The 46,379-nt window shown below is 66.5% G+C and carries 41 protein-coding genes and 1 pseudogene; 16 read left to right on the top strand and 26 right to left on the bottom strand.

Going from position 1 to position 46,379, the window contains the following annotated elements; all coding sequences use genetic code 11:
* Together ACK41U_RS12230 and nth are read right to left on the bottom strand one after the other, a co-directional pair.
* On the bottom strand, positions 1–727 hold a 727-nt coding region (locus tag ACK41U_RS12230), incomplete at its 3' end, for an adenosine kinase (RefSeq protein ID WP_409680452.1).
* On the bottom strand, positions 724–1,386 hold the full coding sequence (nth, locus tag ACK41U_RS12225; protein ID WP_409680450.1) for an endonuclease III: 663 nt from the start codon (positions 1,384–1,386) through the stop codon (positions 724–726). The genes ACK41U_RS12230 and nth, both read right to left, overlap by 4 nt.
* 220 nt (positions 1,387–1,606) lie before the next feature.
* Here nth and ACK41U_RS12220 point away from each other — a divergent pair, with 220 nt between their 5' ends.
* The 3 genes from ACK41U_RS12220 (at position 1,607) to ACK41U_RS12210 (ending at position 3,916) form a co-directional block, all read left to right on the top strand.
* On the top strand, positions 1,607–2,290 hold the full coding sequence (locus tag ACK41U_RS12220; protein ID WP_409680447.1) for an OmpA family protein: 684 nt from the start codon (positions 1,607–1,609) through the stop codon (positions 2,288–2,290).
* A 125-nt stretch (positions 2,291–2,415) separates the two neighbouring features.
* Positions 2,416–3,183, top strand: coding sequence for a FadR/GntR family transcriptional regulator (locus ACK41U_RS12215; RefSeq protein ID WP_409680444.1), 768 nt, complete (start codon positions 2,416–2,418; stop codon positions 3,181–3,183).
* Between the two features lie 154 nt (positions 3,184–3,337).
* The gene (locus ACK41U_RS12210) at positions 3,338–3,916 is read left to right on the top strand and encodes a hypothetical protein (protein ID WP_409680441.1); all 579 of its coding nucleotides are present in this window, start codon (positions 3,338–3,340) and stop codon (positions 3,914–3,916) included.
* Between the two features lie 132 nt (positions 3,917–4,048).
* Here the strand turns inward: ACK41U_RS12210 and ACK41U_RS12205 are convergent, their stop codons facing one another.
* Entirely contained in the window at positions 4,049–4,666 is a 618-nt protein-coding gene (locus tag ACK41U_RS12205) for a hypothetical protein (RefSeq protein ID WP_409680438.1), read from the bottom strand.
* Positions 4,667–4,794: 128 nt separating this feature from the next.
* Entirely contained in the window at positions 4,795–5,907 is a 1,113-nt protein-coding gene (locus ACK41U_RS12200) for an anhydro-N-acetylmuramic acid kinase (RefSeq protein ID WP_409680435.1), read from the bottom strand.
* A gap of 60 nt (positions 5,908–5,967) precedes the next feature.
* Between ACK41U_RS12200 and tyrS the strand changes: the two genes are divergently transcribed.
* The 3 genes from tyrS (at position 5,968) to ACK41U_RS12185 (ending at position 8,070) form a co-directional block, all read left to right on the top strand.
* A complete protein-coding gene (gene tyrS, locus ACK41U_RS12195; RefSeq protein ID WP_409680432.1) occupies positions 5,968–7,212 on the top strand; it encodes a tyrosine--tRNA ligase in 1,245 nt (414 codons plus the stop codon).
* Positions 7,213–7,402: 190 nt separating this feature from the next.
* Entirely contained in the window at positions 7,403–7,555 is a 153-nt protein-coding gene (locus ACK41U_RS12190) for a hypothetical protein (protein ID WP_409680429.1), read from the top strand.
* Positions 7,556–7,695: 140 nt separating this feature from the next.
* The gene (locus tag ACK41U_RS12185) at positions 7,696–8,070 is read left to right on the top strand and encodes a DUF2237 family protein (RefSeq protein ID WP_409680426.1); all 375 of its coding nucleotides are present in this window, start codon (positions 7,696–7,698) and stop codon (positions 8,068–8,070) included.
* Between the two features lie 54 nt (positions 8,071–8,124).
* Here ACK41U_RS12185 and trpB read toward each other — a convergent pair whose 3' ends face one another.
* The 7 genes from trpB to ACK41U_RS12150 form a co-directional block, all read right to left on the bottom strand.
* On the bottom strand, positions 8,125–9,351 hold the full coding sequence (gene trpB / locus ACK41U_RS12180) for a tryptophan synthase subunit beta (protein ID WP_409680423.1): 1,227 nt from the start codon (positions 9,349–9,351) through the stop codon (positions 8,125–8,127).
* A 114-nt stretch (positions 9,352–9,465) separates the two neighbouring features.
* On the bottom strand, positions 9,466–10,881 hold the full coding sequence (locus ACK41U_RS12175; protein WP_409680420.1) for a DUF6395 domain-containing protein: 1,416 nt from the start codon (positions 10,879–10,881) through the stop codon (positions 9,466–9,468).
* Between the two features lie 721 nt (positions 10,882–11,602).
* Entirely contained in the window at positions 11,603–13,711 is a 2,109-nt protein-coding gene (locus ACK41U_RS12170; RefSeq protein WP_409680417.1) for an ATP-binding protein, read from the bottom strand.
* Between the two features lie 80 nt (positions 13,712–13,791).
* Positions 13,792–14,952 (bottom strand): RsmB/NOP family class I SAM-dependent RNA methyltransferase, encoded by a 1,161-nt coding sequence (locus tag ACK41U_RS12165; protein ID WP_409680414.1) that lies wholly within the window; start codon positions 14,950–14,952, stop codon positions 13,792–13,794.
* Between the two features lie 80 nt (positions 14,953–15,032).
* Positions 15,033–15,341 (bottom strand): hypothetical protein, encoded by a 309-nt coding sequence (locus tag ACK41U_RS12160; protein ID WP_409680411.1) that lies wholly within the window; start codon positions 15,339–15,341, stop codon positions 15,033–15,035.
* On the bottom strand, positions 15,341–17,905 hold the full coding sequence (ctaD, locus tag ACK41U_RS12155; RefSeq protein WP_409680408.1) for a cytochrome c oxidase subunit I: 2,565 nt from the start codon (positions 17,903–17,905) through the stop codon (positions 15,341–15,343). Before ctaD ends, ACK41U_RS12160 begins: the two co-directional genes overlap by 1 nt.
* A complete protein-coding gene (locus tag ACK41U_RS12150; RefSeq protein ID WP_409680405.1) occupies positions 17,902–18,603 on the bottom strand; it encodes a cytochrome c oxidase subunit II in 702 nt (233 codons plus the stop codon). The genes ctaD and ACK41U_RS12150 overlap by 4 nt, the downstream gene beginning before the upstream one ends.
* A 24-nt stretch (positions 18,604–18,627) precedes the next feature.
* Here ACK41U_RS12150 and ACK41U_RS12145 point away from each other — a divergent pair, with 24 nt between their 5' ends.
* Positions 18,628–19,149: a DUF2231 domain-containing protein gene (locus ACK41U_RS12145; RefSeq protein ID WP_409680402.1), complete on the top strand. Its 522-nt coding sequence runs from the start codon at positions 18,628–18,630 to the stop codon at positions 19,147–19,149.
* Between the two features lie 8 nt (positions 19,150–19,157).
* Here ACK41U_RS12145 and ACK41U_RS12140 read toward each other — a convergent pair whose 3' ends face one another.
* Together ACK41U_RS12140 and ACK41U_RS12135 are read right to left on the bottom strand one after the other, a co-directional pair.
* On the bottom strand, positions 19,158–19,670 hold the full coding sequence (locus ACK41U_RS12140; RefSeq protein ID WP_409680399.1) for a CopD family protein: 513 nt from the start codon (positions 19,668–19,670) through the stop codon (positions 19,158–19,160).
* A complete protein-coding gene (locus ACK41U_RS12135; protein WP_409680396.1) occupies positions 19,667–20,395 on the bottom strand; it encodes a cytochrome c oxidase assembly protein in 729 nt (242 codons plus the stop codon). Before ACK41U_RS12135 ends, ACK41U_RS12140 begins: the two co-directional genes overlap by 4 nt.
* A 167-nt stretch (positions 20,396–20,562) precedes the next feature.
* Between ACK41U_RS12135 and ACK41U_RS12130 the strand changes: the two genes are divergently transcribed.
* From ACK41U_RS12130 to ACK41U_RS12120, 3 genes are all read left to right on the top strand, one after another.
* Positions 20,563–21,969 carry a ferric reductase-like transmembrane domain-containing protein gene (locus ACK41U_RS12130; RefSeq protein ID WP_409680393.1) on the top strand — a complete coding sequence of 469 codons (1,407 nt, stop codon included), beginning with the start codon at positions 20,563–20,565 and terminating at the stop codon, positions 21,967–21,969.
* A gap of 221 nt (positions 21,970–22,190) precedes the next feature.
* Positions 22,191–22,619 (top strand): MarR family winged helix-turn-helix transcriptional regulator, encoded by a 429-nt coding sequence (locus ACK41U_RS12125; protein WP_409680390.1) that lies wholly within the window; start codon positions 22,191–22,193, stop codon positions 22,617–22,619.
* A gap of 68 nt (positions 22,620–22,687) precedes the next feature.
* Entirely contained in the window at positions 22,688–23,506 is an 819-nt protein-coding gene (locus ACK41U_RS12120; protein ID WP_409680387.1) for a sugar phosphate isomerase/epimerase family protein, read from the top strand.
* A gap of 90 nt (positions 23,507–23,596) precedes the next feature.
* Here the strand turns inward: ACK41U_RS12120 and ACK41U_RS12115 are convergent, their stop codons facing one another.
* Positions 23,597–23,971, bottom strand: coding sequence for a Rieske (2Fe-2S) protein (locus tag ACK41U_RS12115; protein ID WP_409680384.1), 375 nt, complete (start codon positions 23,969–23,971; stop codon positions 23,597–23,599).
* A gap of 5 nt (positions 23,972–23,976) precedes the next feature.
* Positions 23,977–25,089 carry a 4-hydroxyphenylpyruvate dioxygenase gene (gene hppD, locus ACK41U_RS12110; protein ID WP_409680458.1) on the bottom strand — a complete coding sequence of 371 codons (1,113 nt, stop codon included), beginning with the start codon at positions 25,087–25,089 and terminating at the stop codon, positions 23,977–23,979.
* A gap of 131 nt (positions 25,090–25,220) precedes the next feature.
* Between hppD and ACK41U_RS12105 the strand changes: the two genes are divergently transcribed.
* The 3 genes from ACK41U_RS12105 (at position 25,221) to metH (ending at position 29,535) form a co-directional block, all read left to right on the top strand.
* Complete coding sequence (locus ACK41U_RS12105) at positions 25,221–25,676, top strand: Lrp/AsnC family transcriptional regulator (RefSeq protein ID WP_409680381.1); 456 nt, start codon at positions 25,221–25,223, stop codon at positions 25,674–25,676.
* Positions 25,677–25,778: 102 nt separating this feature from the next.
* Entirely contained in the window at positions 25,779–26,822 is a 1,044-nt protein-coding gene (locus tag ACK41U_RS12100) for a homocysteine S-methyltransferase family protein (protein WP_409680378.1), read from the top strand.
* The gene (gene metH / locus ACK41U_RS12095; protein WP_409680375.1) at positions 26,815–29,535 is read left to right on the top strand and encodes a methionine synthase; all 2,721 of its coding nucleotides are present in this window, start codon (positions 26,815–26,817) and stop codon (positions 29,533–29,535) included. Before ACK41U_RS12100 ends, metH begins: the two co-directional genes overlap by 8 nt.
* Before the next feature lie 126 nt (positions 29,536–29,661).
* Here the strand turns inward: metH and ACK41U_RS12090 are convergent, their stop codons facing one another.
* The 5 genes from ACK41U_RS12090 to xdhA all read right to left on the bottom strand — a co-directional run bounded on the left by ACK41U_RS12090 (position 29,662) and on the right by xdhA (position 37,021).
* Positions 29,662–31,089, bottom strand: coding sequence for a mannose-1-phosphate guanylyltransferase/mannose-6-phosphate isomerase (locus tag ACK41U_RS12090; RefSeq protein WP_409680372.1), 1,428 nt, complete (start codon positions 31,087–31,089; stop codon positions 29,662–29,664).
* A gap of 150 nt (positions 31,090–31,239) precedes the next feature.
* Positions 31,240–32,547, bottom strand: coding sequence for a guanine deaminase (guaD, locus tag ACK41U_RS12085; protein ID WP_409680369.1), 1,308 nt, complete (start codon positions 32,545–32,547; stop codon positions 31,240–31,242).
* Positions 32,535–33,266 carry a xanthine dehydrogenase accessory protein XdhC gene (xdhC, locus tag ACK41U_RS12080; RefSeq protein WP_409680366.1) on the bottom strand — a complete coding sequence of 244 codons (732 nt, stop codon included), beginning with the start codon at positions 33,264–33,266 and terminating at the stop codon, positions 32,535–32,537. Before xdhC ends, guaD begins: the two co-directional genes overlap by 13 nt.
* Positions 33,263–35,569: a xanthine dehydrogenase molybdopterin binding subunit gene (gene xdhB, locus ACK41U_RS12075; RefSeq protein WP_409680363.1), complete on the bottom strand. Its 2,307-nt coding sequence runs from the start codon at positions 35,567–35,569 to the stop codon at positions 33,263–33,265. The genes xdhC and xdhB overlap by 4 nt, the downstream gene beginning before the upstream one ends.
* A gap of 3 nt (positions 35,570–35,572) precedes the next feature.
* A complete protein-coding gene (gene xdhA, locus ACK41U_RS12070) occupies positions 35,573–37,021 on the bottom strand; it encodes a xanthine dehydrogenase small subunit (protein ID WP_409680360.1) in 1,449 nt (482 codons plus the stop codon).
* Positions 37,022–37,127: 106 nt separating this feature from the next.
* Between xdhA and ACK41U_RS12065 the strand changes: the two genes are divergently transcribed.
* A complete protein-coding gene (locus ACK41U_RS12065) occupies positions 37,128–38,021 on the top strand; it encodes a LysR family transcriptional regulator (protein WP_409680357.1) in 894 nt (297 codons plus the stop codon).
* A 140-nt stretch (positions 38,022–38,161) separates the two neighbouring features.
* Here the strand turns inward: ACK41U_RS12065 and ACK41U_RS12060 are convergent, their stop codons facing one another.
* The 5 genes from ACK41U_RS12060 to ACK41U_RS12040 form a co-directional block, all read right to left on the bottom strand.
* A complete protein-coding gene (locus ACK41U_RS12060; RefSeq protein ID WP_409680354.1) occupies positions 38,162–39,565 on the bottom strand; it encodes a PepSY-associated TM helix domain-containing protein in 1,404 nt (467 codons plus the stop codon).
* Between the two features lie 128 nt (positions 39,566–39,693).
* Positions 39,694–40,038 carry a DUF2946 family protein gene (locus tag ACK41U_RS12055; protein WP_409680351.1) on the bottom strand — a complete coding sequence of 115 codons (345 nt, stop codon included), beginning with the start codon at positions 40,036–40,038 and terminating at the stop codon, positions 39,694–39,696.
* Positions 40,039–40,090: 52 nt separating this feature from the next.
* Positions 40,091–41,341 carry a urate hydroxylase PuuD gene (locus tag ACK41U_RS12050; protein ID WP_409680455.1) on the bottom strand — a complete coding sequence of 417 codons (1,251 nt, stop codon included), beginning with the start codon at positions 41,339–41,341 and terminating at the stop codon, positions 40,091–40,093.
* Positions 41,342–41,345: 4 nt separating this feature from the next.
* A complete protein-coding gene (gene uraH / locus ACK41U_RS12045; protein ID WP_409680348.1) occupies positions 41,346–41,699 on the bottom strand; it encodes a hydroxyisourate hydrolase in 354 nt (117 codons plus the stop codon).
* Positions 41,700–41,822: 123 nt separating this feature from the next.
* On the bottom strand, positions 41,823–43,289 hold the full coding sequence (locus ACK41U_RS12040; protein WP_409680345.1) for a uracil-xanthine permease family protein: 1,467 nt from the start codon (positions 43,287–43,289) through the stop codon (positions 41,823–41,825).
* A gap of 415 nt (positions 43,290–43,704) precedes the next feature.
* On the opposite strand from ACK41U_RS12040, the gene bhcR reads away from it, so the two are divergent.
* Positions 43,705–44,523: an HTH-type transcriptional regulator BhcR gene (bhcR, locus tag ACK41U_RS12035; RefSeq protein ID WP_409680342.1), complete on the top strand. Its 819-nt coding sequence runs from the start codon at positions 43,705–43,707 to the stop codon at positions 44,521–44,523.
* 39 nt (positions 44,524–44,562) lie between these two features.
* Here bhcR and ACK41U_RS12030 read toward each other — a convergent pair whose 3' ends face one another.
* Complete coding sequence (locus ACK41U_RS12030) at positions 44,563–45,864, bottom strand: NCS2 family permease (RefSeq protein WP_409680339.1); 1,302 nt, start codon at positions 45,862–45,864, stop codon at positions 44,563–44,565.
* A 232-nt stretch (positions 45,865–46,096) separates the two neighbouring features.
* Here ACK41U_RS12030 and ACK41U_RS12025 point away from each other — a divergent pair.
* A pseudogene (locus ACK41U_RS12025) lies at positions 46,097–46,379 on the top strand (polysaccharide deacetylase); the annotation flags it as partial.

Below are 46,379 nucleotides of genomic sequence, written 5' to 3'. Positions count from 1 at the left end.
CTTCCAGATCCTCGACCTGATAGAGCGCGCACCATTCCTGCCGGTTGCCGATCACATAATCCATCGGCCCCGCGACCAGACGACGGAAATCCTCGCGGTGCCGGTCGACACAGAACGGGTCTGACAGCGCGATCCCCGCCTGACCGCCCGCCGCATGGCAGGCCTCGGCGGCTTTCAGGAACGCCTGCTTGCCCTTGGGCTTGTCGAACAGATAGCCCTCCAGAAACAGCCAGCCCGCGCCCTGAAACACCGCCGGGTCCACGTCATCGGCGCCCAGTTCGGCGGAAATCCCCAGATAGGTGTTCATCGACCGCTCGCCATCCGGCGTCACAAAGATGATCGTGCGCGAGCTGGGCAGCGACGCCCCCGTGACCGGCGCGTTGACGAAGCGCGTCCCCGCCGACTCGGTCTGGCTGGCGTAAAGCCGCCCGATCTCGTCATCGGCCACACAGCCGATAAAGGCGGTGCGCAGCCCCATCGCGCCCAGACCGGCCAGCGTGTTGGCGACGCTGCCCCCGGCCAGCATCCGCGCCTGCGCGTGCCGGGGGGAATGGTCATCGGCCTGCACGGCCAGCAGATATTCCGACCGCTCGCGGTCGATCAGCTGCATGATGCCCTTGGTGATGCCCAGGCTCTCCAGCCGCGCCTCTTCGGTCGGCGCAATGATGTCCATGACGGCATTGCCGATTCCGACGATATAGGGGCCAGTCTGGCTGGAAAGGGTCATGCGGTCTTCTCCTCAAAGGGGCACAGATCGTTGATGGGGCAGATCGCGCAGCGGGGCCTGCGCGCCTGACAGATATAACGCCCATGCAGGATCAGCCAGTGATGCGCATGGGTCTGGAAACGGGCGGGCACATTGTCCTCGACGGCGCGCTCGACCTCATCGACATCGCGGCCCGGCGCGATCCGGGTGCGGTTGCCGACGCGGAAGATATGCGTGTCCACGGCCTGCGCGGGATGGCCGAAGGCGGTCGACAGGACCACATTCGCGGTCTTGCGCCCCACGCCGGGCAGCGACATCAGCGCGGCGCGGCTGTCGGGCACGGCGCCGCCATAGTCCTCGACCAGAATCCGCGACAGGGCGATGACGTTCCTGGCCTTCTGCCGGAACAGGCCGATGGTGCGGATATGTTCGGTCACCCCCTCGACCCCCAGTTCCAGCATCTGCGCCGGGCTGGAGGCGACGGCAAACAGCCCCCGCGTGGCGCGGTTCACCCCCACATCGGTCGCCTGCGCCGACAGGGCCACCGCGACAACCAGCGTGAAGGGGTTCAGGAATTCCAGTTCGGTCTCGGGCGCCGGAGCAGCACTTGCCAGCCGCGAAAAGATCGCGACCTGATCGCCGAAAGGCAGCGCAGACGGGATGCGGGACATAGGGGCCATGACAGCCCCGCTTGTCGCCTCACCGGCGCGGCATTGCAAGCGCCTGACGCGATTCCGCTTAACGCGCGCCCCTCTGCATGCTTCACCAAAGTTTGCCTTTTCTTTCAGCGGGAACTGCGACAGCGTGACGCGCGTTACAGCATGGGCCGGAATCGGTACCTGGCTGTCCACTTCGGCGGCGCCGTGACGCGCCCGCCTCATGACAAGGAAAGGGAGCCGCATGAAACTCCGCAGCACCACCATCGTCGCCGTATCGGCCCTCATGGTCCTCGGCGCCTGCGCCCAGCCCGGCATGAACGGGACCGGCACCGGCACCGGCACCGCCACCGGCATGAGCCGCACCCAGCAGGGCGCCCTTGCCGGCGCCGCTCTGGGCGCGCTTTATGGCGGCACGCGCGATGACGACAGCAACAATCAGGGCCGCGACGCCGCACGCGGCGCCATTGTCGGGGCCGCCGTCGGCGCGGTCGCGGGCAATATTCTGGACCGTCAGGCCCAGGCGCTGCAGCAGTCGCTGAGCAACCCCAACATTCAGGTGATCAACCACGGCTCTTATCTGCAGGTCGTGATGCCCGACGGCATCCTCTTTGCGACGAACTCGGCCGCCGTGTCGGGCCCGGCGCAGCAGGATCTCTACGCCGTCGCGCGCAACCTGAACCAGTATCCCAACAGCCGCGTCGAGGTGATCGGCCATACCGACAACACCGGCACCGTGGCCATCAACCAGGATCTGTCGCAGCGCCGCGCGCAATCGGTCGCGGGCATCCTTGCTGCGGCTGGCGTGAACCAGGGCCGCCTGTCGGCCGCCGGTCGCGCCGCCACCCAGCCGGTCGCCTCGAACGACACCGCACAGGGCCGCGCGCAGAACCGCCGGGTCGAGATTCTGATCCGCCCGACGCAGTAACCACGACAGTCAAAGGGGCCGGGTCACACCGGCCTCTTTTGTTGGCCCCTTTTGTTGGCCCCTTCGTTTTTTCGCGACCCCGGCCCATATGGCTGGAACTGGCCTTTCCCGAACCGGTGCCTGCCATGCCCTATGAAAAGATCGACGCCGGCAAATTGTCGCTGTCCGTCATCCGCCAGATCGAATCCCTGATCCTGCAAGGCGTGTTGCGCCCCGGCGAACGCCTGCCCGCCGAACGCGATCTGGCCGAGCGGATGGGCGTCAGCCGCCCCTCCCTGCGCGAGGCGCTGGCGCAGATGCAGACCGACGGGCTGCTGACCGCCCGCCCCGGCCACGGCATCTTTGTGGCCGAGGTTCTGGGCAGCGCCTTTTCCCCCGCGCTGGTGCGCCTGATCGCGCGCCACCCCCGCGCGGCGGATGATTTCCTGAAATTCCGCAAGGATCTTGAGGGGCTGGCCGCCGAACGCGCCGCCCGTCAGGCGGGCGAGACCGACCTCGAAGTTCTGGACCGCATCGTCACCGCCATGCGCCACGCCCATGCCACCGGCAATCCCGAGGCCGAGGCGGCGCTGGATGCCGATTTCCACATGGCCATCGTCGAGGCCAGCCACAATGTCATTGCGCTGCACATGATGCGCGCGATGCAGGACCTGCTGCGTCAGGGGATGCTGTTCAACCGGCCCCGCATCTTTGCCCGCTCGGACCTGCGCGACCGCATTCTGGACCAGCACGCCGCCATCAACGCCGCCCTTCAGGCCCGCGACGGCCAGCGCGCCCGCGCCGAGCTGGAGGCGCATCTGGACTGCGTGGCCCAGGCCCTTGCCGCCCAACGCCAGAGCGACGAGCAGGACCATCTGGCCCGCCTCCGCCTGCGCAACCGCCCGGAAGAGTGAGCGGGGGCGGGACGTTGTGGTGGGTGTGGCGTGGCTGAAAGGGTGAAGGGGCGTTGGTTTGAGCCCATGTCCGACAGTCGCAATCTACCTCTAGCATTCCCTATTAGGATACGCTTTGCTGGAGTCTGCATAAGCTGCGGAGTTGCAGAGAACTATGATTGATAGGGCAGGTAAACTGAAACGGCGCTTGCGGATTATGGCGCTTGTCTTTTACGCCAGCGCGCCAGTCCAAGCGTGGGGAAGTTGCATTTCAGCGGTAGATTTACTTGCCCAAAACGGGCGATTTGAAGAAGAGCCCTGCAATGTCTTCGATGCCCTCTATATCCACAACAACATCGTCAAGATCGACTATACCGGATACCCTTTGCCGGATGAAGCTGGGGCGGTCGGCCTAGCTGTCCAGATGTTTGTTTTTCGGAGGGAGAATCTAGATACGAAGGACGGTATAGTCGATCACTTGATCGCGGCCGTGCCAGATCTGAAGACGTTGGATGAAGAGCGCTACCAAGCCTATTCAGCCTATATCATGTTCAATTACGGCTATCATGCAAATGACAGTCAAGATCGCACGGGTGCACTCAATCCAGCACTAATTAGCGCAATGCAGGGGACACGCTTCGAAAGCCTGAACGAGATCATCTGTTTTGTAGAGCTTGATGTGCCCTCAGTGCCAATTGATCAGGTGGTAATATCGTCGAGATACATGCACCAGTGCCAGACGCCGGCGGGGTGACCCATCTATCAATGACCGCTTCGCCCCGCACAGCAGACTTCGCCCACATGCCCCCTTGACGACCCCTCCCCCAACAGAAAAAGCCCCGCCAATATGGCGGGGCCCTTCCTGTCTCGTGAGGACAGATCGTGATCAGTTCATCACGGTGTCTTCGTCAAACTCCGGCAGCGCTTCCAGTTCTTCCTGGGTGTAGTTGGTTGCCAGAACGACATCGTCACCGAACTGCGCGATATGCAGCATCTCGCGGTCCAGCAGCACGGTGTGCGTGCCAAGGCCAAGGAAGCCGCCGATATCAGCCACATAGCCGACCAGTTCGCCATCGGTGGTCATCACCAGATCCGAGACGTTGCCGATCTCGTTCCAGTCGCCCGGAACCGCATCGCCGGTCGCATCGGTCCATTGCGTGGTCGAGGGCTGATTGGTCGTGTAGACCGGACGGTCGGCCAGCCAGGACGAGGTGATCCCGCGGTTCTCAGCCGACAGGGCCATGCCGTGCGCCTGATCGCCATAGGCGCCATCAGCGGCCATCCCGTCAGTTGCAATCCCGTTTGCGGGCGCCATCGTACCATCAGCCGGGGCCATGGTGCCGCCAGCCGGAGCCATGGTGCCATCAGCAGGGGCCATGGTGCCGGTCGTGTCAGCCGGAGCGGTCTGCATGGTATCTGCGGGCGCTTCGGTCGTTGCTGCATCCTGCGCAAAAGCGGGCGTGGTCAGAGCAATCGCGGCGGCCGTGATCATCAGACGTTTCATATGGGGTCTCCTTCGAAACTGTTTCGCCAGAGTTGTTCACTCCGGCATCGACAGCACAACACCCGCCTTTCGCCGGACGTTCCCCTGATAAAGATCAACACATATTGAGAAGAAATCCTGGAACATTCTCAGCCCGCCGTCCCTGCGCGCGGATGGCTGATCCTGCCGCCGCAGACGGGGTCGGGCACAGCCGTCGTGCCGGGGGCCGAGGTCGGCAGGCCCCGCATCACCCGCACCGCCAGCCAGCCGAAGGCCTGCGCCTCCAGCATGTCGCCGTCCAGCCCGACCGCCTCGACCGGCGCCACCGGCATGGGCAGCGCCGCAGCCAGCGCCGCCATCACCGCGCCGTTGTGCCGACCCCCGCCGCAGACCAGCAGGCATTGCGGGGCGGCGGGCATCCACCTCATCCCGGCTGCCACCGACTGCGCCATGACCGCCACCAGCGTCGCTGCAGCATCCGCATCGGACAGCGCCGCCACCATCGCAGGCAGCGCCGCAAAATGGTCGCGGTCCAGTGATTTGGGCGGGGCGCGGTCAAACCACGGATCGGCCAGAAACCGCGCCAGCGCGTCCGCATCGGCCCGCCCCGACCGCGCAAGACGCCCGCCCTCATCGCGGCTGTGGCCAAGGCGCTGGCGCATCAGGTCGTTCAGCGGCGCATTGGCGGGGCCGGTGTCAAAGGCCAGACAGGCGCCCGGCGCCTCGGGCGCCGTCGCCTGAGGGTCCAGCCAGGTGATATTGCCGACGCCGCCCAGATTGAGAAAGGCCACGGGCGCAGGCTCCAGCGCGCCCCGGTCCAGCGCCCACCGCGCGCAGGCCCAGTGAAAGAACGGCGCCAGCGGCGCACCCTCGCCGCCCCGGCGCACGTCCTCGCTGCGGAAATCCCAGACCACCGGGCGCCCGGTGCGCACAGCCAGCCGCGTGCCGCTGCCCGCCTGATGCGTGCCGCGCCCATGGGGATCATGCGCCAGCGTCTGACCGTGATAGCCGATCACCCCGGCCTCGGGGAACTCGGTCGCCAGCGCGGCATGGGCATCTTCCGACAAAGCCGCCGCCGCCGCCACGCCCGGCTCACCCGGCCAGCGGCCAAGCGCCGCGTGCAGCACCGCCGCCTCATTGCCCGAGGTGGCGCGGAACCCGCAGCGCCCGAAACCCCCGATCCGCACGCCGTCAGTGTCGATCAGCGCCGCGTCTACCCCATCCATCGAGGTGCCCGACATCATCCCCAAAGCCCGGATCATCGCGCCTTTTCCTTTGCCCATGGGCCGGGTATATCGCGGCCATACAGAAGGAAACAGCCCATGACCTATGCCCCCAAGTCCGATTTCCTGACCGTGATGCGCGAGCGCGGCTATATCGCCGACTGCACGGACTATGAGGGGCTGGACCGGGCGCTGCTGGCCGGGCCGGTCACCGCCTATATCGGCTATGACGCGACGGCGGCCAGCCTGCATGTCGGCCATCTGCTGAACATTATGATGCTGCGCCACTTCCAGAAGACCGGCAACCGCCCCATCACGCTGATGGGCGGCGGCACCACCAAGGTCGGCGATCCGTCATTTCGCAGCGATGAACGCCCGCTGCTGGACGATGCCGCCATTCAGGCCAATATCGACGGCATGGGGCAGGTCTTTGCCCGCTATCTGGATTACGGCCCGGACGGCGCCACCATGCTGAACAATGCCCTTTGGCTGGACGACCTGAACTATCTGGCCTTTCTGCGCGAGATCGGGCGCCATTTCAGCGTCAACCGGATGCTGTCCTTTGAATCGGTGAAATCCCGGCTGGATCGTGAACAGTCGCTGTCCTTCCTCGAATTCAACTACATGATCCTGCAAGCCTATGATTTTCTTGAGCTGAACCGCCGCCATGGCTGTCAGCTGCAGATGGGCGGCTCGGATCAATGGGGCAATATCGTCAACGGCATCGACCTGACCCGCCGCGTCGATGACCGGCAGGTCTGGGGCCTGACCTCGCCGCTGCTGACCACCAGCGACGGGCGCAAGATGGGCAAATCGGCGGGCGGCGCCACATGGCTGAACGGCGAGATGCTGTCGCCCTACGAGTTCTGGCAGTTCTGGCGCAACTCGACCGACGCCGATGTGGGCCGGTTCCTGCGTCTGTATACCGAACTGCCGCTGGCAGAATGCGCCCGGCTGGAGGCGCTTGGCGGGTCCGAGATCAACCACGCCAAGATCCTGCTGGCCAATGAGGTCACCACGCTGCTGCATGGCGCGGATGCCGCCGCACGGGCCGAGGCGACCGCGCGCGAGGTCTTTGAACAGGGCGGCGCCGGGGGCGATCTTGAGGTGGCGCTGATCGCCGCGGATGCGCTGGACGGTGGCCTGTCGATCGTGCAGGCGCTTGTGCAGTCGGGGCTGGCCCCCTCGGGCAAAGAGGTCAAGCGCCTGATTGCCGAGGGCGGTCTGCGCCTGAACAACGAGCCTGTGACCGACGCGCAGCTGATGCTGGATGCGGGCATGATCGGCGACGGGCTGAAGGTCTCGGTCGGCAAGAAAAAGCACCGGATGCTGCGGATCGGCTAGGTCCGCCACCCGCCACCCGCCGAGCAGACATAACGGTGCAGACATGGCAGTGTATCATGCGCTGCATCCATGCCGGGGGCGCATGCCTGCCTTGCGGGCACCCTGACGTCGCGTTCCGGCTCTGGTTTTTTGACTGGTCAGTCAATATTTGACCCTCATGGGAGAGATGACCCGAACCCGGAGACCAGTTATGGCCCAAGCCAGCACCAAGACCACCAGCATCGCCGAGCGCAAGCGCGCCGCCGAGGCCGAGGCGGCTCTTGACCAGATGTATGCCTATTTCACCCGTGACGAGATGCCCCGCACCGTCGTCAGCGAGCTTGACGCCCGCCGCGCAGCCTGATCAGCCAGCCTGATCCCTCCGACGAACAACACAAGATCAACGACAGTCAAAGGGGCCCGCAGGCCCCTTTTCCATGTCTGAATGGTGACTTGGCGTCGCAGTTTCCCCGCGCTAGACTATCCCCTCGGGATGGAGGGGTGATGGACACGTCTGTAAATGTGCTTGGCGGGGCGTTGCAGCCATGCTCGACCGCGCCGGTGACGGGGTTTTATCGCAACGGCTGTTGCGATACCGGCCCCGAGGATCGCGGCAGCCACACGGTCTGCGTGATCGTGACGGCGGAATTTCTGGCCATGTCGGCCTATCTGGGCAATGATCTGACCACGCCCCGGCGCGAATTCGGCTTTCCCGGCCTGAAACCCGGTGACCGCTGGTGCCTCTGCGCCTCGCGGTTTCTGCAGGCGGCGCAGGAATTCGCCGCGCCCAAGGTGGTGCTGGAGGCGACGCATCGCCGCGCGCTGGACATCCTGCCCATCGAATTGCTGCAAAGCCACGCGGTCAGTGCCGAAAACTGATCTGCGGCGCGCCCGGCCCCGAGGGCGGACGCGCCGGTTGTTCCCGCCGCCGTCTCAGGTCTGGATGTCGTGGCCCAGATGCTTGGCGACGGTAAAGATGTCCTTGTCGCCGCGCCCGCACATATTCATCACGATCAGATGGTCGGCGGGCAGGTCGGGCGCGATCTTGATGACATGCGCCAGCGCATGGCTGGGCTCCAGCGCCGGGATGATGCCCTCTTGCGCGCAGCACAGCTGGAACGCCGCCAGCGCCTCGGCATCGGTGATGCTGACATATTCGGCGCGGCCCATATCCTTCAGCCAGGCATGTTCCGGCCCGATGCCGGGATAATCCAGCCCCGCGCTGATCGAATGGCCTTCAAGGATCTGGCCGTCATCATCCTGCAACAGATAGGTCCGGTTGCCATGCAGCACGCCCGCGCGCCCGCCCGACAGGCTGGCGCAATGCTGCATCCGGTCGTCGACGCCCTTTCCGCCCGCCTCGACCCCGATAATGCCGACCTCGGCGTCATCCAGGAACGGATAGAACAGCCCCATCGCATTCGAGCCGCCGCCGATGGCCGCCACCAGAGTGTCGGGCAGCCGCCCCTCGCGCGCCGTGATCTGTTCGCGGACCTCTTTGCCGATGATCGACTGGAAATCGCGGACCATCGCTGGATAGGGATGCGGCCCGGCGACCGTGCCGATGCAATAGAAGGTGTCGCGCACATTGGTCACCCAGTCGCGCAGCGCGTCGTTCATCGCATCCTTCAGCGTGCCGCGACCGCTGGTGACGGGAATCACCTCGGCCCCCAGCAGGCGCATGCGGAACACGTTGGGCGCCTGCCGTTCGACATCATGCGCGCCCATATAGACGATGCATTTCAGCCCGAAGCGCGCGCAGACCGTCGCCGTCGCCACGCCGTGCTGGCCCGCGCCGGTTTCCGCGATGATGCGGGTCTTGCCCATACGGATCGCCAGCAGGATCTGGCCCAGCACGTTGTTGATCTTGTGCGCGCCGGTATGGTTCAGCTCGTCGCGCTTCATGTAGATCTTGGCGCCGCCCAGATATTGCGTCAGCCGTTCCGAGAAATAGAGCGGGCTGGGCCGGCCGACATAATGCGTCCACAGATCGTCCATCTGCGCCCAGAATTCCGGGTCGGTCTTGGCGCGTTCGTATTCGGCTTCGAGATCCAGAATCAGCGGCATCAGCGTCTCGCTGACAAAGCGGCCGCCATAGATGCCGAAACGTCCCTGCTCATCGGGTCCATGCATGAAGCTGTTGGGCAGATCATCGGCCATGGGGTGCGCCTTTCAGGTCGGATTCTGGGGTGTCTGGGCAGCGAAGAAGACAGTCGTCCTCATAGCGTGCTTTGCGGCAAGGGTGAAGGGCAGTCCGACGCCCCAGCGTGATCCTCAGCCCCGGCCCCCAGGACGTGATGTCAGACGTTGCCACCACGGCTGATCGGGATGTGCGGCCAGAGGAAGCACCTCCGGCACAGGGGGGGGCACTGCTGGCGGCGATTCGGCTTCGGGCCCGAAGTTTTTTCGCCAGTCCAGCCGTTGGAATTCCTGTTCATCCCACTTTGCCATCGGCGCCGCGAAATCACGGATGTGATCCAACGCAGGATAGACAAAAGCCGGGCGCTTCTCATAGGCGGGTGTCAGTATCTTCGGAATCCAGCCGACCCTAAGGCGCATCGACAGCGCGGTCTCGCGAATCTGTCCGAGCGGACCTGGAAAATCGCTCTCGATCTGCTGGAAGGAGAATTTGTAAGACGCCATCAGTGACTTGCCAAGACGTCCTTCGTCCGCCGCGAGCTTCTGCACGCCCGGCGAGTTGTTGAAGCGCTTTATCTCGGCCGGCCCCAGCTTTTCACCGAACAGGGCATAGTTATAAAGCGATTTGCGAAGGCACTTGACGCAGCGCATGCAGGGCTTGGCGAAAGGACCGTATTCGCAGGTCGACGCGATCGCCAGCAATCCGGCCCCCCGGGCGATCGAGGTCGTGGTGACCTCGCTGACGCCGTTGCACGGATATTCCAGTGCCAGATCGACCGCAGCAAAGGTTGCAACGGCACGCGAGACCGGATTGCGCGTGGTCACGGTTTCATTCCCGGTAAAGGCGGCCAGGATATCGCCGGTCAGAACATGCGTCAGCTCCAGATGATCTGCCAGCAGCATGACAGGGATCGTGAATGCGTAGCCATCCGGATAGAGGCAGTAACTGCCGTTGGTGGTGAGAAACATGAAATCGGAACGGACCAGAATCTTGCGGGCGTCATTCGGCATCCGGTTCATTGTCTCGACCGGGCCGTCGCTGCTGGTCCAGGTCTCAAACGGGCCGATCTCGGGATGGAAGGTGCGCGCCACCTTGATGAGCGGGGTATCGGGCGGCATGATTGCCGCGACGGCCACGCTGTCCACCCCCCCGGAAAACGAAATCGCCGCCTTTTCGCGCAGGCGATTGGTGCTGCGCCGCGGAGCCAGCTTTTCATCGGTCGCGACGCGGCTGATATGGCGATAAGTGCCAGAGATCATCCGGGCCATGTCCGCTGACACCGGCCGGTCCATTTCCAGATGACTGCCGATATAGGGGCTTATGATCTTGAGCGCGGCCAAAGCCACCAGATCGGGATGCGGCAGATCAAATTCGAAGGGAAAGTAAAAATTCGCGGTCCGGGCGCCCAAACGGATCGCCCCCCCGCCGGCATTGGTGCTCTGCCCCGTAAGGCTGTCATCCTCTTCCAGCTGAAACGTGAAGGTCATCCGGAACCGACCCAGATCGCGTGCGGCATCCTGCGAGGGGCCGGTGGAGACAGATACTTTCATAAGTTCCTCGACTTGCAGCAAAATTTAATGTGACCAGTGAACACGAAACCTGTCGGGCCCGTCATGAAAACAACCTATCGGCATTGCACTGTCGCATGATCTGGCGGCAGGATGAACCCCTTACCAGCAAGCGCATTGCCGGTTCACGCCCCATGCGAGCGACCCGGCAAGGGACGCTGAGGAAGGCGGGCTGCACAACCGGCGTGAACCTGGTCCGGGCAATCGGCAGGATCGCTTTGTCGGACACGTCGCCGCCTGGCATTGCAGCGTGGCGCAGGCATTCTTTCACACGTGTTCCGCTCAGGCGTCGAGCCTACACCATGTGCCGCCGGCGCCACATCGGCCTTCGCGCACAGCCAGGATCTTGACCGGCATTGCCGGTTTGCGCCGCGCCGCGGGTCGCCTCTTCTCGGATGGACGCGCAGAAAATGACAGCCGGGCAGCGGATCACCGTGATCCTGAACCGCGCTCTGTTCCCAGGTCATGACGCCGGCACCCAAGAGCCGGCACGGCATCGCCCAGCCCATCGAAGTTTGCGGACCGGATACCGGCGTTCATCATGCGCGCCATCACCGCCCGGACCGGCCGTGCCACCGGGCATGTCCTGCATGCGGCCAAAATGCAGGACATTCATGCCGCCTTGCTCGTTTTGGTCGCAAGAGAATTCAGTGGTAAAATCAGCTGTGGCGCTTACCCCCTGCCCGCCCGGTCCCGTGCAGGATCAGGAGGTGGCCGAGAGGCGCTCTTCCACCAGCTGGGTCAGCTCGGCCAGCGTAAAGGGCTTGGGCAGAAAGACCGAGTTCGCGATTTTGTCCTGTCCCTCGGCAAAGATGTCCTCGGTATAGCCGGACATGAAGATCACCGCCGCATCGGGCCGGGTCTGACGCGCCTGCCGGACCCAGGCCGGACCGTCCATGCCCGGCATCACCACATCGGTGAGAAACAGATCGACCATCAGACCGGGATCACGCAGCAGGGCCAGCGCCGCCTCGGCACTGTCAGCCTCGATCACGTCATAGCCCCTGAGCTTGAGCGCGCGGGCGGCGAAGGCGCGGACCGGGGCTTCATCCTCGACCAGCAGCAGGCGGGGTTTGCGCGCATTCTCAAGACGGGCGGCCGGGCGGGGATGCCGCGTGGGCGCGACCGGTATGGCGGCCTGTGGCACAGCGTCGTGCTGAGCGGCAGGAAAATAGAGTGAGAACGTCGTCCCGGCACCGGGCTGGCTGTCGCAGAAAATATAGCCCCCCGTCTGCTTTACGATGCCATAGGCCGTCGACAGCCCCAGACCGGTCCCCTCACCGGGGCGCTTGGTCGTGAAGAAGGGTTCGAAAATCTTGGCGAGATGATCCGGCGCGATGCCGCAGCCCCGGTCGGCGACCGAGATGCGCACATAATCGCCCGCAGTCAGCGCCGCCCGGTCGCGGCGCAAAGGCTGGTCGAGGCGGATGTTTTCAGAGCGCACGACAATGTCGCCGCCCTCTGGCATGGCATCGCGGGCATTGACGACGAGGTTCATGATGACCTGCTCAAGCTGGCGCTTGTCGGCCCGGATGGGGCGCAGCGCGGGGTCATGGGTGATGGTCAGGCCGACGCGCTCGCCGACAAGGCGGTTGAGAAGGTGGGTCAGATCGGCAAGCGTATCGCGCAGATCAAGCGTTTCGAGTTTCAGCGTCTGTTTGCGCGAAAACGCCAGCAACTGCCCCACCAGCGCCGCGGCGCGGTTGGTGTTCTGGCTGATCTGGTCAAGGTCGGCGTAATCCGGATCGCCCTTGTCGCGGCGGATCATCAGCAGGTCGCAATGGCCGCGGATCGCGGTCAGAAGGTTGTTGAAATCATGCGCCACCCCCCCGGCCAACTGCCCGATCGCCTGCATCTTCTGGCTTTGGGCGAATTGCGCCTCGAGGGTTTTCATGGCGCTGATATCGGTCAGCACGGCAAACAAGCCGCCTCTCTGTGACGGGTCCGGCGCCAGCGCCACCTGAAAGTGCCGGTCGCGCAACTCGCCGCTGCGGACACCTGGCAGACGCATCCGCAAGATCTCGGTGCTGCTCTGCAAGCGGCCGGCGCGGGCATCGGCAAGCCAGTCCCCCAGCGGACGCCCCGGCCCGTCAAGAAGTGCGGCAAGGTTCCGTCCGGTCCCGTCCTCGCCAAGCCGGCCCTCCATGAGGCGGCGGGCGGCGGCATTCGCCTGACGGATCTGACCGTCCACACCGACGCGCAGCAACGCGACGGGCAGCGCCTCGAAATCGGTCGCGTCGGCATCATCCTCCAGCACAGCGGCAAGCGTGTGGCGATCCGGCATCGCGTCGGCGCCGTGATAGGCCCAGATCTGAAGCGGCGCATCGCGCGAACAGCTGAGCGACAGGGCATTGCCCTCGCCCAGATCCAGTTCGGCGGAACCCAACCGCATCGCACGCTCGGTCAGTTGCGCCATATCCGAGGCCGCATCCGCGCGCAGCCGCGACAGAAGCGTCAGCATGGTGTCGCCGGTCATACCGGCAAAGCAGTCGCGGGTCGCGGCGTTCTGAAACAGAAGCCGCCCCGCCGCGTCGCAGACCCAGATCGGTTCGGGCGCGGCCGCGACCTCACCCCGGATCGCGGTCAGTGCGCGGCGCGCCTGCATGCGCCGCAGGATATGCGACAAAGACAGGGCACCGCCCAGAAGATACCAGGCCACTGCAACCGTCGAAAACACGATCGCGGCCATGCCCGCCCCCGCACCGGGCAGCGCCAGCAGCAGGCCAGACCCGACCACCATCGGTAAAACCAGCAGAGGAACCGCCGAGACGGCCCCGCGTGGCAAACCTGCCAGTTCATCCCAATACGCCATCCGAATCGCCTTTCTGGCCCCGTGTTCCCGCCGTTCTAGCTGGCGAGACCTTAAGGGACCGTTAAGGCAATGCGACTATCTCATCCGCCGCGATGCCGCAGCAATGCCAGATAAAAACCGTCGCCGCCATGATCAAGCGGGGTCCAGCGCTGGCTGAGAGCCATGGAAAATGCTGGATGTTTCTCGCAAAACGCATTGATCTGATGTCTGTTTTCCCGATCCAGAACCGAGCAGGTCATATAGGCCAGGGCCCCGCCCGGCGCGACCAGCCCGGCGACCTTCTCCAGAATGTCCGACTGGATCGCAGCCAGCCGGTCCAGATCCGCGCGGCTCAGGCGCCAGCGGGCGTCAGGCGTGCGCCGCCATGTGCCGCTGCCCGAGCAGGGAACATCGGCCACGACCAGATCAAAATGTCCCACAGGCCGGGGCAGAACCGTGATCCGCGCCCCCGCACGCGCGGCGCGCGCAGGCAGATCGGCCATGCGCTGCGCCGCTGCATCATGCGCAAAGCAGAGGGCGGCGGGCTGACGGGCGGCCAAGGCCAGCACCTTGCCGCCGCCGCCTGCGCAATAATCCAGCACGCGCGCGCCGGGTGTCAGCGGCAGCGCCTCGCAGGCCAGTTGCGGCGACAGGTCCTGCAACTCGACCAGACCGTCGCGATAGGCGGCGGATTGGGACAGGCGCCGCTCGCCCGACACCACGCAGAGGGCGGTGGGCGATACATCGGCGGGCTGCGTCTCGATCCCGTCGCGGGACAGCGCGGCTGCGGCCGTTTCGCGGCTGGCGCGGGCCGGGTTCGTGCGCAGCCAGACCGGCGCGCGCTGGCCCATCGCCTCAGCCACCGGCTGCGCCAGATCGCCAAGCGAGGCGCGCCATTCCGGGCGCAGCCAGTCGGGCAGGTCGGCAAGGGGCGGCAGATCGGGGGCGGGCGTGGCAGCCTCGGCCCTGGTCAGCGGTGCGGGCGCATGGCCCTGCCCGGTGAACAGCACGCCCGGATCCTGACCCTGATCGCGCAGCCAGCCGATCATCAGCCCGCGCCCGGTGCGCGCGCCGCCAAGCGCGGCCAGCGTTTCGCGCCGCCGCAGCGCGCCGAAGACCAGATCGCGCACCGCCGCCCGGTCGCCCGACCCGGCAAAGCGGCTGCCCCGCGACCAGCGCAGCAGGCTGGGCTCGGCGGCGTCTCCGGCGAGGATCCGGTCGAGCACCGCGATCGCGGCAGCGATGCGCGCGCCCGGCGTCATTGCCGCACTCCGTGATGTCGCTCAAGCCCGGTCATGCAGCCCTCTGTCGCGCGTTTGCCTGCGCCTAGCGCGCAACGCGCCTAGACGCAACTAGAGGTCGCAAGGACCGGAAACAGCGTGAACAAGCTGGAGACAAAGCCGATCCATGTCCCCATCACGATCAGCCGGCGCGGGCGCCCCTGACCCGCAGGCAGCACCCGGATCAGCACCAGATGCAGCGCCAGACCCCCGCCCCAGACCAGCCACATCGCAAGATGGTGTAGGTCCGACAGGGGTGCCGGACGGCCGGTCCAGCCCAGGTTGCAGCCCGCGCCATGCAGCGCATAGATCGCCGAAAACAGCGCCGCCCACAGCAGCGGCGCCGCCAATGCCCGCCAGAGCCAGCCCATCACATCACCTCTTGCAGCAGGATCAGCAGCCCCGAGACCACCGAGCTTCCCAGCCAGAACGCCTGAAACAGCTGCCAGACGGGGGCGGCGCCGCGCCGCTGTCCGCCCGCGCGCCCGGTGCACAGGTCGCGCCAGCTGCGCAAGGCCAGCATCAGCGCCACGACGCCATGGACCACGGCAAAGCCCAGCACCGCCCCGCGCAGCGCGTCCCGCGCATGGCGGCGCGGATCGTCAAGGCCAAGGCCCAGCACCGCCAGCGCCAGCAGCGCCACGGCGCAGGCGATCAGCCCGGCCATGGCCCAGCCGACCGCTGCGGGGCGGTCGCGCAGCGCCTCGGCCCGGTGGGCGGCGATCAGGCCCACGCCCATCGCGGCCAGCGCCAGCAGCCCGGCCCCCGCCATCAGGGGCGTGGCAATGCCGCTGGCGGGCGCGGGCCAGCCCGGCGCCACCACGGTCAGGAACCCCACCCCGAACAGCAGCGAGGCATAGAGCGTGCCGTCCGCCAGCAGCAGCGCCAGCGCCCCGGTCCGCGCCAGCGTGTTGCGGCGGTTCCAGTGCAGCGGCAGGTGCAGGCCGGGCGCGGCCTCGATGGGCGGATGCTGGCGGGTGGTGCCCATGATCTCGCCCCATTTCCACGCCGCCCAGAGCGTGGCGGCAATCCCCAGCGGCGCCAGCCAATACAGCCCCGCCAGCATGGCCGCAAAGAAGCTGCCGATCGCCGCCGAGGTCCAGAGCGGCAGGTTGGTGCTGGTGGCCAGCACCGCCACATGGTCGGGCCTGCCACTGCCGGGATCGACCACCAGCGTCTCGCGCCAGCCGCGCGGGGCGCCGGGCAGCAGCCCCTCGCCGCGCGCCAGCGGCAGCAGGGCCGAGGCATCGGGCTGGCGCGGCCCCGGCAGTGAGGCGAAGTTATAGGAGGGCGCGGGCAGCGGCATCGCCCAGTCCAGCGTCGGCGCATGCCACGGGTTGCGCCAGCTGCGGCGCCCGAACAGCCATTGCATGATGATGTCAAAGGCAAACAGCGCAAAGCCCGCCGACATGACCATACCAAAGACCGATGAGATCAGGTTCAGCCACTCCCATTCCGGGTTGGCGGGATAGACGTCGATCCGGCGCGGCATGCCCAGCAGCCCGGTCAGGTGCATCAGAAAGAATGTGCCATGAAAGCCGATCAGGATCAGCCAGAAGGCGGCCTCGCCCAAGCCCTTGACCCGCCAGCGCCCGCAGATCAGCGGCATCCAGTAGGTGACGGCGGCCAGCATCGGAAAGACAAAGCCTCCGACCAGCACGTAATGCAGATGCGCGGTGACAAAGGCGGTGTCATGGGCCTGCCAGTTGAACGGCACCATGGCCAGCATCACCCCGGTCAGCCCGCCCATGACGAAGGTGATGAAAAACCCGATGATATACAGCATGGGCAGGCGGAAACTGACCCGCCCCTCCCACAGGGTGCCGATCCAGGCAAAGACCTGCACGGCGGTGGGCACCGCCACCAGCGCCGAGGCCGCCGAAAAGAAGGCCAGCGCCATATGCGGGATGCCCACGGTGAACATGTGATGCACCCAGAGGCCGAAGGACAGAAACACCAGCCCCACGATGGCCGCGACAATGGCGCCATAGCCCAGGATCGTGGTGCGCGCCATGACCGGGATGATCGTCGACAGCGCGCCCGCGGCAGGCAGGAAGATGATATAGACCTCGGGGTGGCCGAACAGCCAGAACAGGTGCTGCCACAGCATCGGCGAGCCGCCGCGCGCCACATCGAAGAACGGCCAGTCAAAGGCGCGCTGCACCTCCAGCAGGATCGAGCCCAGGATCAGCGGCGGGAACCCCACCAGCATCATCACGGCGGTGCCCAGCAGATACCAGCCCATCAGCGGCATCCTGACCAGCGGCATGCCCCCGGCGCGGCAGCGCAGGATGGTGACGGTGATCTCGACCGCCGCCGCCATGGCCGAGATTTCCACGAAGGTCACGCCCAGCAGCCAGACATCGGCATTGATGCCCGGCGTATGGGTGCGGTCGGCCAGCGGCACATACATGAACCAGCCGCCATCGGGCGCCACGCCAAAGACCAGCGACAGCACGATGACCGAGCCGCCGAACAGATAGCACCAGTACCCAAGCGCGCTGAGACGCGGAAACGCCATGTCGCGCGCGCCGAGGATCTTGGGCAGCAGCCACAGCGCCAGCCCCTCCAGCATGGGGATGGCGAACAGGAACATCATGATGGTCCCGTGCATGGTGAAGATCTGGTTATACAGATCCACATCCAGAAACGCGCCCTGCCGGGTGGCCAGCTGCGCCCGGATCAGCATCGCCAGCACGCCGCCAATGGCAAAGAACACAAACGCCGTCACCATGAAGCGCAGCCCGATGGTGCCGTGATTGACCGAGGTGAAAAAGCCGCGCCAGCCCGGCTCGTCGCGCCACGCCCGGTCCAGTTCGCGGTGCAGGCGCAATGCGCGCTGCGGCGGGTTGGTGGCGATGTCCTGGGCGTGGTCGCGGGCATCCTCGGCGGGCGCCATCGGGACGGCGCGGCCCGGCAGGTGGCTGTCGGTCATGGCTGGGCCTCGTCTGTGATCTGTTCGTCGGTCAGCAGGGCGTCTGTCATATCGGGCATGGGTCCGGCGGGGTCATAGGCCACGACGGTAAAGCGCATGACGCTGTGGCCCAGCCCGCAGAACTCGGCGCACAGCCCCTCATAGATGCCGGGGCTGTCGGCGCGCAGACGGTGGAGGTTCTGTTGGCCGGGGATCGCATCCATCTTGCCGCCCAGCTGCGGCACCCAGAAACTGTGGATCACGTCTGCGGCAGTGATGGCGACATCAAAGGACTGACCCGCCGGGACGTACAGCACGTCGCGGGTCTGGACCGGCTGGCCGTCCGGGCCGGGCTGGGTAAAGCGCCATTCCCATTGGGCTGCATGCGCGCCCACGCGCAGGGCATCGTCGGCCCGCGCCAGCATCCGCTCGCCGATCCACAGCGAAAAGCCCAGCAGCACGGTCAGCACGCTCAGCGTGAATCCCAGCCCCCAGCCCCAGATCCAGCGCCGCTCGGTCGCGCGGGCGCCACGGTTGCGGATGGCCAGAACCAGCAGCACCATCACCAGCCCGGTGATCAGCGCCGCGCCCGCCAGCATCGCCCACCACAGCAGCGCCGCATCCCGCGCAGCCGGCCCCGAGGGGGCCAGCGTGCTCAGCGGTCCGTCACATGCGGCCAGCAGCGGAACCGCCAGCAGCCCTGCCGCCTTGTTCCCCAAAGCCCTGCCAAGGAGAGACCGCCCATGCGCCAGAAAAGAAGCTGGAAACAACGCCGCCGCCTGTCCGATCCGATCGAGGAACATGTGGCCTTTGACGACACCGAAACCAAGATCGCCCTGTCGGGCCATCCGGTCCATGCGATGATGGTGGCATTCCCCATCGCGCTGGCGTTTTCCACCCTTGGCGCCGACGGGATGTATTGGCTGACGGGCGACGAATTCTGGCCCCGCGTCGCGCTGTGGGCGGCAGGCATCGCCTTTGCGCTGGGGGTGCTGGCAGGCATCGCGGGCACGGTCGAATTGCTGATGGTGCCCGGCATCCGCATCCGGTCGGCCAGTTGGACTCATTTCATTCTCGCGGTCATGCTGCTGTCGCTTCTGGGTCTGAACTGGGGCTTTCGTCTGCCCGATCCGCAGGGCGCTGTGCTGCCCTGGGGGGCGATGATCTCGGGCCTGACGGCGCTGATGACCGGCATCACCGGCTGGCATGGCGGCAAGCTGGTCTTCGACTATCGCATCGGCACGCAACGCGCGACCGGCGGCTGACGGGCCGGTCATGGCTGGCCCCCTGCCTGACCACGGGGGGCCAGCATGAAGTCGGGCATCAGCGCGGTCAGCCCGCCCAGATCGGGCTTGGCCAGCACCAGCCACAGCACCGCCGCCATCAGCGGCAGCCCCAGCACCAGCGCCCACACGGGCGAGGGCATGTCGCGCAGCCCCCGGTTTTCGGCTGAACTGAGGATCAGGTGACCGATCCACGCATGCACCAGCACCATCCCCGCCACCAGCGCCAGCTTGGCCACAAACCACAGATCGAACACGTCATCGGCAAAGATCAGCGCCGTGCCCGCCGCAATCGCAATGATCGCCGCCGGGGTGGCGAATGCGATATAGCCGTAATGGGTGATCAGCCGGAACTCGGCATAGCGCGCCTGCGTCTGCTCGGACCCGGTGGTGCGGCGCCAGACATTGCCGTAGAAATACAGCATCAGGGGCAGCGCGATCAGCGCCGCGCACCAGCACAGCATCGCGGCCAGATGCAGGAACTTGAGCCCGGCCACGATCATGCCGCAAACCCCCGGCGCCAGCCCTGCCGCAGCACAGCGAATGCGATGGCCGCGACCGGCAGAAAGCCCGGCACCCACATGACCAGCCCGGCAAGCTGCTGATCGACAAGCGGCTGGATCCCCCAGGCCATCGCGCCGCCGACATGCTGGATATACAGGATCTGCGGTGCGAATGTCAGGATCACGCCCAGAAAGCCCATGACCCCGGCCAGCCCGCCGATCAGAACACCGCGACGCAGCGCCTCTTCGCCGCCAAAGCCGGGTGCCAGCACCGCCGACCAGAACGCCCATGCCGGCAACAGCATCGCCGCCTGCATCGCCCAATAGATCAGATCCGACCGCCAGACCGCGTCATAGACCGGCGGCAGGTGCCAGGCGATCATCGCGCCGCTCAGCGCCGCCAGCGACAGGCTGGGCGCCAGCCGCCGCAGCACCGGCATCGCCACCGCCAGCGCCGGAGCAGCCAGCGTGATCAGCACCAGATGATGGGCCGAGCGGGCCGAGAACAACGCCACCGTCATCGCGCAAAGCGGCGAGACAAAGGCCAGCACCAGCGCGCCGATCGCCAGCAGCGCAGGCCCCCGGCGCGCGGCCCCCGCAGACCGCAGCAACACCAGCGCAAACAGCGCCAGCCCCGCCAGCAACAGCGGGTCGAGGTTCCAGCTCTGCCACAGCGCGCCGGGCTGCGGCGCGGGGCCGCAATAGGGCACAGGCCCGTCCGTCATCCCAAGTCCCCCATTGATCCGTCCTGCGATCTGTCCTGCGATCCGTGCTGCAACATCAGCGCACGGCCCCGCTCACGCCCATGTCATTGCCACCCCAACCGCATCGCTGCGGCAGAGGTTCCACACCCGCCGCAGGAACCGCCACCGCGGCGCCGCGTTCCACCCCCATGCGCGCACCGCCCCGATCCGATCCCGCCGCCCATATCCGCCCCGCCGACCGGCCGGGGGCGGTCTATCTCCGCGCCGGCCTGTGGCTGCTGGCCGCAGCCGTGGCGCTGGCCCTGCCCTTTGTGGTGATCCTTGCGGGCGATCCGCCAACCAACGCGCCGTTCACCCGCAACCTGGCCTATGCGTTGGGCTTTGCGGCGCTGGCGCTGGCGGGGCTGCAATTCGCGCTGACCGGGCGACTGAAACCGCTGCTGCACCCGTTCGGCGCCGACATCGTGCCGGTCTTTCACCGCTTTCTCAGCTGGGGCGCGGTCGCGCTGATGCTGGGCCATTTCGGCATGCTCTATCTCTGGCATCGGGACGATCTGGGCAGTCTCAGCCCGCTGACGGCGCAGCCCCACATGACCGCCGGGCGGGTGGCGCTGCTGTGCTTCACGCTGCTGATCCTCAGTTCCGAATTCCGCAAACGCCTGCGGCTCGATTACCTGTGGTGGCGGCGCCTGCACATCTTCCTTGCGCTGACCGGCTTTGGCGCGGCGATCTGGCACGTGCTGGGTGCCAGCTACTTCACCGGACAGGACGGCACCCGCGCACTGTGGCTGGCGGTGACGCTGGCATGGCTGGGCCTGATCCTCTACACCCGCGTCCTGCGCCCGCTGCATCAGTGGCGCAACCCGTGGCGCGTGACCGAAAACCGCGATGAGGGCGACGGCATCCGCAGCCTCGTGCTGCGCCCCGAGGGCCGCCCCCTGCGCGACTGGCGCCCCGGTCAGTTTGCGTGGCTGGCGGTGGGCGGCACCCCGTTCAGCCTGCGCGAACACCCGTTCACCATCTCGACCGCGCCCGAAAAAGGCCCCGGGATCACCTTTTCGATCAAACCCCTGGGCGATGACAGCACCCGCCTGTCGCAGACCGAACCCGGCAGCATCGCCTGGATCGACGGCCCCTACGGCGTCTTCACCGTCGACCGCGAGGCCGATGCGCCGGGCTTCGTGATGATCGCAGGCGGGGTCGGCGTCACCCCGATCATCGCCAACCTGCACGCGCTGCAGGCCCGCCGCGACCCGCGCCCGGTCCATCTGCTCTATGCCAACAATGACTGGTCCGACGTGGCCTTCCGGGATGAACTGGCGCGGATCGCCCGCGACATCGACCTGCATGTCACCCATGTCATCGCCGACCCGCCCGAAGACTGGCCTCCCGAAAACTGGCCTCCCGAAGGATACGCCACCGAAACCGGCCGGATAGATCAGGACATGCTGGCCCGCCTGCTGCCCCGGGACAGCCGCGACTGGCCGCATATGATGTGCGGCCCGGCCCCGATGCTGAACGCGCTGCGCCCGGCCCTGCGCCGCCTCGGCGTGCCCGCCACCCGCATCGACAGCGAAATCTTCGAGATGGTCTGACCCATGCGCCCCTTCCTCGCCCGCCTCTTCGCCGCCATCCTCGCCCTGCTGGTGCTTTGCTACGCCGTCACCATGGCCATTCTGGTCACGGCCTGACGCGCCTTGCCTTTCTTCTTCACTCAAATATCCAAAATCCCGCCCGCCCAGCCGCGCGCATCCGCTCATGCCTTGTTGCATCCGCAACGGCTCTCTGCTGTGCTGTCCGCAAACCGGAGACCCAGATGAGCTTTCACCTCGACGCCTTCCTGCCCTATCGCCTCTCGGTTGCCGCGGCACAGGTCAGCCGCCGGTTTGCCGCCCGCTACGGCGCCGAGGCGGGGCTGAGCATCCCCGAATGGCGCGTGCTGGCACATCTGTCGCAATCGGGCGCGGTCAGCGTGCGCGACATCCATGCCCGCGTGGCGCTGGACAAATCCGTGGTCAGCCGCGCCGCCTCGCGCCTGCAGAAGGCCGGTCTGGTCGGAAAATCCGGCCATGACACTGACCGGCGCCTGATCGCGCTGTGCCTGACGCCGGACGGTCAGGCCCTGATGGACCGCCTTGGCCGGATCGCGCAGGCATTTCAGGCCGAACTGCGCGCCGAACTGGGCGCGGATGCGGGGGCCTTCGAGGCTGCGCTGGACCGGCTCGGCGCGATCAGCGACGACTGAAAACGCTTGCCTCACCGCGCTTTGTGCGGGATCACTGCCGCAGATCGCGCAACCGGAAAGAGCCGCATATGTCCCCTCCGCTGCTGGGCGTCGCCCTGACCTTTGACGATTTCGCCCCCCTTCGCGACTGGATCTGCGCCCCGGGCCGTGCCATCGAGATCCAGGATTTCTGCGCGCTGGATGCCCTCGGCGGGGAATGTGACGACCTGGTCGCGCGCTGGCAGGGCGTTCTGGGGGATCAGACCGGCCCGCGCGGCATCCACGGCCCCTTCATGGGGCTGGACATCGGCAATCCCGACCGCCGCATCCGTCAGGTGGTGCAGGACCGCCTGCTGGAGGGGCTGCGCATCGCCGGGGCGCTGGAGGCCACGCAGATGGTCGTCCACAGCCCGTTCACCTACTGGCAGCACCTGAACCGCGACAACTACCCGGCCATCCGCCCCGCGATCTTCGCGGCTGCCGCCGATTGCCTGTCGCCGGTGCTGGCGCGGGCGGCAGAGAGCGGCTGCCAGATCGTGCTGGAAAACATCGACGATGCCGATCCCGGCATCAGGGTCGATCTGGTCGCCGCGATCGACCATCCGATGCTGGCCGTGTCGCTGGATACCGGGCATGCCGAACTGGCCCATGGCCGCTATGGCGCGCCGCCGGTGGTCGATTACATTGCGGCGGCGGCGGGACGGCTGGCCCATGTCCATCTTCAGGATGCCGATGGCTATGCCGACCGCCACTGGCATCCGGGCGATGGCCGCATCCCCTGGCGCCCGGTCTTTGATGCGCTGGCCGCCCTGCCATCCCCCGCGCGCCTGATCCTTGAGGTGAACGCCGACCTGCCCCGCCTGCCCCGGACGGTCGCCCGGCTGGCCGAGCTTGGTCTGGCGGTCTGAGCAGCCCACGGCCGGATCAGCCCAAAGCGCCCGAGGGTCACAGGCTCAGAGGTCGCAGGCTCAGAGGTCGCAGGCTCAGAGGTCACAGGCTCAGACCGGCGGACCAGACAGCCCGTCGGCGATGATCAGATCGCAGCCCCGGATGCCGACCGGCACCGGATCAAGCCCGCAATCGGCGCCCTGAACCACCTCGCCCGTGGTCTTGTCAAAGCTGGCGCCATGGGCGGTGCACAGCAGCTTCGTGCCATCCGCCGACAGCAGGGTGCTGCCGCGATAATCCAGCGGCAGATACTGGTGCGGGCAGGCGTTGACATAGGCGCGGATCAGCGCCCCGTCACGCAGCACGATCAGGGGAAAGCTGCCGCGATCCGTGGTCAGGCTGATGCTGTGGACCGCGATGATCTGCGCGGCGGGACAGATCACCGTTCCCGGCGGCGGCGCGCTGCGATAGTCGGTCCAGGCCATGGGCGTTATGCGCCGGGTTCCGCGCTGAGCACGCCGCGGCGGATCTGATCCTCTTCGATGGATTCGAACAGCGCGCGGAAATTGCCCTCGCCAAAGCCGTCATCGCCCTTGCGCTGGATGAATTCGAAAAAGATCGGGCCGATCACGGTTTTCGAGAAGATCTGCAGCAGGATGCGGGTTTCACCACCGCCGACCACGCCTTCGCCGTCGATCAGGATGCCGCGCTGTTGCATCCGCGCAATGGGCTCTTCATGGCCTTTGACGCGGCGATGCGACATCTCGTAATAGGTGTCGGGCGGTCCGGGCATGAACTCCATCCCGGCCCCGGCGATCCTGTCGGTGCCCGCATAGATGTCATTGGTGGCGATGGCGATGTGCTGGATGCCCTCGCCCTTGTAGTCGCGCAGATATTCCTCGATCTGGCTGTGGTCGTCGGTGCTTTCGTTGATCGGGATGCGGATCTTGCCGCAGGGCGAGGTCAGCGCACGGCTGACCAGACCCGTCTGCTTGCCCCTGATGTCGAAATACCGGATTTCGCGGAAGTTGAACGTGTCGTGGTAGAACCTGTACCAGGTGTCCATATTGCCGCGGATCACGTTATGGGTCAGGTGGTCGAGATAGAAGAACCCGAACCCCTCGGGGCGCGGATCGGCCTCGCCCAGCCATTCATAATCGGCGTCATAGGCGCTGCCCGCATCGCCATAGCGGTCGATGAAATACAGCAGCGAGCCGCCGATGCCGCGCACCGCAGGCGCCCCGATCGACTTGCCGGGGCCGGTATATTCGGTGGCGCCCAGATCCAGCGCACGCGTCAGGGCGACCTGCGCATCGACCACGCGCCAGGCCATCGCGGGCGCGCAAGGGCCGTGTTCGGCCACGAATTGCGCGGCCTGACTGTCCGGTTCGGCGTTCAGCAGATAGGTGACGTCGCCCTGACGATACAGCGTGATGTCTTTCGTCTTGTGGCGCGCGACCGGGACAAACCCCATCTGGCGGAAGATGCGGTCCAGCACCGAAGGGTCGGGATGGGCGAATTCGACGAATTCGAACCCGTCGGTGCCGGCGGGGTTCGTGGCGCTGATCGTGGCCTTCGGGGCATCATGCGGGAACGGACCCATGGCTTTCTCCTCCTGTTCGCTGTTGGTCATTCTGCCGGATCCGGGCCGCAACGGGCTTGCAAACGGGGGTGATTCCGGGCGACATCTGCATTGATTGTGCATGTTCACGGCAATCGACGCGAGGGATACGCATGGACCGGTTCGATACCGCATTGCTGGCCGCTTTGCAGCGCGATGCCGCGCTGACCAATGCGGCGCTGGCGGATCTGGTCGGGCTGTCACCCTCGCAGATCTCGCGCAGGCGGGCGGCGCTGGAAGAGGCGGGCGTGATCGAGGGCTATTCGGCGCGGCTGTCGGCGGCCCGGCTGGGCTATGGGTTCCGGGCGATCATCAGGGTCAATCTGCGTGGCCACGGGCAGGGCCGCGAAGAGGATTTCGCCCGCTTTGTCGCGGCCCAGCCGATGATCCGGCAGGCGTTTTCGGTCTCGGGCGATGCCGATTACATCCTCGACATCAGGGCGCGCGATCTGGACGGCTTTGCCGATTTCGTGCACCGGCAGCTGCTGCCGCATCCTCAGGTCGCGCAGGTGCGGTCCGAGATCGTGTTGAAAACGCTGAAGGATGAGCGGGGCGTGGCGCTGCCCTGATCCGCGCGACATGCGTAAAATTCATTATTTTGTCGAAAATTATGAATTTGCTGGCTGGGCTGTGCCGGGCTATAGAACGCGCTCGCGATGAAAGGCCCGACCATGACCGGCAGACTGTCCCCCTCGCCCGCATTTGCGGCGCTGAACCATGCCGCAGCCCGGCGTATCCTGATCCTTGACGGGGCGATGGGCACGCAGATCCAGCAGTTGGGGCTGGGCGAGGATGACTATACCGGCCACGGGTCGGGCTGCGCCTGCCGCCATCACACCGACCATCCGCAGACCGGCAACAATGACCTGCTGATCCTGACCCAGCCGCAAGCCGTCGAAGAGATCCACTATCGCTATGCCATCGCGGGCGCCGATATTGTCGAGACCAACACCTTCTCCGCCACCACCATCGCGCAGGCCGATTACGGGCTGCAGGAGGCCGTTCACGACCTGAATGTCGAGGGCGCCCGCGTGGTGCGCCGGGCGCTGGACCGCGCCACCGCGCAGGATGGCCGCCCCCGCTTTGTCGCCGGTGCGATTGGCCCGACGAACCGCACGGCCTCCATGAGCCCGGACGTGAACGACCCCGGCTATCGCGCCGTGACCTTCGAGGATCTGCGCGTGGCCTATCTGCAACAGGCCAACGGGCTGATCGAAGGCGGCGCCGACATCCTGCTGATCGAGACGATCTTTGACACGCTGAACGCCAAGGCCGCGATCTTCGCCTGCCTTCAGGCGATGGAGGCGCATGGTCAGGCGCTGCCGATGATGATTTCGGGCACGATCACCGATGCCTCGGGGCGCACCCTGTCGGGGCAGACGCCGACCGCCTTCTGGCACTCGGTGCGCCATGCCCGGCCCTGGAGCATCGGGCTGAACTGCGCGCTTGGCGCCTCGGCCATGCGCCCGCATCTGGCGGAACTGTCGGGCGTGGCCGACACGCTGATCTGCGCCTATCCCAATGCCGGGCTGCCCAATGCCTTTGGCCAGTATGACGAAGGCCCCGAGGATACCGCGCCTCAGGTCGCCGATTTCGCCCGCGAGGGTCTGGTCAATGTCGTCGGCGGCTGCTGCGGCACCACGCCCGACCATATCCGCGCCATTGCCGAGGCCGTGTCCGGTTTCGCCCCCAGAAAGGTGCCCGCCTATGCCTGATCGTTACCTGCGCCTGTCGGGGCTGGAGCCTTTCGTGCTGACCCCCGACATTCCCTTTGTGAATATCGGTGAGAGGACCAATGTCACCGGCTCGGCCCGCTTCCGCAAACTGGTCAAGAACCGCGACTATGCGGCGGCGCTGGAGGTCGCGCGCGATCAGGTCGAGAACGGCGCCCAGATCATCGACATCAACATGGATGAGGGGCTGATCGACAGCAAAGCCGCCATGGTCGAATATCTGAACCTGCTGGCGGCGGAACCCGACATTGCCCGCGTGCCGATCATGATCGACAGTTCCAAATGGGAGGTGATCGAGGCAGGCCTGCAATGCGTGCAGGGCAAGCCGGTGGTGAACTCGATCAGCATGAAAGAGGGCGAAGACCAGTTCCGCCATCAGGCACGCCTCTGTCTGGCTTACGGTGCGGCGGTCGTGGTCATGGCCTTTGACGAGGACGGTCAGGCCGATACGGCGGCGCGCAAGATCCAGATCTGCGAACGCGCCTACCGCATCCTTGTCGATGAGGTGGGCTTTCCGCCCGAAGACATCATCTTTGACCCCAATATCTTCGCCGTGGCGACCGGGATCGAAGAGCACAACAACTATGGCGTCGATTTCATCGAGGCGACGCGCTGGATCAGGGCCAACCTGCCCCATGCCCATGTCTCGGGCGGCGTGTCGAACCTGTCCTTCAGCTTTCGCGGCAATGAGCCCGTGCGCGAGGCGATGCATGCGGTGTTCCTGTATCACGCCATTCAGGCGGGCATGGATATGGGCATCGTCAATGCCGGTCAGTTGGCCGTCTATGACCAGATCGACCCGGCGCTGCGCGAGGCCTGCGAGGATGTCGTCCTCAACCGCCGCGACGATGGCACCGAACGCCTGCTGGAAATCGCCGAGCGGTTCCGGGGCGACGGCGCCGGTGCGAAACGCGAAAAGGACCTGTCCTGGCGCGAATGGCCGATCGAAAAGCGGCTGGAACATGCGCTGGTCAACGGCATCACCGAATATATCGAGGCCGACACCGAAGAGGCCCGCCTGACCGCCGCCCGGCCGCTGCATGTGATCGAGGGCCCGCTGATGGCGGGGATGAACGTGGTGGGCGATCTGTTCGGCGCGGGCAAGATGTTCCTGCCGCAGGTGGTGAAATCGGCCCGCGTGATGAAACAGGCCGTGGCCGTCCTGCTGCCCTATATGGAAGAGGAAAAGCGCCTCTCGGGCAGCACCGAGCGCGAAACGGCGGGCAGGATCCTGATGGCGACCGTCAAGGGCGACGTCCATGACATCGGCAAGAACATTGTCGGCGTCGTGCTGGCCTGCAACAATTTCGAGGTGATCGACCTGGGCGTGATGGTGCCGCCGCAAAAGATCCTGCAGGTCGCGCGCGACGAGAATGTCGACATCATCGGCCTGTCCGGCCTGATCACGCCGTCACTGGACGAGATGGTCCATATGGCCGCCGAGATGGAGCGTGAGGGGATGACCATCCCGCTGCTGATCGGCGGCGCCACCACCTCGAAAATCCACACGGCGGTCAAGATCGCGCCCCGCTATACGCGCGGTCAGGCGGTCTATGTCACCGATGCCAGCCGCGCGGTGGGGGTCGCCTCGGCGCTGCTGTCGCCCACGCAGGCGCCCGATTACATTGCAGGGATCCGCGCCGAATATACCGAGGTGGCCGAACGTCACGAACGCTCCGAGGCCGCGAAAAGCCGTCTGGCCCTGTCCGCCGCACGGGCCAATGCGCTGAAAATCGACTGGTCGGCTTACGCGCCCACCGCCCCCGGTTTCACCGGCCCGAAGGTCATCGACGACTGGGATCTGGCCGAGATCGCCCGCTATATCGACTGGACGCCGTTTTTCCAGACATGGGAGCTGAAAGGCGTCTATCCCCGCATCCTGGAGGACGAGAAACAGGGCGAGGCCGCCCGCCAGCTCTTCGCTGAGGCGCAGGAGATGCTGGCCCGCATCATCGAGGGCCAGTGGTTCAGGCCCCGCGCGGTCATCGGCTTCTGGCCCGCCAATGCCGCGGGCGACGACATCCGCCTGTTCACCGGCCCCGACCGCACCTCCGCACTGGCCACTCTGCACACGCTGCGCCAGCAGGTGACCAAGCGCAATGGCCGCCCCAATGTGGCGCTGTCGGATTTCGTGGCACCCATGGGCATCCCCGACCATGTCGGCGGCTTCGTCGTCACCGCAGGCCCCGAAGAGGCCGAGATCTCGGCGCGCTATGAACGCAGCAATGACGATTACGGCGCGATCATGGTCAAGGCGCTGGCCGACCGCTTTGCCGAGGCCATGGCCGAAATGCTGCACGAACGCGTCCGCCGCGAATTCTGGGCCTATGCCAAAGACGAGGCCTTTGCCCCGGCCGAACTGATCGCCGAGCCCTATCACGGCATCCGCCCCGCCCCCGGCTATCCCGCACAGCCCGATCACACCGAGAAACTGACGCTGTTCAGCCTGCTGGACGCCGAATCCGCGACCGGGGTGACCCTGACCGAAAGCATGGCGATGTGGCCGGGCAGTTCGGTCTCGGGCTTCTATATCGGCCATCCCGACAGCTATTACTTCGGCGTGGCCAGGATCGAAGAGGATCAGGCCCGCGACTACGCCGCCCGCAAGGGCTGGTCATTGGAACAGACCGAACGCTGGCTGGCCCCGGTCCTCAACTACGACCCCGCCCGCCGCGCGGCCGGGGCGGCAGCCTGACCGCAGCCACTTTGCCTTGGAAAAAATATCCAGAGGGCACCGCCACCGGCCCGCAACCCGCCCTCTGACGGGAACTGCTCCGCCGCTGCTTCCGTCAGGAACCGGCGGCGGAGCGACAGTCAGCCCTCAGTCGCTGCTGCTGCGCGCATAGACATCCTCGTACCGGATGATGTCATCCTCGCCCAGATAGCTGCCGGTCTGCACCTCGATCAGCACCATCGGCACCTTGCCGGGGTTCTCCATCCGGTGGATCGCGCCAAGCGGCACATAGATCGACTGATTCTCGGTCACCAGCGTCACGGCCTCATCGACCGTCACCCGCGCCGTGCCAGAAACCACAATCCAGTGCTCCGAGCGGTGAACATGGCTTTGCAGCGACAGCGCCGCGCCGGGTTTCACCACGATGCGCTTGACCTGAAAACGGCCGTCCAGCGCCAGCGTCTCGAACCAGCCCCAGGGGCGGTGGTCGCGCGGGAACGCTTCGGCCTGCTTGCACCCGCGCGCCTTCAGCGCCGAGACAGCCTTGCGCACCTCCTGCGCCCGGCTCTTGTCGGCCACCAGCACCGCATCGGAGGTCGCCACCACCATGATGTCTTTCAGCCCGATGCCCACGACCTGCACATCATCGCTGTCCGAACGCAGCAGCACCCCCTGGCAGTCGATCGCGGTCGAATTGGCATCGGCGACCACCCCTGTGGCGTCCGGCGTCCGATCCAACCCCTCGCGCCAGACAGCATCCCAGCCGCCCAGATCGGACCAGCGGTCGGAAAACCGCACCACGCTGAGATTGTCGGCCTTTTCCATGACGGCATAGTCGATCGAATCGTCGGCCAGCCCTTCCCACGGGCCGCGGGCCAGTCGCAGAAAGCCCAGATCGTGCTTTGCGCTTTCAATCGCGGCCTGAACCGGGTCCAGATAGGCTGGCGCATGGGCGCGAAAGGCCGCGATCATGGCGTCGGCGCGGAACAGGAATATCCCGGCATTCCAAAGGAAATTCCCCGCCGCCAGCATCTGCGCGGCCTGCGCCGCATCCGGCTTTTCGACAAAGCGGGCCAGCGGCTGAGGGCCCTCGCCGTCGCTGGCCAGTTCAAGATAGCCATAGCCGGTCTCGGGCCGGTCAGGGGTGATGCCGAAGGTCACGATCCGGCCCGCACGGGCCGCGCTGGCGCCCTCTTCCACGGCGCGGGCAAAGGCCGCCACATCGGGGATCACATGATCCGAAGGGGCAACCAGCAGCAGGGCCGAGGGATCCTCGGCCATCAGCGCGGCGGCCAGAATGGCGGGCGCGGTATTGCGGGCCGCAGGCTCGATCACGATGGCGCCGGGCGCAACACCTGCCTGTTCAAGCTGTTCGGCCACGATGAACCGGAAATCGGAATTGGTCATCACCATCGGCGCGCCAAAGCCCGGCCCCGACAGCCTGCGGGCCGAGGCCTGAAACAGGGTCTCATCGCCGATCAGCTGCGCAAATTGCTTGGGAAAGCTCTTGCGCGAGACGGGCCAGAGCCGCGTGCCCGAGCCGCCCGCCATCAAAACCGGAGTAATCTGACCCATACCGAGTAACCTCTTGGCGCAGTGCGCCGGTTGTCGTGTTGCTGACCGCCGATGTTCAGGCGCGGCTTCTGCACAGTCAAAAGACGAACCGCGCCGCCGTCAACCCATGGCAGAGTGCGGGCCCGGCCCGATGCAGATCTGCGCGGCAGATCAGTGCGCTGCGGTCTGATCCTTCATCGTCTTGCCGGCAACATAGGTCTGCGAGATGGCACGGTCGTCGCCCATAATCTGGAGGATGAACAGTTCCTGCGCCAGCGTTTCCGCGCGCTTCATCCGAAGGGCCATGGCCGGGGTGGCCCGGGCGTCCAGAACGACCAGATCGGCGGCACTGCCGGGTGCCAGCGTGCCGATGTCGTGGTCCATGCCCAGGGCAATGGCATTGCCGCGCGTGGCCCAGTGGAACGCCGTCAGCGGGTGCAGCTTCTGGCCGCGCAGCTGCAGGATCTTGTAGCCCTCGGCCAGCGTCGCCAGCATCGAATAGCTGGTGCCGCCGCCGATGTCGGTGGCGATGCCGCAGGTGATGCCCGCCGCCCGCAGCCCGCCCTCATCGAACAGGCCCGAGCCCAGAAACAGGTTCGAGGTCGGGCAGAAGACGGCGCGGGTGCCGGTTTCGGCCATGCGGGCGATCTCGCGCGGTTCCAGATGGATCGCATGGCCCATCAGGGTGCGGTCACCGAGCAGGCCATAGGTGTCGTAGATATCCAGATAATCCCGTGCCTTGGGGTAAAGGCTCAGGGTGAATGCGATCTCGTCGCGATTCTCGGACAGGTGGGTCTGGATGTGGCAGTCGGGATGTTCGCGCACCAGTTGCCCGGTCATCTCCAGCTGTTCGGGCGTCGAGGTGATGGCAAAGCGCGGCGTGATCGCATAAAGCTGGCGGCCCTTGCCGTGCCAGTCGGCAATCAGCGCGCGGCTGTCGTCATAGCCCTGCTGCGGCGTGTCCAGCACCTCGGGCGGGGCATTGCGGTCCATCATCACCTTGCCCGCGACCATCGCCATATTGCGGGCATGGGCGGCAGAGAACAGCGCTTCGGCCGATTGCTTGTGGACCGAGCAGAAGGCCACCGCCGTCGTGGTGCCATGCGCGGTCAGCAGGTTCAGGAAGGCATCGGCCATGGCGGGGGCATGGCCCTGCCGGGCATAGCGCGCCTCTTCGGGGAAGGTGTAGTCGTTCAGCCAGTCCAGCAGCTGCGCGCCCCAGCTGGCCACGACCTGCACCTGCGGAAAATGGATATGGGTGTCGATGAAACCGGCCATGATCAGATGCGGGCGGTGGTCGGTTTCGGGAATGCCTGCGGGGATCAGCCCCTGACGCGTCAGATCGGCATGATCGCCCCGTGCGGTGATGATGCCGTCGGTGACGAGGATCGCCCCGTCCCGCCAATAGCTGTGGTTGTCGTCGGTGGCGTTGGGGTCGGCGTGAAAGTCGAGGACGCGGCCCCGGATCAGATGTTGCATGGATATTTCTGTGAAGAAGAATGTGTCAGATGTGCCATCAGCTCGGCGGCGGTGAAGGCGGCGATGAGTTCGGGGCGCTTGTCGCGGCTGTAGCCCGCCCCGATCGGGCAGATCAGGGCTGCGGGGTCAAGGTTGCGGGCGCGGGCAAAGCGGGTGAATTGCGCGCGTTTCGTGGCGCTGCCGATCATGCCGGTATAGGGCAGGTCGGTGCGGGTCAGGGCCTCGGCGGCCAGCAGGAAATCCAGCGCGTGGTCATGGGTGACAATGATGACCGAGGTGCCGGGGCGGGCGCGGCGGATTTCGGCCTCGGGCAATGCGGTCAGGCGGGTCGGACCGGTGGCCTGCGCCAGTTCGTCCGGGCGGCTGTCGATCAGGATGGCGTTGACCGGCAAGGGGGCCAGCGCGCGCGCGAGGGCGCGGCCGACATGGCCCGCGCCAAAGATCAGCGCGTCGGGGTGATCGGTGGGCGTGGCGGCGTGGCGGTCCAGCGACAGGATCACGCGGCCGCCGCAGCACTGGCCGATTTCGGGGCCGAGGGGGATGTCCATCTGCGCGATGGCCTCATCCCGCGCCAGCATCTGGCGGGCGCGGTCGATGGCCATGTATTCCAGCTGGCCGCCGCCGATCGTGCCCTGCGTGGTGCTGGCGCCCACCAGCATCTCCGCCCCCGCCTCGCGCGGGGTCGAGCCGCGCGCCGAGAGGACCCGGACGCGGATCATGGCCGCAGCCGCTGCACCGCCATCAGCACCCGTTCGGGCGTGGCGGGGGCGTCGAGCCGGGCGGGCTCGCGGTAATCGGCCACCGAGGCCACGGCCATATTGATCGCCTCGAACACGCTGATGCCCAGCATGAAGGGCGGCTCACCCACGGCCTTGGAGCGTTTGATGGTGCGCTCGGATGCCTCGGACCAGTCGGCCAGCGCCACGTTGAAGATGCGCGGGCGGTCCGAGGCCAGCGGCACCTTGTAGGTCGAGGGGGCATGGGTGCGCAGGCGGCCCTGCACGTCCCACCACAACTCCTCGGTGGTCAGCCAGCCCGCGCCCTGTACAAAGGCGCCCTCGACCTGACCGCGATCCAGCGCCGGGTTCAGCGAGCGGCCCACATCATGCAGCACATCGGCGCGGTCGATCACATATTCGCCGGTCAGCGTGTCGACCGAGACCTCGGCCACCGCCGCGCCATAGGCGTAGTAATAGAAGGGCCGCCCCTGCCCCGTCGCGCGGTCCCAGTGGATCCCGGGCGTCTTGTAGAACCCCGCCGCAGACAGGTGGATGCGGGCCATATAGGCGGCCTTGATCACCTGATCGAAGGGGATGACATGATCCCCCGCGCGGAGATGGCCGGGGGTGAATTCCACGGCACCGGGCGCGACCTGCCAGCGTTCGGCCACGAAACCGACCAGCCGGGCCTTGATCTGTTCCGCCGCGTCCAGCGCCGCCATACCGTTCAGATCGGTCCCCGACGAGGCCGCCGTGGCCGAGGTGTTGGGCACTTTTTCGGTCGTGGTCCGGGTGATCTTGATGCGGGCGATGTCGCATTGGAACGCCTCGGCCACCACTTGCGCCACCTTGGTGTTCAGCCCCTGCCCCATCTCGGTGCCGCCATGGTTCAGCTGGATCGAGCCGTCGGCATAGATATGGATCAGCGACCCCGCCTGATTGAAATGGGTGGCGGTAAAGCTGATGCCGAACTTGACCGGGACCAGCGCGATGCCCTTGCGGATCACACCACTGCGCGCGTTCCAGTCCAGCACCGCCCGGCGCCGCGCGTGGTAATCGCTGCTGGCCTCAAGTTCGGCAAAGATGCGGGGCAGGATCTGGTCGGTGACCTGTTGATGATAGGGGGTCAGCTGGCCGTTTTCATAGAGGTTGCGCTTGCGCACCTCCAGCGGATCGAGGCCGAGGGCATAGGCGATTTCCTCGATCATGCGCTCGGCCACGATCACGCCTTGCGGGCCGCCAAAGCCGCGGAATGCGGTGTTGCTGACGGTGTTGGTCTTCATCGGATGGCTGCTGACGCGGACATCGGGGTAGAAATAGGCGTTGTCGGCGTGAAACAGCGCGCGGTCGGTCACCGGGCCTGACAGGTCCGAGGAAAAGCCGCAGCGGGCATACCAGTCGCCCATGACCGCCTGAATGCGGCCCTGATCGTCATAGCCCACCTGATAATCGACCACGAAATCATGGCGCTTGCCGGTGGCGGTCATGTCGTCGTCGCGGTCGGGGCGGATCTTGACGGCGCGGTTCCAGCGCCGGGCGGCCACCGCCGCCACGCAGGCGAACAGGTTCATCTGCGTCTCCTTGCCGCCGAACCCCCCGCCCATGCGCCGCACATTGACCACCACCGAATGGCTGGGCGCGCCAAGCACATGGGCGACCATATGCTGCACCTCGGACGGATGCTGGGTCGAGACATGCAGGACCATGTCGTCATCCTCGCCCGGCACGGCCATGGCGATCTGGCCCTCAAGGTAAAAGTGGTCCTGCCCCCCGATGGTAAAGCGCCCCTCGGTCCGGCGGGGCGCGCGGGCCATGGCGGCTTGCGCATCGCCGCGCCGCAGGGTCAGCGGCTCGGTCACATAGCCCATGCCGGCATCGCGCGCGGCGATCGGGTCCAGCGCATGGGGCAGCGGATCATAGCTGATGCGCGCCTTATGCGCGGCGCGGCGGGCCTGATCGCGGGTCTCGGCCACGACGGCAAAGATGGGCTGGCCCCAGAACTGCACCAGACCCTCGGCAAAGATCGGGTCGTCGTTTTTGCCCCCCGGCGAGACATCGTTGACGCCGGGAAGATCCGCCGCCGTCAGCACGCCCAGCACACCGGGATGGGCCAGCGTCTCGGTGAAATCCATGTCGGTGATGCGGCCATGGGCGCATTGGGACAGGCCAAGGCAGGCATGGGCCGTGCCCGTGGGCTCGGTCAGGTCGTCGGTATAGTCGGCGCGGCCGGTGACATGCTTGATGGCGCTGTCATGGATCTGGTCCTGATGGGCGGTGCCCCGGATGGTGGTCTCGTCTTTCATGTCTCACGCCTCCACAGCATGGCGCAGCCGCACGGGCAGGCCGGGGTCAGACTGTTCCAGCCAGAAGCGGCGGAACAGGTTCTGCGCCACCGCCGCACGATAGCCGGCGCTGGCGCGCATGTCGGACAGCGGCTGGAAATCATCGGCCACGGCGCGGGCGGCGGCCTCGAATGTGGGTTGCGCAAAGGGCTGGCCCTGCAGCGCCGCCTCGGCACGGGCGGCGCGTTTCGGGGTCGCGGCCATGCCGCCGAACGCCACGCGGGCGCGGGTGATGATGCCGTCCTGAACCTCAAGACAGAAGCCTGCGGCGACCGAGGTGATGTCGCTGTCGCGCCGCTTGCTGATCTTGTAGGCGGCGATGCGCGCCTGAGGCTGCGTCGGGATGATGACCGTCTCGACGAACTCGCCGGGCGCGCGGTCCTGCTTGCCATAGGCGATGAAGAACTCCTCCAGCGGCAGGGTGCGGCGCTGATCGCCACGGCGCAGCACGATCCGGGCGCCAAGCGCGATCAGCAAGGGCGGCGTGTCGCCGATGGGCGAGCCATTGGCGATATTGGCGCCGATCGTGCCCATATTGCGCACCTGCCAGCCGCCGATGCGCAGCCAGTAGTCATACGCGGCGGGGATGTGGCGGGCGATCAGGGGCGCGGCCTCGGAATAGGTGACGCCCGCGCCAAGGTGCAGCGTGTCGCCCTCGACGGTGATGTCCTTCATCAGATGGCCGATAAACACGGCGGGGCTGATGTCGCGCATGAATTTGGTCACCCAGAGGCCGACATCGGTGGCGCCCGCGACCAGCGTGGCCTTGGGCTCGGTCAGCAGGATCTGGGCCAGATCGTCGGTGTCGGACGGGATGATCGCCCGGTCAGAGCCGCGCGCCAGATCAATCCGCCCGCCCGTCATCGCGGTCAGAGCCTCGGTCACTGCCGCACGTTCGCGGGTCAGCGCGTCCTGCGCCTGCCCGCCCGCAGCGCCTGCGGCCAGCGCAGCCTTGATGATCGGCTCATAGCCGGTGCAGCGGCAGATATTTCCCTGCAGCGCGGTCTCGATCGCCTCGGCATCGGCCTGCGGATTACTCATCCACAGCCCGTAAAGCGCCATGACGATGCCCGGCGTGCAGAACCCGCACTGGCTGCCGTGGTGATCGACCATGGCGCGCTGAACCGGATGCAAACCGCCCTCGGACCCGCGCAGATGTTCGATCGTGACGATATGGGTGGCATGGCACGAGGCCAGCAGCCTGATGCAGGCGTTCACCGGCTCATAGATCAGGCCCTGTGCGGTCAGCCGGCCCAGCAGCACGGTGCAGGCGCCGCAATCGCCCTCGGCGCAGCCCTCCTTGGTGCCGGTCAGGCGGCGGGCCAGACGCAGATGGTCCAGCAGCGTGTCCGAGGCCCCCACCTGCGACAGGGCGATCTGTTGGTCATTGAGCAGAAACCGAAGCTGGGTCATGGGCATCCTTCCTGGCCGTATGTCGATGCTATGCCGGAATTAGCGGTTGCGAAATCGGTCCTGACATAGAAGACTTTACATGATTCATTGAAAGCGGACCACAATCATGTCCTATCTGGAAAGCCTGCGCGTGTTCGTGCGCGTCGTCGAGCTGGGCTCGATCACCGCTGGCGGCAGGGATCTGCGGCTTTCCCCGGCAGTTGCCTCCAATCGCATCAAGGATCTTGAAAATCGCTTTGGCGTCAGGTTGCTGAACCGCACCACCCGCAAGCTGACCACGACCGAGATCGGGCGCGCCTTTTATGACAATGCCCGCCGGGTGATCGAGACGCTGGACGAGGCCGAGGCGCTGGTCGGCAGTTTCTCGGGCAAGCCGCAGGGGGTGATCCGGCTGACGGCGCCGCTGGGGCTGGGGCGGCGGCTGATCGCGCCGCTGATCCCGCCCTTTTGCGCCGACAATCCCGGCGTGGACATCCGGCTGCGCCTGTCGGACCGCAATATCAATATCGTCGAGGATGCGATCGACCTGGCCTTCTTTCTGGGCGAGCCTGCGGATTCGGCGCTGAAATGGCGCCAGATCGCGGATTGCCCGCGGGTTCTGGTGGCCGCACCCGGCTATCTGGCGGCGCGGGGGCGGCCCGCCCAGCCCGAGGATCTGGCCGGTCACAACTGCCTGCTGCTGCGCTATCCCCGCAGCCCGGAATATTACTGGACACTGACCACGCCCGAGGGGCCGCGCAAGATGACCGTGTCGGGGCGGTTCGACACCGATGACGGCGATGTGCTGCTGGGCTGGGCGCTGGAGGGGCATGGCATCGCCAACCGCCCGCTCTATGAGGTGGCCGGGCATCTGGAGGCCGGGCGGCTGGAGGTGGTGCTGCCGGAATGCCCGCCGACCGCCGCGCAGTTCGGCTGCCTGACGCCGCATCGGCGGCTGCAGGACCCGAAGGTGCGGATGTTTGCCGAATACGCCACCCGCGAGTTGCGTGCGCGGTTCTGAACCGGGGGCAGTGCCGGGCCGGGGCCAGCAGCGGGGCCAGCAGCGGAGGCGGGCAGACCTTGCCGGGGGCGGCAGCCGCCGTGCGGCCCCCCCGTCGAAGGGGGGCCGTCCGGCCGGGGGCTGTCGCCCCCGATGGCGCCTCAGCTGAAGGCGTGTTTCAGCGCCGGGATGCGGGACAGCACCAGCCAGTCCAGCGCCAGCACCGCGGCGAATGTCAGCCCGGCCAGCGGAAAGGCCAGGCCGATCACCAGCCCCACCACGATGGCGCCTTTCCACAGCGGCATGTCGCGCGGCATCGGCGGCGCGGCCAGCCGCGACTGCCCCGCAGGACGCCGCCGCCACCACATCACCATCCCCGAGATGCAGAGAAAGATCACCGACAGGCAGAACAGCGTGTTGGCCAGCACGCTCCACAGACCCAGCGTGCCCATATGCAGCGCAATCCCCACAGCCATCGCCTTGCCCGCCAGCGAATACTCCGCATAGCCGACATCGGCGAGGATGCGACCGCTATACTGGTCGACATGCACCGTGCGGTCACTGGTCGGGTCAGGGCTGTCGGTGCTCATGCTGTCGCGGCTCAGCGTCCAGACGCCGGTGTCGCCGCGCGGCAGGTTCATCTGATAGCGGCCCTGAAACCCGATCCGCCGGGCCAGCGCGTCGACCGTGTCGATGGTGACCCGCGTGCCCTGCGGCACGCCCGCCGCGCCCGCCGCGCTGCCCGAGGCAGGCATGGGGGTCTGTTCCAGCGCCCAGGGCACCTCGCGCGGGCCATGGTTCATGCCGCCATGGGTGACATCGGACAGCGGCACCGCATCCCATTTCTGCGCCGGAAAGGTGGACCATGCCTGCACCATCTTCGCCCCCCAGACGCCCGCCCAGCTGAGGCCCGAGATCAGGAAGAACAGCAGAAAGACCGAGATCCACACCCCGGTCGTGGCATGCAGTGATTTCCACAGCGACCGGCCCCGCGCGCCCGGATCGGGGATCAGGGCGCGGCGCAGGCCCGTCCCGCGCGGCCACCACAGATACAGACCGCTGGCCAGCAGCATGATCCCCAGCGAGGCGGCAATCTCGATCATGCGGTCGCCCGCCACGCCCAGCAGCAGGCTGCCATGAACAGTGTCGGCCCAGTCGTACCAGCCGCTGCGGCGCGCAAAGCTGGTGATGACCTGCGCCTCATAGGGATCGACCACCACGGACTGCGCGCCCTGCGGCCCGTCGATGCGGAAGATCGCGGCCAGATCGGGGGCGCGCGGGGCGGTATATTGCACCGGCAGGCCGCCCGGCACGGCGGTCATGGCGACGGCGGCCTGAAGCGTCAGGCTGGCAGGCTGGCCCTGCGGGGTGACGGCGATACGCTCGCCGTCGCGACCGTCCAGATGGGCGATCCACAGCATCATCATGCCGGTGACGGCGAGGATCAGAAAGAAGGGCACCACGAACAACCCGGCATAGAAATGCCAGCGCCATGCGGCACGGTAGAGGCGGGCGGCGCGGCCGGGATCGGCGCAGTCGGGTGCAAGGGTTTCAGTGACGGCCATGGCGGCCTCGCATGGCAGTGGGGGCCGCAGCGGCGGCAAAGGGTCGGATCATCGGGGGGTTTCCTTTGCACGGGCCCGCATTGCGGGTGCCGTGCCGGTTTCAGGGACAAACGAATCGGCGGCGTCTGTCAGGCGCGCGGCGGGGCGCGGGCGAAACCGTGGTTCGGCCGGTCGTGGCTGCGCCACAGATCCTGCGTTGCAATGACGGGGTGATCGCCCGCCAGTCGCAGCCATGCGGGCTGCGGCGCCGCGACCACCCCGTCCAGCGCGTAAACCAGCAGGCAGTGCGAATCGTGATGTGGCTTTGGGGCGGGGCTGTCGCCGGTCCCGGCCAGCGAAATCTCGACCAGGCCATCGGCGGTGCAGATCACCACCACGCGGTCATCGACCAGCCCAAGCTGCGCCAGCGCCGCCGAGGATTTCGGCAGCACCACGCCAAGGATCACCCCCAGCAGCAGGCAAAGTCGCAACATGGCCAACATGGTATCGCTGTTAGCGCGCGGGGGCGCCTGTGTTAAGCGAAAATCACAACCCCGCCAGCCCGAAGGCGCCGACCTCGCGGAACCAGCGCAGGATCTGATGCCGCTCGTCCATCTCCATACCGGTGATATTGGCGGGGGGCATGGCGTCGGTCAGCCCGGCCTGCACATAGATCTCGCGCGCGGCGCGGGCGATGTCGGCGGGGGTTTCCAGCAGCACGCCCTTGGGGGCGATGTGGATCCCCTCCCAGACCGGCTCGCGGGCGTGGCACATCGAGCAGCGCCCGATCACCGTGCCCGCCACCTCGTCAAAGCCCGCGGCTTCGGCAAACCGCGCCTCGACCGGGGTCAGGGGGCGGGCCATGGAGTCGTCATAGCTGTCATGATTGACGCCCAGAGCCGAGAGCCACATGACCCCGATGAACAGCATCACCGTGACCGCCCATGTCCACCACTGATAGCCGCGGCGGGCGTGCATGGTGTTGAAGAAATGCCGGATCGTCACCCCCATCAGAAAGATCAGCGCCGCGATCAGCCAGTTGTATGCGCTGGCGAAAGCCAGCGGATAGTGGTTGGACAGCATCAGAAAGATCACCGGCAGCGTCAGGTAGTTGTTATGGGTCGAGCGCAGCTTGGCGATCTTGCCGTATTTCGGATCGGGGGCGCGGCCCGCCTTGAGGTCGGCCACCACGATGCGCTGATTTGGCATGATGACCAGAAACACATTGGCGGTCATGATCGTGGCGGTGAAGGCGCCCAGATGCAGCAGCGCGGCGCGGCCGGTGAAGACCTGATCATAGGCCCAGCCCATGACCACCAGCGCCAAGAACAGCAACCCCATCAGCGCCGTCGGGCGGTTGCCAAGCGGCGATTTGCACAAGGCGTCATAGATCAGCCAGCCCACGGCCAGCGACCCGCCCGAGATGGCGATGGCCTGCCAGATTGCCAGATCGGCCTTGGCAGGCTCGATCAGGAACAGGTTGGCGCCGGCCCAGTAGGTGACCATCAGCAGTGCCACGCCCGACAGCCAGGTCGCATAGCTTTCCCATTTGAACCAGGTCAGATGTTCGGGCATCTGGCCCGGCGCGACCAGATATTTCTGGATGTGGTAAAAGCCGCCGCCATGGACCTGCCATTCCTCGCCATGCGCGCCCTTGGGCAGATGCGGCGCCTTTTGCAGGCCCAGATCCAGCGCGATGAAATAAAACGACGAGCCGATCCAGGCGATGGCGGTGATGACATGGACCCAGCGGACCGCAAAGGCCAGCCATTCCCACAGGATAATGGTGTCCGGGATCATCTCAGCTTCCCCGATAGGTCGAATAGCCAAAGGGCGAGACCAGCAGCGGCACGTGATAGTGATCGTGCTGCGACATGCCAAAGCGGATCGGGATCACGTCCAGAAAGCGCGGGCTTTCCGGATCCACGCCGGTGGCGTCCATCCATGCGCCCGCGTGAAACTCCAGCTCATAGATCCCGGTGGAGAATTCCCCCTCGGGCAGGATCTGGCGGTCGGTGCGGCCATCGGCATTGGTCAGCAGCCGCGCCAGTTCGGATCGCTGCCCGCCCTCCAGCCGGTACAGCACCACCTCCATCCCCGCGGCGGGGCGGCCCCGCGCGGTGTCCAGCACATGTGTCGTCAGATAACCCGGCATATTTTCCTCCGCAGATCGGTTCTGCGTCTTGATACCCCATGCTGCGCCTCCTTCGAGACACAGCATGGGCAAGGCAGTCTTAAGATTTGGTGTAAAATCACCCAAGGCCGCAAGATAATCCGCTCAGGGCCGCGGATCGCGGGCCTTCAGCCCCGTGCCATGGCCCTGCAGACCGCCCGAGACCTCTTCGGTGGCCTCGGCGGCCAGTTCCTCGGGCAGGACCAGATTGAGCACGATGGCGATCAGGGCGGCGGGCAGGATGCCCGAGGCGCCCAGGATGCGCAGGGTCTCGGGCAGATGCTGCAGCGCATCGACGCCGCCGGGCGCGGTGCCCATCGCCTCCAGCTGCAGGCCCAGACCGACCGACAGGGCCACCGCAAAGATCACCATGTTGCGCCGGTTCCAGACCACATCCGACAGCATGGAAATCCCCGCCGCGACCACCATACCGAACATGACGATGACTCCGCCGCCCAGCACTTCGATCGGGATGGTGCGGATCAGCCCGCCGATCTTGGGCACCAGCCCGCAGACGATCAGGAACACCGCGCCGATGGTCACGACATGGCGGCTCATCACGCCGGTCATCGCGATCAGGCCGACGTTCTGGCTGAAGGACGTGTTGGGCAGCCCGCCAAAGATCCCCGCCGCCGCCGTGCCGAAGCCGTCGGCATAGGTCGCGCCCTCGATCTCGCGGTCGGTGGCCTCGCGACCGGCGCCGCCCTTGGTGATGCCCGACACGTCGCCCACGGTTTCCACCGCCGAAACAAAGGCCATCAGGCAGAACCCGATGATCGCCGCAAACGAAATCTCGAACCCGTATTTGAACGGCATCGGCAGGGCAAAGGCGGCGGCGTTCTGCCAGCTTCCCACGATCGCCTCGACCGGCAGCTTGCCGGTGATCAGGCAATAGGCATAGCCGGTGCAGATCCCGATCAGCACCGCCGAGATCGACAGCATGCCGCGGGCAAAGAACTTCAGCGCCAGCGTGACGAAGATCACCACCAGCGCGGCAGACCAGCTGGCCCAGTCGCCATAGGCCGCCGTGCCCTGCGCCTTGAGCGCGACACCCCCCGCCGCATATTCGATGCCCACCTTGACCAGCGCCAGACCGATCATCGTGACCACCAGCCCCGTCACCAGCGGCGGCAGCGCAAAGCGGATGCGCCCGATCACCAGCCCCAGCGCGCCGTGAAACAGCCCGCCGATCAGCACGCCGGTGAACAGCGCCGCCAGCCCGTCAACGCCCTTGCCCGCCACCAGCGGGATCATGATCGGGATGAACGCGAATGACGTGCCCTGCACGATCGGCAGCTTGGCCCCCACCGGCCCGATCGTCACCGTCTGCAGCAGCGTGGCCAGCCCGGCAAACAGCATCGACATCTGGATCAGATACAGCATCTCGGGGAAATCGGGGCTGTTCGAGCCAAAGCCAAAGCCCGCCGCCCCGGCCACGATGATCGCGGGCGTGACATTGGCCACGAACATCGCCAGCACATGCTGGATGCCCAGAGGCACCGCCTGCCACACAGGCGGCATATAGTCGGGATCGCGCAGCTGTGCGGGCGTGCCGATGGTCGGATGTGTCATGTTCTGTCCCTCTCCCTGTGCGGGCATGCCTTGTGCTGGCGTCTGCCCGATTATCGCGCGCGCGCCCGGCAAACCGGAACCGCTTTTGCGCCGCCTGTTCGCGCCCGCGCCCCGGATGCGGCACCGATGCGGCGCAAACCGGCACGAAAACGGGCAAAAGCCCGCCCGCGCGTCACTGCTGTGACTTGACCCGCCCTGCCCCCATGCGAGAATGGGCGCATGTCCTCCGGCAGGGGCGGCCCCCGTCGTGACCGCAGCATCCGCGCGCTTTGGGTGCGGCGCAACGTCACATTTTTGTGGAATAATTTTCCGAAACCTGTCATGCGGACGCAAAGGTCAGCGCCGTCAAGGCTTTGGCCGGGCCGGGGCGCGATTTTGCTGCAAACGGCAAGGCAATCTTAACGGAGAGATGAAAATGGCCGATCCGACGCGCCGCCGGGGCCGCCCGCGCAAGACCACCCCCGATGCCCCCGCCACCGTGCAGGCGCTGGAACGCGCGCTGGACATGCTGGATCTGCTGGCCGCCCAGCCCAATCTGACGCTGAGCGAGGTGGCCGAACGCGCGGGCCAGCCGCCCTCGACCACGCATCGCATCCTGCACACGCTGGCCTCGCGCGGGATGGTCGAAAGCGATCCGGCCACGCAATGCTGGAATATCGGCCCGGCCAGCTTTCGCCTCGGTTCGGCCTTCATGCGCCGCTCGGGGCTGGTCGAGCGCGCCCGCCCGGTCCTGCACGCGCTGATGGAACATACCGGCGAGACCGCCAATCTGGGCATCCTGAACGGCGATGCGGTGCTGTATGTCGCGCAGGTCGAAACGCAGGAAACCATCCGCGCCTTCATTCCGCCGGGCAGCCGCGCGCCGCTGCATGCCTCGGGGATCGGCAAGGCGCTGCTGGCCTTTGGCCGCCCGCAGGTGCTGGAGGCGCTGCTGGCAGGCGCCGATGGGGGGCTGCTGCGCGCGACCGAACGCACGCTGACCGATCCGGACGCCCTGACCGAGGATCTGGCCCGCATCCGCGCCCGCGGCTGGGCCTTTGACGATGAGGAAAAGACCCGCGGCATGCGCTGTGTCGCGGCGCCGGTCTTTGATCTGTCGGGCGATGCGGTGGCGGGCATCTCGGTCAATGGTCCGGCCCATCGCATCGGGCACGAACATATCAAGACACTTGGCGCCACGGTCGCGGCAGCGGCGGCGCAACTGTCCGAGGTGATGGGCGGGCCGTCGCGCTGACGGCCCAGCCCGGTCTTGTGTGGGGCGTGACACCCGGCGCTAATGCGCGCCGAACATCGCGTATTTGGCCACGAACAGCGCGGCAATGATCCAGGTCGCGGCATGGACCTCGCGCACGCGCCCGGTCAGCAGCTTGATCACCGCATAGCTGATGAAGCCAAAGGCCAGACCATTGGCGATGGAATAGGTGAAGGGCATGGCGATGGCCGTCAGCACCGCGGGCGCGGCCTCGGTCACATCGTCCCAGATCACCTCGGCCAGTTCGCGCACCATCAGCGTCGCGACATAAAGCAGCGCGGGTGCTGTCGCATAGGCGGGCACCGATCCGGCCAGCGGCGCAAAGAACATCGCCGCCAGAAACAGCAGCCCCACGACCACCGCCGTCAGCCCGGTGCGCCCGCCCGCCTGCACGCCCGAGGCGCTTTCGACATAGGCCGTCGTCGATGAGGTCCCCAGCAGCGAGCCCGCCGTGATCGCGGTCGAATCGGCCATCAGCGCCCGGCCCAGGTTCTTGTTCTGATGGGTCGGCCCCTCGCGCAGCAGCCCCGCGCGCTTGGCCACGCCGATCAGCGTGCCGGTCGCGTCGAACACCTCGACCAGCACCATCACCAGCACCACCTGAAAGATGCCGAAGGTCAGCGCCCCCATCAGGTCCAGCTGCAGGAAGGTCGGCGCGATCGAGGGCGGCATCGACATCACCCCGCCGAATTCGCTGACCCCCAGCGCAATCGCCGCCAGCGTGATCGCCAGAATGCCGATCAGGATCGCGCCCGTCACCCGCAGCGCATCCAGCGCCACGATCAGAAAGAACCCCGCAATCGTCAGCAGCGTGCCGGTCGCGGTCAGATCGCCCATGGTGATCAGCGTCGCCGGGCTGGCCACCACGATCCCCGAGGATTGCAGCGCGATGATCGCCAGAAACAGCCCGATCCCCGCCGCAATCGCGCTGCGCATCGAGGTGGGGATCCCCGCGATCAGCCAGCGCCGCAGCCCGGTCACCGTCAGCAGCAGAAAGATCATGCCGCTGATGAACACCGCGCCAAGCGCCTGCTGCCAGGTGAACCCCATGACGCCCACGACCGTGAATGCGAAGAAGGCGTTCAGCCCCATGCCCGGCGCCATGCCGATGGGCCAGTTGGCCCAGAACCCCATGATCAGCGATCCGATCGCCGCCGCAAGGCAGGTCGCCACAAACACCGCATTGCGGTCCATGCCGGTGGTGGCCAGAATGTCGGGATTGACGAAAATGATATAGGCCATCGTCAGAAAGGTGGTGATCCCCGCGATCACTTCGGTCCTGACGCTGGTGCCCTGCTGGCTCAGCTGAAAATATCGGTCCATGGTTCCCCCTGTTTGCGGCACGTCTGGCCGTGATGGCGGGCCGCTTGCGGGCCAAGCCTGACCCCGACACCGATTCCGGGCAATCGGCGGCATTGCGCAAGTCTTTCAACAGCTGATTGAAAGCCCATCCGATCTTTGCCCGTTCCTTGATACAGAATTGCCGATCGCGCCGCTTGCCGTGGCGCGCAAGTTTGGCTTTGGTGGACCGCACGCAACCCGACCGGAGGCCCCCATGCGCTACAGCCGCGATCTGCGAGGATATGGCCCGACGCCACCCGACCCCCAATGGCCGGGCGGCGCCCGCATCGCCGTCCAGATCGTGGTGAATTACGAAGAGGGCGGCGAGAACAGCATCGAGCATGGCGATGCCGCCTCCGAGGCGTTTTTGTCCGAGATCATCGGCGCCCAGCCCTGGCCCGGACAGCGGCACTGGAACATGGAATCCATCTATGATTACGGCGCCCGCGCGGGATTCTGGCGCCTGCACCGGCTGCTGGCGCACATCCCCGTCACCG

This window comes from Paracoccus sp. (in: a-proteobacteria) (assembly GCF_046289755.1).
Taxonomy (GTDB): domain Bacteria; phylum Pseudomonadota; class Alphaproteobacteria; order Rhodobacterales; family Rhodobacteraceae; genus Paracoccus.
Note: the sequence above shows the minus strand (reverse complement) of the source record. Positions and strands in the feature narration are given on the sequence as shown.

Bases quoted from the DNA above. Each gene is read 5' to 3' on its own strand.
- nth (WP_409680450.1), bottom strand. From the start codon at position 1,386: ATGGCCCCTATGTCCCGCATCCCGTCTGCGCTGCCTTTCGGCGATCAG.
- ACK41U_RS12220 (WP_409680447.1), top strand. From the start codon at position 1,607: ATGAAACTCCGCAGCACCACCATCGTCGCCGTATCGGCCCTCATGGTC.
- ACK41U_RS12215 (WP_409680444.1), top strand. From the start codon at position 2,416: ATGCCCTATGAAAAGATCGACGCCGGCAAATTGTCGCTGTCCGTCATC.
- ACK41U_RS12210 (WP_409680441.1), top strand. From the start codon at position 3,338: ATGATTGATAGGGCAGGTAAACTGAAACGGCGCTTGCGGATTATGGCG.
- ACK41U_RS12205 (WP_409680438.1), bottom strand. From the start codon at position 4,666: ATGAAACGTCTGATGATCACGGCCGCCGCGATTGCTCTGACCACGCCC.
- ACK41U_RS12200 (WP_409680435.1), bottom strand. From the start codon at position 5,907: ATGATCCGGGCTTTGGGGATGATGTCGGGCACCTCGATGGATGGGGTA.
- tyrS (WP_409680432.1), top strand. From the start codon at position 5,968: ATGACCTATGCCCCCAAGTCCGATTTCCTGACCGTGATGCGCGAGCGC.
- ACK41U_RS12190 (WP_409680429.1), top strand. From the start codon at position 7,403: ATGGCCCAAGCCAGCACCAAGACCACCAGCATCGCCGAGCGCAAGCGC.
- ACK41U_RS12185 (WP_409680426.1), top strand. From the start codon at position 7,696: ATGGACACGTCTGTAAATGTGCTTGGCGGGGCGTTGCAGCCATGCTCG.
- trpB (WP_409680423.1), bottom strand. From the start codon at position 9,351: ATGGCCGATGATCTGCCCAACAGCTTCATGCATGGACCCGATGAGCAG.
- ACK41U_RS12175 (WP_409680420.1), bottom strand. From the start codon at position 10,881: ATGAAAGTATCTGTCTCCACCGGCCCCTCGCAGGATGCCGCACGCGAT.
- ACK41U_RS12170 (WP_409680417.1), bottom strand. From the start codon at position 13,711: ATGGCGTATTGGGATGAACTGGCAGGTTTGCCACGCGGGGCCGTCTCG.
- ACK41U_RS12165 (WP_409680414.1), bottom strand. From the start codon at position 14,952: ATGACGCCGGGCGCGCGCATCGCTGCCGCGATCGCGGTGCTCGACCGG.
- ACK41U_RS12160 (WP_409680411.1), bottom strand. From the start codon at position 15,341: ATGGGCTGGCTCTGGCGGGCATTGGCGGCGCCGCTGCTGTGGGCGGCG.
- ctaD (WP_409680408.1), bottom strand. From the start codon at position 17,905: ATGACCGACAGCCACCTGCCGGGCCGCGCCGTCCCGATGGCGCCCGCC.
- ACK41U_RS12145 (WP_409680402.1), top strand. From the start codon at position 18,628: ATGCGCCAGAAAAGAAGCTGGAAACAACGCCGCCGCCTGTCCGATCCG.
- ACK41U_RS12140 (WP_409680399.1), bottom strand. From the start codon at position 19,670: ATGATCGTGGCCGGGCTCAAGTTCCTGCATCTGGCCGCGATGCTGTGC.
- ACK41U_RS12135 (WP_409680396.1), bottom strand. From the start codon at position 20,395: ATGACGGACGGGCCTGTGCCCTATTGCGGCCCCGCGCCGCAGCCCGGC.
- ACK41U_RS12130 (WP_409680393.1), top strand. From the start codon at position 20,563: ATGCGCGCACCGCCCCGATCCGATCCCGCCGCCCATATCCGCCCCGCC.
- ACK41U_RS12125 (WP_409680390.1), top strand. From the start codon at position 22,191: ATGAGCTTTCACCTCGACGCCTTCCTGCCCTATCGCCTCTCGGTTGCC.
- ACK41U_RS12120 (WP_409680387.1), top strand. From the start codon at position 22,688: ATGTCCCCTCCGCTGCTGGGCGTCGCCCTGACCTTTGACGATTTCGCC.
- ACK41U_RS12115 (WP_409680384.1), bottom strand. From the start codon at position 23,971: ATGGCCTGGACCGACTATCGCAGCGCGCCGCCGCCGGGAACGGTGATC.
- hppD (WP_409680458.1), bottom strand. From the start codon at position 25,089: ATGGGTCCGTTCCCGCATGATGCCCCGAAGGCCACGATCAGCGCCACG.
- ACK41U_RS12105 (WP_409680381.1), top strand. From the start codon at position 25,221: ATGGACCGGTTCGATACCGCATTGCTGGCCGCTTTGCAGCGCGATGCC.
- ACK41U_RS12100 (WP_409680378.1), top strand. From the start codon at position 25,779: ATGACCGGCAGACTGTCCCCCTCGCCCGCATTTGCGGCGCTGAACCAT.
- metH (WP_409680375.1), top strand. From the start codon at position 26,815: ATGCCTGATCGTTACCTGCGCCTGTCGGGGCTGGAGCCTTTCGTGCTG.
- ACK41U_RS12090 (WP_409680372.1), bottom strand. From the start codon at position 31,089: ATGGGTCAGATTACTCCGGTTTTGATGGCGGGCGGCTCGGGCACGCGG.
- guaD (WP_409680369.1), bottom strand. From the start codon at position 32,547: ATGCAACATCTGATCCGGGGCCGCGTCCTCGACTTTCACGCCGACCCC.
- xdhC (WP_409680366.1), bottom strand. From the start codon at position 33,266: ATGATCCGCGTCCGGGTCCTCTCGGCGCGCGGCTCGACCCCGCGCGAG.
- xdhB (WP_409680363.1), bottom strand. From the start codon at position 35,569: ATGAAAGACGAGACCACCATCCGGGGCACCGCCCATCAGGACCAGATC.
- xdhA (WP_409680360.1), bottom strand. From the start codon at position 37,021: ATGACCCAGCTTCGGTTTCTGCTCAATGACCAACAGATCGCCCTGTCG.
- ACK41U_RS12065 (WP_409680357.1), top strand. From the start codon at position 37,128: ATGTCCTATCTGGAAAGCCTGCGCGTGTTCGTGCGCGTCGTCGAGCTG.
- ACK41U_RS12060 (WP_409680354.1), bottom strand. From the start codon at position 39,565: ATGGCCGTCACTGAAACCCTTGCACCCGACTGCGCCGATCCCGGCCGC.
- ACK41U_RS12055 (WP_409680351.1), bottom strand. From the start codon at position 40,038: ATGTTGCGACTTTGCCTGCTGCTGGGGGTGATCCTTGGCGTGGTGCTG.
- uraH (WP_409680348.1), bottom strand. From the start codon at position 41,699: ATGCCGGGTTATCTGACGACACATGTGCTGGACACCGCGCGGGGCCGC.
- ACK41U_RS12040 (WP_409680345.1), bottom strand. From the start codon at position 43,289: ATGACACATCCGACCATCGGCACGCCCGCACAGCTGCGCGATCCCGAC.
- bhcR (WP_409680342.1), top strand. From the start codon at position 43,705: ATGGCCGATCCGACGCGCCGCCGGGGCCGCCCGCGCAAGACCACCCCC.
- ACK41U_RS12030 (WP_409680339.1), bottom strand. From the start codon at position 45,864: ATGGACCGATATTTTCAGCTGAGCCAGCAGGGCACCAGCGTCAGGACC.